Genomic DNA, 56819 nt, shown 5'->3' on the forward strand with positions numbered 1-56819 from the left:
CATCGGCCACTACGTGCCCGACCCGGACCCCGACCCGGCGGACACCGCACGCCGGTTCGCGGGCTTCAGCCACGCGCGGGCCTTCCTGGACATGGTGACCCGCACGCTGATCGCCTCACGGCGTGCGGCGGGACCGTCCGCGCCCGGCTCGGGTCCCGGTTCCGGCCGTGCCGGCAACCTGCTGGACACCATGATGTCCGCCGACCATCTGGTCTCCGACGAGGATCTGCGCGATCAGGTGCTGACCATCGTCATGGCCGGGCATGAGACCACCGCCAAGTCCCTGACCTGGACGCTCCATCTGCTGGACCGGAACCCGCACGAGGCGGCCAAGGTCCGCGAGGAGGTCGACCGGGTGCTCGGCGGCCGTCCTCCCACCGCCGGGGACCTCGCCGACCTGCCGGTGTGCCAACGGGCCATCAAGGAGGCGATGCGGCTCTACCCGCCCGTGTGGCTGATCTCCCGGCGGGCGGTGGGCGCCGACGTCATCGGCGGACACCACGTCGAGCCCGGCACGCTCGTCTGCGTCAGCCAGTGGGTGCTGCACCGGCACCCCGCGTACTGGGACGCCCCCGACGCGTATCGCCCGGACCGCTTCGACGGTGCCTCGCTGCCCAGCCACCTCTACCTGCCGTTCGGCGGTGGTGACCGGATCTGCGTCGGTCAGCACTTCGCCATGCTCGAGGCGGTGCTGGTGCTCGCCACTCTCGCCCAGTCCGTGCGGCTGGAGACCGTCGAGGGGTTCGAGGTGGAGCCCGAGGCCCTGGTCACTCTGCGCCCGAAGCACGGCATGACCATGATCGCGAGGCCCCGATGAGCGTGTCCGTCCCCGGAACGGTCCGCCCGCTGGGCGGCTCGTACGACCCGGCCCGCACCACCGGCGGCGGCCTGTCGGCGGAGCTGGCCCGCCTGGAGTCCCAGGCCGAACTCTCCTTCGCGGAGGAACTGCGCATCCTCCGCGAGCTCGGCATCTGCTCCACCGCCGGCAGCCCCCGCCCCACCGTTCTCGAAGTCGGCGCGGGATCGGGTGCGGTGACCCGCCGGCTCCGCCCCGCGCTGCCGGCCGGTACCACGCTCGTCGCCGCCGACATCGACGCCGAACTGCTGGCCCATGCCGCCGGTCCCGGCGTCACCCTGCTGGTCACCGATGCGGGGGCCATGCCACTGGAGGACGGCAGCGTCGACTTCGTTCTGCTGCGCTATGTGCTCCAGCACGTTCCCGACCCGGCCGCCGTACTGGCCGAGGTACGCCGGGTGCTGCGGCCGGGCGGCCGGATCGCCTGCACGGAGGTCGACTCCTCCTGCTGGGGCGCTGCCGACCCGGCCTACCCGGAACTGGGCGGTGTGCACGCCAAGATGGCCGCCGCGCAACGCGCCGCGGGCGGGGACCGCACGATCGGCCGCCGCCTGCCCCGGCTGCTGAGGGCGGCGGGCTTCGAGGACGTCGTCCTGCGACCGTTCGCCACCACCAACGACGATCACCCCACGGACGCCTTCGCCCCGCAACTGGGTCCGCAGCGCCTGGAGCCCCTGGTGGCCCAGGGCGTCCTCTCCCTGGCCGAACTCGCCCTCGCCTCGGACCGCTGGAACCGCTTCCGGGCGGACCCCGATGCCTGGGTGATGCTGCTCGGCCTCACAGTCGCCGCGACCGCTCCCGCATGTCGTGGTCCACAGGAAAACCCCTGAGAACACCCCCGAGAAAACCCCTCGCACCACCGAACGAAAGGCACCCAAGTGAACCCCAACGTGAAGATCTTCATCACGATCTTCTGCTACATCAGCGCGGTGGCCGGTCTCCTCACCGCCGTCATGGACGCCAGCCACAAGCCGGCCGACACCACCTCGGCCATCGTCGCCGGGGTGCTCGGCGTCGCCTTCCTGCTCGGCGGCATCGCCCTGAGCCGTAAGCCCCGCTACTGAGCAGGGTGATGGCGCGGCCGGGGCGAACCCGCCCCGGCCGCCCCACTCGCAATAGCATTTTCAATGGCACACTGGGGGTATGGCTGATGACGACGTGGACTTCCTCCCCGGTGACGGCCCCACCAGCGGCATCTCCGTCACCCTGACCGCAGGCACGCTCCAGGCGATCCGTGAGCGGGTCGGCAAGCGGGGCGTCTCGGCCTACCTGGAGAAGGCGGCGCAGCGGCAGATCGAGCGGGACAACCTGGACGAGCTGATCGCCGACTTCGACACAGTGCACGGCCCGGCCGACCCGGAGGCCGTGGCGGCCAAGCGCGCCAGGCTCACCGGCGGTACGTCGGACGCCGGGGCGGCAGCGTGAGCGGTGTCCTGGTCCTGGACAGCGAGGGCCTGGCGAAGGCGGTGCAGCGCGACCGCGAGCTCCACGAGTGGCTGACGGCCGCCCGCGACGCTGATCTGCCGGTCATCACCTCCGCAGCCGTCCTCGTCGAAGTCATCCACCCGAAGATCAACGACGCCGCCTTGAAGCGCACCCTTTCCCGCCTCCGGGTCGAGCCGGTCACACAGGGCGTGGCGCAGTCAGCCGCAGCCCTGCTGCGAGCAGCGGGGCTGCACGGTCACAAGTACGCCATCGACGCCATGCTGTGCGCGACCGCGCTCCAGCACCCCGGCCGGGTGACCATCCTGACCTCCGACGTCGAGGACATCGGCCTGCTCACCGCCGGGAATCCTCGCGTGCTGGCCGAGAAGGTGTGAGTGTTGAGCGGCGTCACCCGTCGTTCCGGATCCACCGATCTACGGTCATGACATCTGCTTCAGACCCCGAACGATCGGCGACAGCGCCTCATCCAGGAGACATGGAGCGGGTGACGTCGTGACGTTTGAGCATGCAGATGCGCTGGATACTGCGAGCAGTCTGTGTGACGACTGTGCCCAAAGGATCAGCCGTTCCGGCACCTTCGGCACCACGGGGACGCTCACGTCGGACGGCCGGGTACCCCAGGAGAGCTTCTCGTACACGATCAAGTCCGTCACCAGTGCCTGACCGGCTTCGGCTGGCTGGCCGCTCCCGCTCGGCGGGTTCCCACTCTTCCCTCTCTGAAGGAGATACATGCGCAAGCGCGCCGTCTTTGCTCTGCTCAGTGCCGTCGCCGCGGCCGCGCTGGCCGGCTTCGCCATCCCCAGTGCCTACGGGACCGAGACCCAGACCGACGTCCAGATCAGCAACGTCTCCTTCGACGGTCACAAGAACATCGTGGTCGGTCTCTACGCCGAGACGATCACGGTTTCAGGGACCTTCACCCACCCGTCGGGCATCCAGGACGCGGACTTCGTCCTGTGGCGTGGACCGGATGGTGCGAACCCCTACGAGACCTACGACGACCGCATCGTGTCGAACCAGTACCACTCCCACGCGGACTGCGTCGCCGAGAGTCCCACTACCTCCACCTGCTCGCAGACGTTCTCCCTCGAACCGGACTGGAGGTACAGCGGCACCGCGCTCACCAACGCCCACGCCGGCACCTGGAAGGTCAGTGTGCAGGGGGTGGCCAATGACGACAGCTGGACCCACACGGCGAACTACACCACGACCCGTCTGCAGCGGCTCTCCAAACTCACCGTGAACGCGGGCCCGGAACCGATAGCCAACGGCAAGACCCTCACCGTCACCGGCAAGCTCACCCGGGCCGACTGGAACAATCTCGACTACTTCGGCTACACCAACCAGCCGGTCAAGCTCCAGTTCCGCAAGGCCGGTACCACGATCTACACCACCATCAAGACCGTGTACACCTCCAGCACCGGCAACCTGACGACCACGGTGCCCGCGTCCGAAGACGGCTACTGGCGCTGGAACTTCGCAGGCACCTCCACCACCCCGGCCGTCAAGGCGACCGGCGACTTCGTGGACGTGCAATAAGGCACTCTGACACGACGTGTGACGGGCGGTCAGTACAGGGCCTTGTAGCCCTGCCACTCGGCGGCGATCCCGGTGCGAGGACCGAAGGAGCCCTTGCCGTCGCCGTTGTTGCGCCACAACTTGCCGGAGGTGTCGCGGGAGACGATGTCCGCCCTCCCGTCCCCGGTGATGTCACCGGCGCCCACCACGACGTTGTAGGAGGCACCCCAGTTGTCGGCCACCTTGACCCGCGCCCTGAAGCCGCCGGTCGCCGTGCCCACGTACCGCCACAGCCTGTTCGACGTGTCCTGCGCCAGCAGGTCTCCGTACCCGTCACCGTTGAGGTCGCCGACGCCGACGATCTTCTTGTAACCGGACCACTTGGAGAAGATCTTCACCCGTGCCGAGGGCTTTCCGCTGCTTGTGGCCTTGTACAGGTAGATGTCACCGGTGGACGCCTGGCGGGCGATCAGGTCCGCCCGGCCGTCACCGGTGATGTCGCCCGGTGAGGTCAGCACGTTGTACTGGTTCCAGCCCGACGTTCCCAGCGTGGTGTACGGCGTCGTTGTCGTCAGGGCTTTGCCGCACCCCGGGCGGTACGCCCGCAGCGCACCGCTGCTGAACCGTACGAGCACGTCATTGCAGCGGTCACCGTTCAGGTCTCCGAACGGCACCACCGTGATCGAGGCCGGCCATCCCGAAGCCGACGTCTTCGTCGAGAACTTCCCGGCGCCGTCGCCCCGATGGAAGGAGAGCGCACCCTTGGAGGTGAGCGTGAGCAGGTCACCGACGCCGTCGGATCCGACATGGTCGCGTCTCACCGCGGCACCACCGGTCAGCTTCAGCGTGCCGGACGACGTCGCCGACGCACCATGCCCGTCGCCCGGGGCCACCGTCAGCGTCCAGCCGTACGTGCCGTTCGGCACATACGCGCCCGTCGACGTCCTGCCGTTCCAGGACGCATGGACCGCGTCGTGCGCGGCGCCACCGGACAGTGTGCGCACGGTGGCCCCGGTCGCCTTGTTCCTGAGCACCAGCGTCCACGAGGCGGCCGGCTTCGACAGCCACCACGTGCCGTCCCACGAGGACGACGGGTCCACCAGGCCGACCGAGGGTTCCGTCCTCGCTCCCAGGACCGCGATGTCCGTGGCGGGGACGCCACTGCGCAGGACGTGGATGTCCTGGGAGGCCGGGTCCACGTAGCCGACCAGGCCGGTGTACGGATCGACGTCCCACTTTCCGGCCTTGGCCGCCAGGGTCCGGCTCACCGCGGAGCCGCTCGTGACGTCCGTGAGGGTCAGCGCTCCGGATGTGTAGTCACGCGTGACCAGGAAGCCGTCGCCCAGGTGCGTCTCCCGGCCGGCGGGCACGGCGATGAGCGTCTTCCTGCGGGTGTCGTACACGAAGGTCTTCTGCACGCTGCCCTGGGGAGAATCGCACGAGCCGGACCAGTAGACCCAGCGTCCCACCGCACGGACGCTGCCCAGACCGCAGCCACTGCCGCCGGCGACCACCCGGAACGACGTGATCGTGTTGCCCGAACGCACCTCCGTGGCCGTGACAGTGCCGTCCGCGGCCGCCGCCCACAGCGTTTCCCCCCACAGGGCGGAAGGGACCGCACCGGCCGCGCCCGTACGGGTGAGCACGACCTTCCGTGTGTCCAGATCCGCCACCACCAGGCCGTCTCCCGCGAGCCTGGGCCCGCGCCAGGCCGCGTACCGGCCCGCGACGTCCACGAGGCCGCCGTCCTCCTCGAGACCGGAGGTCAGCACGGTGGCGGGAAGGAGCTGACCCCGGTCCAGGACGGAGACCTCCCCAGCCGTGTTCCGGATGACCGCCCGGCCGTCACCCGTACCCATCAGGTCGGGACAGTCCCCGAAGTCCCCGGCCATGACCCCGCACCGCTGGGTCGCTCCCCGGTCCGTGCGCGTGCCCGCCGTCAGAGTCCCCGCCGTGGTCAGCGAGCGGCTGTACAGGTGCGTCGCCCCGTCGCCGGACTCGTAGGTCATCAGCTCACCGCCGCTCAGATCGAGCGACTCGATCCCCATGGGCACGGCCGGAAGGCCCACGATCCGGCGGACCTCGGGCAGACCGTCGGCCCCCGCCTGGACCTTGGCGATGCCGTAGTCCAGAGCGGACTCCCCGCCGGCGAGGACCAGGCCTCCGTCGGGGGCGATGACGGCAGCGGGATCCGCCCGCTTGAACAGGGGCAGTTCCGCGGAGCCGTCGAAGGGCAGCGCTGACACACTCCAGACGGAGGAGCCGCTGCGCCGCGCGACGACGAGCGCGTCACCGACGACGCCGAGGATCCTGTTGTCGGAGGTGTGGGGGAACGCGACCTCGTGAGTGGGCGCGTCGTAGGCACCCTGGGCGTACACCCGCACCCGGGACGTGCCGTACCAGCTGACCAGGTAGTCGGACCCCACCACGGTGTCCTGGTTCGCCACCAGTGGAGGCAGGCTCGTGGCGGCACCGGTCTCCGCATCCACCCAGGCGTACTGGGTGACCCGGTCCGGGCCGTAGTAGTTGACGAGGATGCCGGAGGCGGAGCCCCTGGGGTAGACGGGGAAGACCGTCCCGTCCGGGAGTCCGGTCACGGGCTTCTGCACCGTGCTGCCGTTCTCGTTGTGCAGCAGGAACAGCCGAGTTCGTTCTCCACCTGTGGACGTGCTGGTCAGGACAGTACGTCCGTACGTCTGCAGATAGCTCTGGCCCGCCGGGATGACCACGGTCTCCGTCGTACCCGTTCCCATGTCCCGGAGCAGGACCTGCCCACCGCTGCTCTGGGACGGGCGAAGGGCGACGACGTCCGAACCGGTGCCGTACGCACCCGCAGTGCGCGGCTCGAGTCCCTCGCCGCCTTCCACCGGCTTTCGGCTGCCGTCGTAGCCGGTCCACCAGAGGCCGGAACCCTCGGCGGCGGAGCGGTATTCGAGGAAGCCGGAAGCCCCCGCGCTCTGCAGATACGCCTTGCGCGGAACCGTGCGCATGGTGGCCGGAACGATGGTCTCCGTTGCGGTGTCCGCGTGCGCGGGCGCCGCCGGCGGCACGGCGGACGCAGAGAGCGCCAACCCGATGAGCGTGACAAGGGAGCCACGCATGAAGGTACGACGAGTCACTTGCTTCCCCTCCCCCGACGGAGGGCCCCATCCCCCCGAACAAGCGGGCGGATACTAGCACTTGCCCAAGACGGATGACCTTGCCGAGCCGGTCGGCCCGTGTGCGGACGGCGCGGGCGCCCGCGCGTGCAAGCCGCGGAAGATCCCCACGCACGGCGCACTCGTTCTGGACGTGACCGCTATGACGTCGGTCACAGCGTTCCGCCAACCAACCGGCGCACTTAGTAGATGCGACGGGCAGACATGTGGGGATTTGTCCTTCTTGGCCCGGATGTGGATCCCGACGCGCGTCCTGGAATCCCGCCCGGCCGGCCCGCACGCCCGCTGTCACGTGATGCAAGGCTTCTGACGCCGCGACAGCTTTCCCTCCCGCCGCACTATGCGGACCGGAGACCCGCGCACTGCCCTGGCGAGGTCCTGGAAGCTACGAGGCGACCTAGTGGCGGGACCCTTTGCGCTCCCTGCCGAGCCGTTCTAAGAATGACGCCCCACAGGACGTCGCCGCAGTTCGGAACCGGTGTTCACGCAGAGTCGACCGTGCACCGGGCGCTCGGCGTCACCGAGTGAGTAGGAGCCCCCACATGAAGTCGTCCCGAACGTCCCCGAGACTCCTCGCTCTCGCTCTCGCTCTCGGCCTGGGTCTGGCCTCCGGCGCGCTGGGCGCGGCGGTGCCGGCGAGCGCCCAGACGGCCGCCACCCCGTCTGCTTCCGCCGGTACCTCCGTGGCGCGGTACGACGGGTCGGTCGAGGAGGCCGCGAACAACAAGGCGTTCTTCGGGGCCGTGCTCAAGTCCGTCGCCCAGAAGCGCGCCGCCCAGCCCAACGCTCAGGCGGTGACCGTCTACTACAACGCCTCCAGGGCACCGAGCTTCCGTTCGCAGATATCGAGCGCGGCCTCGATCTGGAACAGCTCCGAGTCCAACGTCAAGCTCCAAGAGGCGTCGAGCGGTGCCGACTTCTCCTACATTGAGGGCAACGACCCGCGCGGGTCCTACACCTCCACCGACGGCCACGGAAGTGGCTACGTCTTCATCGACTACACCCAGAGCCGGCAGTACGACTCGGTCCGCGTCGTCACCCACGAGACCGGGCACGTGCTGGGCCTGCCGGACGACTACGGCGGGCCGTGCAGTGAGCTGATGTCGGGTGGCACCGCCGGCCCGTCCTGCACCAACCGCTACCCGAACGCCACCGAGCGCTCGCGTGTCGACCAGCTGTGGGCCACCGGACCCGCGCAGGCCCCGGGCACGGTGAACCCGCCCTCTGACCAGCTGAGCACTGCACCGCCGGTACCGACCGTGGCGCCGGGCCACGGTCCGTGGCGTCCGCTCCACAGCACGCCCTGGAGTTGATTGCGTTCCTCTCAGCTTGGGAAGCGACGGCGCTTGGCGCGGCGCACCACGTCTCACCTGCCGTCGCGCTGGAAGACGTCACCAATCGAGCGCACGCTCGTCGGCTTGCGCGTCCCAGTCCGGCGTGACCGGGCGCGCGTCGTGGCAGGCGAAGCCGAGGCGGGTCAGTGCCCGGTGCATCTCGACCGAGGTGAAGTCGCGGCGGTTCTGCCTGGTGATCACTTCCCCGACCTGCATCACGGGGTAGACGCGGCGGTCGATGGTCACACACACGCCCGTGGCGGGTTCGGGCGTGATGCCACTCATCGACTGCTCGACCTCGAACTTGGTCAGGTCGAAAGGGAATCGGGCGATGACACAGCGCATGGATGCCTCCACAGGGCGGTCAGGGGGTGATGGCTCAGGACGTGAGGGCGAGGATGCCCAAGGCGTAGCCGTGTTCGTCGACGACGGGGGACACGTCCAGGGTCCGGTCCCGCATGGCGGCCTCCGCCTCGCCGAGTGCGGCGACGGACGAGGTGAACGGTCCGCGGTCGAGCGGGATGTCCAGCAGCCGGGTCCGGTCGCTGTACCACGAGCCGCCGCGGTGCGCGGCGAGCTGGGCCCGGGTGACCAGTCCCGCGCACCGCCCGTCCTCGTCCCGGAGGAGCAGGTGCGGGACGCGGGCACCGATGAGCACGGACAGGGCCACGTCGACCGTCATGTGGTCGTCGACCTGGGGCCCGGGAGCATGCATGGCGTCGCGGGCGGTCAGACCGATGCCGTCGGCGCTGCCGGCCTGCTGTGTTCGGGACGGATACTGCGTCAAGGGCTTCTCCTCTTCGTCGGGGCGGGCGGGACGGGCGACGGATCTGCCTGACTGCTGGGAGTGCATCCCCCGTACGGGGGCTACGGGGTGTTCCTCGGGGCGGAGCGACGGGCGTGGGCGGCGGCCCGGTCGCTCCCGCCGTGGCCGGCGGCCCGGCCCCTGCGATTCCGGCCGGCGGATCCCTTGCCCTCGCGTCTGCCCTCGCTTCGTCCGTCGACCGGGGCGGTGAGGGTGACGGGCATGCCGGAGGGGGTCCGGGCGCCGGTGATGCGCTGCAGTTCGGCCTCGCCGGGACGGACCCGGGCGGTGCCCGGAGTGATGCCGGCTTCGACCATCAGACGGTCCACGGCGCGCCGCTGGTGCGGCAGGACGAGGGTGACGACGGTGCCGGACTCGCCGGCGCGTGCCGTACGGCCGCCGCGGTGCAGGTAGTCCTTGTGGTCGCCGGGAGGGTCGACGTTCACGACGAGGTCGAGGCCCGCGACGTGGATGCCGCGGGCGGCGACGTTGGTGGCCACCAGGGCCGTGACGTGGCCGTCCTTGAACTGGGCGAGTGTCCGGTTGCGCTGCTGCTGGGACTTGCCGCCGTGCAGGGCCGAGGCGCGCACCCCGACGGACAGCAGGTGCATGGCGAGCCGGTCCACCGCGTGCTTGGTGTCCAGGAACATGATCACGCGTCCGTCGCGGGCGGCGATCTCGGTCGCGGCGGCGTCCTTGTCGGCGTCGCGCACGTGCAGCAGATGGTGCTCCATGGTGGTGACGGCTCCCGCGGACGGGTCGACCGAGTGCACGACGGGGTCGTGGAGGTAGCGGCGCACCAGGAGGTCGATGTTGCGGTCCAGGGTGGCCGAGAACAGCAACCGCTGGCCGCGGGCGGGGACTTGGCCGAGCAGCGCGGTCACCTGCGGCATGAAGCCCATGTCGGCCATCTGGTCGGCCTCGTCCAGGACGGTGACGGCGACCTGGTCCAGCCGGCAGGTTCCTCGCTCGATGAGGTCCTTGAGACGGCCGGGCGTGGCGACGACGACCTCGGCGCCGCCGCGCAGCGCACTCGCCTGCCGGCCGATCGACATGCCGCCCACCACGGTGGCGAGCCGCAGGCGCAGGGCGCGGGCGTACGGGGTGAGCGCGTCGGTGACCTGCTGGGCGAGTTCCCGGGTGGGGACGAGGACGAGGGCGAGCGGCTGTTTGGGCTGGGCCCGCTGCCCGTCGAGGCGGGCCAGTACCGGCAGGCCGAAGGCGAGCGTCTTGCCCGAGCCTGTCCGACCCCGGCCCAGGACGTCCCGGCCCGCCAGCGCGTTCGGCAGGGTGGCCGCCTGGATCGGGAAGGGAACGGTCACGCCCTCGGCGCGGAGCGCGGCCAGCAGCCGTGCGGGCATGTCCAGTTCGGCGAACGTCTCGACCGGGGGCAGCGGCTCGGTGAGGGTGACCGGCAGGGCGAACTCCTGTCGGCGTGCGGTGGGGCGTGCTCGTTGACCGCTCTTGGGCCGGGGGCCCGGACCGGAATTTCGACGGTGCGGTTCCTGCGCCCGGAAGCGGCTGGAACTACTGGAGCCGCTGGAACGAGCGGAACGAGCGGAACGAGTGGAACGGGTGCGGTCCACGATGGGGCCTTCCTCGATGCGGCACGTATCGAGGAATTCCTTGAGGGGGAATCACAGGACTGAGCCGAGTGAAATCCGAAGACCTTGGGTTGACGTTCCTTACGTTCCTCACGGCCTTGCGGGAGCAGAAAAAAAATGGGCTGGGGCCCGCACCCCGAGAGCGCGGGCCCCAGCCACATGATGCGCGAACCAGTGGCTCGCGACGGTTCGCGTCAGCGTCAGGCGGGAACGATGTTCTCGGCCTGCGGGCCCTTCTGGCCCTGCGTGACGTCGAAGCTAACCTTCTGGCCTTCCTGAAGCTCGCGGAAGCCACCGTTGCTGATGATGTTCGAGTAGTGGGCGAACACGTCAGCGCCGCCACCCTCCTGCTCGATGAAGCCGAAGCCCTTTTCCGCGTTGAACCACTTCACGGTGCCAGATGCCATATTGAATCTCCCTTGAGGGGCAGTGCCGGACTCCGCACTTTACGGAGCCGAGTCGCCGCGATGATCACCCCTCCGGAAAGATCCCGGAAAGCTCTGCAAAGAAAAAATCTCTGGCAACCAAAACCGCAACAGCTATCACGTTAACACAGGGCGAGTGGCAGCGGCTATGTGTTTTCGGACTCGTCCGGTAATTGTCATCCCGCTGGAGTGTGCATTTCTATATCGGCGAGACTAGGTATCCGCACCGGGCTCGTTCAGCTTCCGGCGCATTTCCCGGTTCAGCCGGAGGGCGTCGTCGAGCTGGTCCTCCAGGGTGATGATGCGGCACGCGGCCTCGACGGGGGTGCCCTGGTCGACCAGTTCCCGGGCGCGGGCGGCGATGCGCAACTGGCGGCGGGAGTACCGGCGGTGGCCGCCTTCCGAACGCAGCGGGGTGATCAGCCCGGCTTCGCCGACGGCCCGGAGGAAGGCGGGGGTGGTGCCGAGAACATCGGCGGCCCGCCCCATGGTGAAGGCGGGATAGTCGTCGTCATCGAGGTTGCCGGCGACAGGGGTGTTCTCAGCGGGCATGGCACCTTCGTTTCGGGGGCGCGGCGAGGCCCGGGCGTGCGTGGCACCCGTGCTGCGAAGGATTCGGCGCCATTCCGCTTCGGCGCCATCTGCCTCGTGCGACAACCCTAACTCCGGCGGGCACGGACATGTGGTCTCGCCGTGGCAGATATCCCCTCTCCGGCTGGCGTGCTCAGCTCGCGAAGTCGCCCTGCTCCGGTGTCAGCCCGGCTGCGGACATGAGCGAGACGGCGGCCCGTTCGGTGGCCTCCGGCGGGACGACCAGCAGGTCCCTGCGCCCATGGCCGGGTGCCATCAGGACGACGGTGCTCGGCGCGTGCGCCGTGGTGGCCCTGCGCAACCGGACGACCTGGTCGCGGACGAGCATGCGGCCCGGCGCCCCGGTCCCCACCGCGCCGTTGACCAGGACGCTGACGATCTGGCCCCAGGCATGGGGCAGACCGGAGAGCAGCTGCGGGAGTTCTGCCGGGAGATCGACGGTGCGCGGCCACCAGGCCCCGTCGATACGGCGTGGCACGGTGCTCTCGGGTGCGAGGTACAGGCGCAGGAGAGGCGGGGCGGGCGGCGGGGGCCGTAGGCGGTCGCTCGTCATGAGGTGTCCTGTCGAGTGGTTCGGCGCGGTACGTCGTTCCCGGCCGGACGGCGTGCTTCGGCCGCCGGGAGAGCGCAAGCGGAGGACGCCGTGGCTCGGATCGCCGCGGTCAGCTGTGCCGTCCTGGTGCCTCCGGCGCGCCGGAGCCGGCCGTTCGTCCCTCCCAGGCGTCCTGTGCGCTCGCGTAGGCGGGGAAGTGGCCGAGGAGGCCGGCGTGACGGAAGGCCAGGTCGGTCGTGTGGTTGTCGTAGACGATGCGCATCCAGCCGCCCCGGGCGCGGCAGTCGGACCACGCCTCGCACAGTGGCGTCAGGATGCCGCAGTCGGTGAAGGTCACCTCGCTCAGGTCCACGATGAGGAGGAGCCGTCCGGGCCGGTCCGCGCGGGCCTCGGCCAGGGCGCGGACCAGTGGCGCCACGGTCTGCGCGTCCAGTTCGCCGTGTGCGCGGACGATACGGCACTCCTCGAAGGGCGTGGGCGCTTCGTCCTGGGTGGTCAACGGCTCGCGCAAAGACGGTAGTTGAGGTCGGTCGGCCGTCCCTGCCGCGGGCTCCCAAGGAGCCGCGTGCCTCATTCCGTCTCCCCGGTCGTGTCCACCGGTCGACCCGTTTCGGCGAGCGCCAGCATCCGCGCGGCGGTCAGCAGGTTTTCGGGGTCGGCAGCGGCGGCCAGCAGCCGGGCGGCTGTTCCGGCGGGCTCCTCGGGCGGGACGACCAGGAGCACCCAGCGTCCCACGGTGCCGCAGTCCAGGGTGATGACGTGCGACTCGCTTCCGGGTTCGGTCGGCTCCACGGCGATCGCCCCGCCGGGCGCCATGACCGTGTGCGGGGCGTCGCGCCATTCGGCGGGGTCCACGGTGACCCGTACCGCGGCGCCCGGGTCCGGCTCCAACGAGCCGACGAGCGAAGGCAGTTCGAGTTCCAGCGCGTCGCAGCGCGGCCACCAGGCCCCGTCCAGCGGGCCATGGCTCACGTCCGGGGTGAGGGTCAGGCGAGGCAGGGGCATGCGGTACGTCTGCGCGTCGGCCGCGGGTACGCCTTCAGCCGGCGTTCTGCTGCGTTCCATCGTGCGGTCCCGTCCCGGGAGCCGTGGGACGACTGCCCGTTTCGTCACTCGCCGGGAACGGCACCGCCGGTCGCGCTGCGCGAAAAGCTCTCGGTACGGTCAGGCTACTCCCGGCCGAGGAGAAGCGGGCGGGTCAGTCGTCCGACGGTGTCTTCTCCGTCCTGTCCCGATCGTCCTGTTCCTCCTCCTCTTCCTCTTCTTCTTCCTCCTCCTCTTGTTCCTCCATCAGGCGGATACCCTCGTGCGTCAGCGAGACGGCGGCAGGGGTCCGGTGCGAGGTCCAGTCCACGCTGATCAGGCCCTCGTCAGCCAGATAGGCGCAGGCGGCGGAGAGGTCCTCGTCGGGAATGCCCAGCTCGGCGCGGAGCGCCGATCCGCTGACCTCGGGGCGATTGAGTTCGACGGCCCCGTACAGGGATCGCAGGACCGCCGCCCGGTTGTTCTTGCGTTCGCGGAGTTTCGTCATGGCTGTCGTTCTCCGAGGTGACGGCCGCGCGGGGACGGACGCGACGGCGGATCCTCGTGGCTTCACGGACCCGGGTCACACCTCATCTGCGTGTGTCCGGTCCTGATCTGTCGATTCGCTGGTCGCCAGCCAGGACCGTGCGGGTTCCGCGGCGTGCGCGGTGTCGAGGGTGAGATGGAGCCGGGTCCCTCCTCCGTGGCCGGCGGGGTAGCTGCGCTGCTCGGTCGAGGCGAAGCAGTGGCGGAGCACTGCGGCGACGCGCCGGGCGACCTCTGGTGTCGCGGCGACGATGCGGACCTCGGCGTGACCCTCGGAGGGCAAGGGCTCTTGCTCCATACGAACCTCCTGGCAGGCGACGGTTACGAACCACGAATCCGGTCGCTGCCCGACACGCCGGGCGACGGTGCGGGGGGTGCGACGCGTTTCCACGGCGGCCCTCCTCTGAAGGGTATGCCGGGTGAGGCCGGCCGTGCGTGCCATGGCCGTCCGGCCGCTTGCCGGTCGCCCGGGCCCGGTGGCCGCGCGAGCCGGCTCGGCCCGGAAGGCAGCGACAGCTCCCGGAAGATCGGTGCCGTTGTCGGCGCCGACCGCCGCAGTCGTCGTCGGCCGCCGGGCCGCCGAGGCGGGCCCGGCCGGGAGTACGGTGGAGACACCGAGGGCACGCCGCGCACCGCCTCCGACACCGGTGCCGTTCTCGGGGATCGGCGACGCCGGGTCGGCCTTCGTCCGTGCCCGGGGCAGGGTTGGCCATGACCGCGCACGTGTTCCTCCCGACGACCTTGGCCCTTCCCGCGCTCCGGCCCGCACGGGGCAGGCCGCGGACCCGCGTGCCGGGCCCGCCGAAGGCGGAGCGCAGGTCCTCGCCCCAGGTGGCAGAACGTGTCCGCCCGCTGACGCGTGGTCAGGTCGAGGACCGCCTGCAGGAGTTGGGCGACCTGTACGCGGAGGTTTCCGGTGGCGACCCATGGGCGTGGAACCAGGCGCGGGCCGCCTTTCTGCGCCACCTCGCGGCCGACGCACGACGCCCGGGGTTCTCGCTGCTGATCGCGGAGACCACCGCCCTGACCGGATGCGCCTACGGCTTTCCCGCGGACGGCGCCGGTCCGTGGTGGGAGGAGGGCTTCGACGGACATCTTCCGGGGAAGCTGCTCCGCCGCGCCGCCTCCGGGCGGCTCTTCGTCGTCTCCGGAATCGTCGTCCCGCCTCGCGTACGCCGGGAGTACCGGGACCATGTCTGGAACCTCGCCCGGCGCCTGCAGCGGCGACTGCTCGCCGACCACGGCGCCGCGCTCGGCGTCACCCTGGTGGACGCCTGGGACGACGGGACCATTGAGACACTGCGGTCCTGGGGCTGGCAGTACGCCGGAGACGACGCCCTTACGGCCTTGCCGCCCGGCCCGTTCCGCGTTCTGGTGCTGGCTCCGGGGACATGAGTACCCCTGTCGTCGATCGTGCCTCGGACCCGGTCAGGGCATGGGCAGGCGCAGGGCGAGGAGGGCGATGTCGTCGGTGCTGCCGGGGGGCATCCGGGAAGACAGCTGGTCGCACAGCGTGTCCAGCGGTTCGTGGGCGAGGGTGAGGACATGGCGGCGCAGTCGGCCGAGCCCGGTGTCCAGGTCGCTGCCGGGAACCTCGATCAGGCCGTCGGTGTAGAGCAGGAGCGTGGATCCCGGCGGCAGCGCGTGGGCGGCGCTCGGCCGATGACCGCCGGCGGCCAGGTCGGCTCCGAGGAGCAGTCCCTGCCCGGCTTCGAGGTACTGCGCGTTCCCGTCGGGCGTCAGCAGCAGGGGTGGCGGGTGCCCGGCACTGGTCCAGCGCAGCGTCCAGGGGCCGGTGTCCGGGCCTTCCACCCGGGCGAGGACGAGGGTGGCCGTCGGCACGGTCGTGATGGCGTGCATGGCGTCGTCGAGACGGTCCACGACGGCACCGGTCGGCTCGGTGTGGTCCCAGACGAGCGAGCGGAGGATGCCGTGCAACTGCGCCATGCCGGCCGCGGCGGTCAGATCGTGGCCCTCGACGTCGCCGATGACCAGGGCGAGCGTGCCATCCCTCAGTGTGAACGCGTCGTACCAGTCGCCACCGACCTGCGAGCCGGCCGGAGCGGGCTGGTACCGGGCGGCCAGCTGGATCCGGCCGGGCTGGGGCAGCGGGGGGAGGAGGTTGCGCTGCATGGCCTCGGCGATGGCGCGCTGGCGGCCGAACCGGCGGGCGTTGTCGATGACGAGGCCGACCCGGCGGCCGATGTCGCTCACCACGTCCACATCGCCGGTGCCGAAGGGGCGTGCCGGGTCGGTGCGCACCAGTGTCAGGGCACCGGTGACCTGCCGTCTGGCGCCCAGTGGCACCGTGATGACGGATGCCGCGCCGGTTGCTTCGAGGAAGGCACTGTGGACGGCGGCCAGGGGGGAGTCGGGCGGTGCGTCCATGTCCGCCCGGTCCTGCAGGACGGGACCGCCTCCGTTCAGCACCTGGACCAGGGGCGAGTGGGCCGTCTCCCCGGCCGACGGAAGACGACCACGCCAGTCCTCCTGTCCGGCGTCACGGCCCTCGGGGCCGGTCACCGCCACCCGGTGTACCTGATGGGAGCCGACCCGTAGATCCACCACCGCCCAGTCGGCCAGGCGGGGAACCAGAAGCCGGCTCAGCCGAGCGAGGGCCTCGTCCACCTCCAGGGTCTGGCCGAGCACGTCGGTGATCTCCGCGACGAGTGTCAACCGCTCGGTGAGACTCTCCAGAGCGCTCGTATGGGCGGCTCGTTCCACCCGTTCCGCCTGTTCCGCCCGCTCTGCCTGCTCCGCCCGTTCCGCGCGTTCCCTACGGGCACGGCGGTCCTCCGCGGTCTCGACGACCAGCACGACCATGCCCTGGGAGACGCCGTCGTCCGTCAGAGGCGTGGCCGACCAGGAGATCGGGATCAGCCGTCCGTCACCCCGCAGGCACCTGTCGTCGTCCCCGCGCGCCGAACGCCCCTCGACCAGTGCCCGCAGCAGCGGGCAGCGCTCTCGGGGGATCCGGGTGCCTCCCGGGTCCCGGTGGCACAGGTCATGCAGATCCTGCCCGTACATCGCCGCTGCCGCCCGCCCCAGCAGCCGCTCGGCGGCCGGGTTGACCGTGACGATCAGCCCCGCCGGGTCCATCACGACCACGGCCGTACCCAGCTGCTCGACCACGTGCTGCCACAGACCCGGCTCCGCTGCCGACAGCCGCCACTCCCGCTCTCCGTCGGGCCTCACGCCGTCCACCACGCCGCCGCCTTTCCCTGCACAGACCACACCGCCGCCGGGGCCTCCGGCCCAAGGGCCACGGAGACATCGGTGCCCCGATGGTCCCTTTGCGAGTACCCGGCCGCGCGGGCGACACGACGGCGCCTGCGCGACACCGCTGTACTGGCTCTGACCAGTCGCTCCAGAGTGAGGAAAATCGCTGGTCATACGCACATTTTCGGGCTCGGAAGCGGAGTAGGCTGAAGGCACCGGGAGTCTTTCGCGCACCGGCTCCTACGCGGGTGTCGTTCCCGGTGATCAACAACGCCGGGCTGTCGCAGACGAGCCCGGGGGCAGGTCCGCGCCATGAACGTGACCATCAACCGTACGACACCGAGTGAGCGCGCACCTTCGCCGCCGGCCCGCTTCTCGCTGACACGGGCGCGCCCGGTTCCGGGCAGGTTGGAAGGCGCCGGCGGCCGGGAAGAGGCAGACAGCGTCGATGCCCGAAGCCGGGAAGAAGCGTGGGAGACCGATGGCGGGGCATCTCGGGCGTCGGCCCTGCCGCGGCACACGGCTTGCCAGGGCGGCCGTCCGCCCTCCGGCCAAGGGATGTGAGAGAGCCGTGACGCTCATCGCCGCGGCTGTGTTGCTTGTCGTGATCGCCATCGGAGTCGTTCTGATCCACCGGCTCAATGCTCAGCACGCCGCACGGATCGCCGCTTTCCACTACGGCGATGCCCTGCCGGGGATCGGCCGTTGGCCCCGGAGGCACCGCCGGGCGGCGGTGGACGCGATTGCTCCGACCCGCCCCACCGCGACGGCGACCGCGGAAGACATCGACTTCGGCACGACTGAGGACGGCGAAGGACGGCACGTCATGACAACACTGCGCGAGCGGAAGACGTATCGCGAGAAGATCATGCGGGCTGTGTACGAAGCCGCCGAGGGCAATCGGCTCCTGGGCGTCGATGGGGTGAAGCTCCGCAACGACCTTGGTATTCCCGAGCAGGATCTGGCCGCTGCCTGTACGTATCTGGCGGGCGAAGGCTGGGTCGTCGTCGATTGGGCAAGGGGCAACACGCCCGCGATGATCACGCTGACGCACCAGGGGATCCGGCAGATGGAGACACGGGAGGAGGAACGTGGCTGAGCCGCGTCCACCGAGGCAGTGCGGCCGCCGCGGGGCGTGCGACCGGCATGCGAAGGACGGGCGGACGCCATGACCGACTCCGACACGTCCGGCACTCCCAGGTTCCTGCCGGACGCCGTCCACGAGTCGGTGAGACCCGGGACGGCCCTGCTGAGGCTGGAGACGACACATGCACGCGAGGGAATCCTGGACGGTGCCTGGTGGCCGCGGTCCCGGGACATCGGTGCCGAGCTTCCCGCGCTGATCACCGCGTTGACCGAGCATCTCGGACCTGTCACCCGCGTCGGACTCGACGCCGGCACCTGGGACGAACTGCCGACACGGCTGACGGTCGACGGCCGGGTCGTGCACATCGACTCCTTCCCGGTCGGTGACGACACCGTCCTCATCACCCGAGGAGACCGGGACCATTTCTCCCTGCTGGTGGTCCCACCGGACACGGCGCCTGACGCGGCACGCGCCGCGATGGCCAGGGCCGTCCGGGCCGACAACGTCACCGAGGCCGAGCAGATCCTCATCGACATCGACGCCGGCAGCGACCTGCCGTCTCCGCCGACCTGACACCCCCGCGCCGCAGACGCGATCCCCGCGAGCCAGGACGCTAGATGCGGGCGAACTCCTCCGTCTGCTGGGCGAATTCCTGGGCCATGGCGGCGCTGACCGTGGGCTTGGTGTCGCGGATCGTGTCCAGGTAGTCGTCGGTGGTGGGGGCGGTCCGGGTTCCGGTGTCGAAGGTGCGCTCGAACTGGGCCTGGGAGACGGTTCGCGCCACGTGGGCGATGTCGGCCGGGGTGAACCCCTCGCTGGCGGACGCCAGTGCCGCGCTGTCGGCCTCGGCGCCCGCTCGGGCCAGGTAGCTCTTCCACAGTGCGGTCCTGGCGGTGTGGTCGGGAGGGCCGATGGGCAGCACGTAGTCGAAGCGGCCGTGCCGCAGGAAGGCCGGGTCGAGCGTGGTCACGTTGTTCGTGGCACAGACGAGCAGTCGCCCCTCCTGGCTCCGGAACCGCACGATCGCCTTGAGCAGCTCGTTGACGACGCCGACCGCGGTCGCGTCCGCACCGCTGCGCGTCCCGGCGACCTCCTCGACCTCGTCGATGAAGACGAGTACGTGGTCGAGCTGGGCGATCTCATCGAAGCGACGGCTCAGGCCGCTCGCCAGGCCGTACTCGGCGGCCAGACGCGCGGGGAACAGCTCGAGGAAGGGCCACCCCAGGCGGCTGGCGATCGCGTGCGCGAACGTGCTCTTGCCGGTCCCGGGCGGACCGAACAGCATCACCGCCCGTGGCAGTTCCACTCCGTGCCGGGCGGCCAGTTCGGGATGGGCCAAGGGCAGGACGAGGCGGCGTTCGATGAGCTGTTTCTCCCTGTGCATGCCTGCGACCTTCTGCCACAGTCCGCCGACCGTCAGCTCCGCTCCGAGCGAGGACAGCACCCCGGCCGACTGCGAGGTCACCGGTCCGCGCTTCGTGAAGAGGACCAGGCCGGAGCGGGCACCGAAGCCGCAGTTGTGCAGAGCGGCGGCACCTGTCTCGCCCTCGGGCAGGCCCGCGTACACCGTTCGGACGCCGTCTGCGAAGAGCCGTTGCTCAAGGGCTGTGATCAGGGCACTGCCCAGCCCCCGTTGCCGCCAGGCAGGTGCCATGCAGATGCGCAGGATCCATGCACGGTCGCCCTCCACTCTGCTCACTGCGACGCCGACCACCACGTCGTCCGCCGTGGCCACCACCGCCGGGTGGAGGGCCTGGAGGGCCGCCACGGCGTCCGAGAGCGGGAAGAGAGGCGGCTCCCCGGTCGTTCCGCTCTCCGCATCGACACGGACCACCGCCTCGAGATCGTCCTGGGAGTAGTCCCTGACACGCCAACCCGTCATGATCAGCTCCGCGGGTTCGGCCGTACTCCCATCATCAGCCGGTGCACGGACGACGCGCGCGACAGGCGCCGTCCGCGCGTCCGATCAGCCGGAGCCGCGCCACTCGATCAGCAGGAGTGTCGCGTCGTCCGTCGTGATCCCGCCTCGCGCCCGCTTGAGCGTGTGGGAAAGGGAGGGGGCAACCGCCCGGACCTCTTGCGCCGTACGGTCCTGCGGTCCACCCAGCCGATGAGCTGTTACGCACGGAGTTCCTCACCGCCGGCCTGGTGTTCCTCGATCAGTCCGTCGGTGAAGCACATGATGCCGTCTCCGCGGCCGAGGCCCGGTTCACTGATCAGGGGCTCGGGGCCGCCTGTGCGACGAGCTGACCGAGGAGATGGGGTGGCACCTCGTGGCCGTCGTGCCTCCTCCGCCTTCTCCGCGCCCGGGGTTCGTCGACGCGTAGGTCGACTGAGCGCAGCCGTCGCGATTGCATGGATGGACATGATCAAGGAGGACTGCATCTACGGCGGCCGGGCGCTACTGCACCTTGCGCGCTATCGTGGCCCTCCCCGTCGAGGGCCCGGGCCGGGGCGAGTCCCGCGCCGACGGCCTGACCGTGGCCGTGACCAACTACGAGCGCGCGACCAGCCGTTACATCGACTTCCTCGCCGGCCTGCCGGAGGTCGACGCCGAGCGGGTCGAACGGTCCCTGAACGGCGCCCTCCAGGAGCCCGGCCGAACCAGCCTGGACAACAAACAAACCCCAGGCCACTGACCTGGGGTTTCTTCTGGAGCGGGTGACGAGAATCGAACTCGCGCTCTCAGCTTGGGAAGCGACGGCGCTTGCACGGTCGGATGGCGGCTGACCTGCGCGGTTTCGTCGCGCCGGCACCGTTGCGCGGGTCTGACACGCCGCTGTTGACCGTGGCTGTCCGCTCTTACGGGCACGCTACGGGCACGGGCACCATCAGCGGCCGGGTAATACGTGCGCGCAGCGCTTCCCGTCGACCGGCCGGCATCGTCTGCCGCGCTGATCCGGAGTGTCCGTTGCGACTGCAGATTGACGCTCAGGCGTGGCCTCGTAGATGTTGGTGACGTATTCTTCTATGTACATCACCAACATCGCGTGGGAGGTGCGCATGTCTGTGACGCAGATCGACATCGATGACGACGCCCTGGAGCGCGCCATGGCTCTGGCCAAGGTCAGGACCAAGAAGGAGGCGGTCAATCTCGCTCTGCACTTCTACGCCGAGCAACAGGAGCGTGCGGCGCGCATCAGCCGTCACTTCGAGCGTGCGCGTGAGTGGGGTGCCGTCGAGGACGCCGAGCGCCTGCACAGGGCGGAGAAGCGTAGCCGGTGATCTACTTGCTCGACACGTCCGGCCTGGTGCGGCTGCTCCGGGATCCAAAACTGCAATCGGTCTGGTACGACGCGATCGACGCCGGAGCCATCGCATCCTGCTACGTGCAACGCACCGAGTTTCTCCACAGTGCCCGGAACGGACGCGAGTACGACGAGATCGCGGAGATGTTCACAGATCTCTACCCCGACGTGTCGGTACCGAAGAACGCGGGGCGCTGGATCGGTGCGGTGCAACACCGTATGGCCCAGGCGGGGGAGCATCGCAGCGCCTCGGCGGTGGACCTCGTCATCGCCGCCACCGCTGCTCACCACGGTCTGGCTGTACTCCACGACGATGCCGACTACCGGGCCATTGCCCGGCACGCGTCCGGCCTGAGTGAGCACAACATCCACGACATCGCTTGAGGCGCGCCTTGCCGCCCGACAGGTACAGCGTGTCGCGGGCCGGGGCTCGCCCCCGCCTTCTCCTGTGCGGCGCCGATCTCTGCTTGAGGATTTTGTCAGGATGTCTGGTCCTCGTCCGCCTACTCCTGAGCAGCTTGTCTGTTGAAGTCGTACGTGTCCGCCCAGGCGGCCAGCTTGCGGTCGCTCCGGTCGAGTCTCCGCCGCAGCTCCGCGATCTGTGCGTCGTCCCAGCCGTCCCTTTCGACGAGGCTGCGTCCGCCTTCATCGACGGGGACGACTGCCATGGCTTCCACGGCTTTCGTCAACTCTTCGACCTTCGCTCGCACGTCCGCCCAGTGGCGACTCGCCGCTGTGAAGCCGGCGGCTGGGGGAAAGTCCGTGGTCGACTCGCCGTTGTAGGCGTGGCGTATCAGGGCGTCGGTCAGTTCGCGCGGCTCACCCCCGGACGAGAAGACCCGTGCCCCCTTTTCGTCGACCTCGTAAAGCCTTTCACCGCGTCGGCCGGCCCGTACGACCTCGTACGCCTGATGAACGCCGCGGCTACGGGACAACATGGCGCGCAGGACGGTCGCCGGGCTGCGATCGTCCTCGTAGCGGTGGGCGGCCCGTCCGGGAAAGCCCCAGGGCGGGCCGCCAGTGTGACAGCGGCAGGGCCGACGGCCCTCAGCTCACCGCGTACGCGTTGTACACCGTCGTCGTCGAGCTGTCGCCGTGGGTGTCGGTGACCGTCGAGCGCAGGCCGACGCGGCCGGGGCCGGAGGTCGGGTTGTGGACGGCGATGGTCCACTTGCCGCCGGACAGCTTCGCGGTGGTGGCGTTCCAGTGGGCGCCGTTGTCGGTGGTGTACCAGGCACGCACGGACTTCACGCCGTCCGACAACCGGCCGATCGTGCTGTCATCCGTGCCGAGCCGCTGCATACCCAGGTCGACGGTCGTGGTCGACCCGGCGGCCGCCTGGTTCCTGGAGTTCAACGCCTCGGGCCAGAACCGGGTGATGTAGTCCCGGATCTGCTGGTTCTTGCCGGCGTCGGCGTAGAAGTGCAGGGAGAGGCTGGAGGAGGTCGACAACGAGCCGGACGGCAGGCCGGTTCGGTGGGCGGTCTCGGTGAGCGTGTACCAACCCGACCCGGGGATCCGTGGATGCGGATCGAGCTGCGTCGAGGGGGTGAAGTCGTGCTTGTAGAGCGTCTTCCCCGCGTGGGTCAGCTTCAGGGTGCCGGAGGCCAGGACACCGCCTCCCGTGAAGTCGGGGTCGGCGAACGGGTTGTCGTTCCCGAAGTACAGCTGGTGGTACCAGGTGTACGGCAGTTTCCCTCCGGGCCCCCACACCGCGTGGCCGAGGGACAGCGAGGTGGTCTTGCCGGCCGCATACTTGTGGAAACCGTCGTAGATGAGGTCGTGACTGTCCTGCATCACCTGCCACTGGCCCGCCGGGACGTGCACGCTGAAGGAGTTGGGCAGGTCGCGCTGGAAGTCGAGGGTGTTCGTGGCGGACGAGCAGTCGCCGCCGCTCGTCGACTCGCCGTCGAACGAGAACCGCGCCTGTCCGCTGTCGGGGCCGGAACGGGCGGACACCTTGAGGTTGGTCAGTCCGGACCTCTTCAGCACCGCGGACACCCCGGACGGCACACCGCGGCTGTGCGTGGCGGACGCCAGCCAGAAGTCTCCGCCGGTCGTCGACCGCGGTTCGTACGTGGTGCCGTAGGACATCTCGTACGCCGTGCTGGTGTTCGGGATGGCGTAGAGGTCACCCGCATCGGCCGAAATGCTCATGGTGGCGGGGCTGTTGTCGCTGGCGCAGACCGCCGCGGTGACCGTGTGGTCGTACCCGCTGCCGGGGTCGGGACTGAGGGACACCTTGACGGCACGCCCCTTGCGCCCGTCGAAGGTGGTCGTCGTCGCCCCGGAGACCTTCACGCTGTGACCGCCGACGACGGCGTCCTCGCTGTTGCCGCCGACGAAGGACGTGGCGAGCTCGTAACTCCCGTTGGGCAGAGAGGTCTTCTTGTTCCCCTCGATGTAGCGGAAGTCGTACGTCTTGGTGTTGTAGACCGCCACCTGCGCGTAGACCGCCTTGCCGCTGCGGTCCAACGTCCTGACGGTGAGCGACCCCGTGGCCGCGGCCGACGCCGTGGAAGCGCCGGCCAGGAGAAGCGGTACGAGCACGGTGACGGCACTCGCGACCGCTGCGGTTCGCCGCATCAGTCCCCCCATAGGTGTACACGACAAAAGCGAGCCACCGTAGCGCACAGGAGGTGTGTCGCCGTCCCCGGCCCCCCTCAGGCGATCGCCGGGGCCTGGTGGGAGAGGGCACACCGCCCTCAAATTGGCCTAGACAATAAGCAAACCCCAGGTCGCTGACCTGGGGTTTCTCTCTGGAGCGGGTGACGAGAATCGAACTCGCGCTCTCAGCTCGGGAAGCGACGGCGCTTGGATGGCGGTTCTCCATTGCAGATGCACACTCCTGTGACAGCGTATGCGGTCCGAGGGCAGCGGTGGCCCAGCGGGCGGCCGCGTTCGGCCGAGCAGAGCAGCCGGGTCAGTGCAGAGGCGTCGAAGATCCTCTGCGCTGCCCTCATCCAATGCCTCGACAGAGTTCGACACCCGCTTTGGGAGTGGGATCGAATCCTTGCCGGGTGCGCTCGTCGGTGCTATCTGATGTTGTTTTCCCTGGTCAACAACATGCGGGCCGTGCACTCAATCCCGCGCATGACGCTCCGTGCCGGCCAGTCCGCTCACGCATCGCGCGCGCACGAAGCCAGCGTCCTGGAGGGCAAAGGAGCAGCTGGCGGCCAGGCGGTTCCCACTCGGGCGGGTTACGACGCGGACGCCTCGGCAGCAAGGGGCAACCCTCAACACGCTGTCCAAAAGTTCGTCTGGGGGTTCGGGACTGATCAGGAGTGCCCTGCTGGCGGCCACTCATCGAGTCTCACTCACGACCCGATAAGCCCCATGAGGCTGCTGGGAGGCGGCGACGTGGCGGCGCGCGAGCAGGTCGCGGTGCCACCGCAGCACCGTGTCCGGACGCATCAGCAACCGCAGCCTGGGCAGCACATCCTTCGGGAGCTGGTGCAGCGGCGCCGCCACGAACGCCCCGATCACCCGGGTGGAACCGCACCCTCTTCTTGCCGAGTCGGCGGTCCAGGACGGTGATCTGATGGCGCAGGACGAGGATCTCGACGTCCTTGTCCCTGTCGCTCATCGCCAGGAGACGCAGCATGGCGAACGCGTTCGTGACGCCGAAATAGGCCAGTCGCAGCAGCACGGCCGATCACCATGTCGCCGCGCCGCAACCGTAGGCGCGGACTGGTCACGGGCATTCCCTTGGCGCTGCTGGTCGTCGGGTGCTGGCGTGCCGTCCCCCCGGGAGCGGGACCGGTGTCAGGATCACCGACATCTACGGGGAGCGGCTGACCGTCGACGGCACCGCCGTGCAGCCGACGGGCGTCCAGTTCGCCCGGCATTGACCAGCCCGCCGGACAGCCTTCACCGGTCCGCAACCGAGCACGACCGCCGTTCGAATCCCGGGCCGGGCACTGTTAGGCTGCGGCCCCCGTTGTTAAACATGCAACTAACGCGCACATCATCGCCAGGAGAGGGCGACGGAGGGATGCTCCTCGACGACGCGTCCGCGGAGTTCCACGAATTCTTCGAACGCCACTATGCCGAACTCGCCCGTCTGGCATACCTCCTGACCGGCGAGACCGACGCGGCGGACGACCTCGCGGCGGATGCCCTGGTCGCCCTGTGGCAGCGCTGGGACCGGTTGCGGCAGGCCGACCACCCGCTCGCCTACGCCCGCGGTGTGGTGGCCAACCTGTCGCGAGGACGCATCCGCAGCGCGGTGCGCGAGCGACTCCGGATCACGCTGTTCTGGTCCCGCAGCCCCGAGAAGGTGGAGGGGCCGGACATGGCGGCCGTGCTGGACGTCCGCGCGGCGCTCGCCCGGCTGCCCTTCCGCAAGCGCGCCTGCGTGGTGCTGCGGCACGCCTTCGACCTGTCGGAGAAGGACACGGCGGCAGCGCTGGGCATATCGGTCGGCACGGTGAAGAGCCAGACCTCGAAGGGAATGGCCGAGCTGGAAAGGATACTGGGGGCACGAGGGGCCGGGGACCTGGTGACAGGGAGGAGGAACCGGTGAACGACGAGATCGCCCGTCAGCTGCGCGAGGCCGCCGAGGCCCACCGGCCCGACCGCGCGCGGATGCTGGCCCGGGTGCAACGCGGCATGGCCGGCCCCGCCGTCCGTCACCGCGCGCGGCCGTTCGCGAGGTCTGGGGCCAGGCTCGCGCTCGCCGGGCTCGCCGCCACCGGCATCCTGGCGACCGGCGGCCTCGCCGTCGCCGCCATCGTCGCGCACTCGTCGCCGTCGGCCACCGTGACCACGCCTGCCACCCCGTCCCCGACCGTCAGCTCCCCGCCCCCGACATCGACCCGCCCCACCCCTGTCGCGCCGGCCCCGGCCACCACCCCGGGCAGCGCGCGCCCGACTCCGTCGGCCACCAGTCCATCGCCGGCCGCCGGCGAGAGCCAGAACGGGCCGCTGTGGTCGGCCGGCTCGGTGGACCCGCACAGCACCGTCTACTGGACGCAGAGCAACCTCGCCCTCAAGACGACCCGGCCGCTCACCTCGCTCACGATCGAGATGCGGATCGTGCAGACCGGCGGGGTGAAGAACACCGGCACCTGGCAGACCCTGCCGAGTGCTGACTTCACCGTCACCGCTCAGGAGGCCGACGGCACGCTGGTCTACCGCTGGGTCCTCAAGCCGGGCCGCACCGTGCCGGCCGGGAGCTATGAGTTTGCCGCCCAGTTCAACAACGGCACCGGCGTGCGCAGTGCCGCGGGCGACGGCTACCGCGTCGACGCGCAGGGTCCGGGCGGCTCCGCGTCGGTCCGGGGAGGGTTCGTCCCGACCCGGTGAACGCCGCTGTGCGGCAAGGGGACGAGTCCCCTTGCCGCACAGCTCGATGGGAGAACAAGTACCCGCACTGCTGGGACGGGGTCCAGTCGGCCGGGCCGACGTTGGTCCCGTCGGCGTACGTGGCCTCCATGGTGGCCAGCGGGTCGCCGTGGAACTGGGTAGGGACGGTGACAGCGGCCGTGAAAACTCTTCCCTCGATCGCGGCAACCTTTGTGTGCGTGGCGGCAACTGGCAGGTAACCGGGTCCGGATCAAGGCCCGCTGTGCCAGAAGGACATGCCGTTGTCAGATCAGAACCGCTCTCATCGCCGCCGTCCGGCCACCCGCCGCGTGCTCGCCGCCGCCGTGGTCCTCGCCGCCGCGGGTGCCGCCGTACCGCTGGTCGCGCTGGCCGCACGCACGCCGGAGGCCCGCACACCGACCCTGGCCGCCGCGGCGGCCGGCAGCGGCCGCTACTTCGGCACGGCAGTGTCCTCGGGCAGGCTCGGCGACTCGACGTACTCCACCATTCTCGACCGGGAGTTCAACATGATCACCCCGGAGAACGAGATGAAGTGGGACACCGTCGAACCCTCCCGCGGGAACTTCAACTTCAGCCCGGCCGACTCGATCGTGGGCCACGCCGCCGCGCACGGCCAGCGCATGCGCGGCCACACCCTGGTGTGGCACTCCCAGCTGCCCGGCTGGGTCAAGTCCATCACCGACGCCAACACCCTGCGCAGTGTGATGGACAACCACATCACCACCGAGATGACCCACTACAAGGGCAAGATCTACGCCTGGGACGTGGTCAACGAGGCGTTCGCCGACGGTGGCAGCGGTCAGCACCGCAGCTCGGTCTTCCAGGACGTGCTGGGCAACGGCTTCATCGAGGAAGCCTTCCGCACGGCCCGGAACGCCGACCCCTCCGCCAAGCTCTGCTACAACGACTACAACATCGAGAACTGGACCGACGCCAAGACGCAGGGCGTCTACGCGATGGTCAAGGACTTCAAGTCCCGCGGTGTGCCCATCGACTGCGTCGGCTTCCAGAGCCACTTCGGCGCCGGCGGCCCGCCGGCCAGCTTCCAGACCACGCTGTCCAAGTTCGCCGCGCTCGGCGTGGACGTACAGATCACCGAACTCGACATCGCCCAGGCGTCCGCCACCGCGTACGCCAACACCGTGCAGGACTGCCTCAACGTCGCTCGCTGCACGGGCATCACGGTGTGGGGCATCCGCGACAGCGACTCCTGGCGCACCGGGGAGAACCCGCTGCTGTTCGACAACAGCGGGAACAAGAAGCCCGCCTACGGCGCGGTGCTCACCGCCCTGGGCGGCAGCAGCGGCGCCACGCCGGGCGGGGGCATCACCTCCGGGACCGTCTACACGCTCTCCGAGGTGGCCGCCGGACGCGTTCTCGAGGAGCCCGCGGGACACAACGGCAACGGCACCCCGCTCCAGGTGTGGGACGCCAGCGGTGCCTCCAACCAGCAGTGGCGTGCCGGCCGGAACAGCGACGGCTCCTACACGCTGACCAACGTCGCCAGCGGCCGGGTACTGGACGAGCCGGGCGACCAGACGGGCAACGGGACCAGGATGGAGGTCTGGGACTCCAACGGCGGCGCCAACCAGCGCTGGAAGGCGGCCCGGAACAGCGACGGCTCCTACACCCTCACCAACGTCGCCAGCGGCCGAGCCCTGGAGACCCCCGGCGGCAAGACCGCCAACGGCACCCCCGTCCAGATCTGGGACTCCAACGGCGGCGGCGCCAACCAGCACTGGAACTTCAGGACGTCGACGTCGGCCCCGACAATGCCCACGCGGACGGGCGCCACGTGTGCTCTTCCGTCGAATTACCGGTGGAGCTCGACGGGTGCGTTGGCGCAGCCGGCGAACGGGTGGGACGCGGTGAAGGACTTCACCACCGTGACGTACAACGGCAAGCACCTGGTCTACGCGTCGAGCGTGTCGGGATCGTCGTACGGCTCGATGATGTTCAAGCCCTTCACGAACTGGGCGGACATGGTGTCGGCCGGCCAGACCGGCATGAGCCAGAAAGCGGTGGCACCCACACTGTTCTACTTCGCGCCCAAGAACATCTGGGTGCTGGCGTCCCAGTGGGGCGCGTCGCCCTTCGTCTACCGCACGTCGAGCGACCCCACCGACCCCAACGGCTGGTCCGCGCCGCAGCCGCTGTTCACCGGCAGCATCCCCCGCACCGAATCCGCCACCGGCCCGATCGACCAGACCCTGATCGCTGATGGCCAGAACATGTACCTGTTCTTCGCCGGCGACAACGGCAAGATCTACCGGACGAGCATGCCGATCGGGAACTTCCCGGGCAACTTCGGCTCGTCGTACACGACGGTCATGAGCGATTCGACGAAGAACCTGTTCGAGGCGCCGCAGGTCTACAAGGTTCAGGGCCAGAACCAGTACCTCATGATCGTTGAGGCTCGGGGTGCGAATGAGCAGCGCTACTTCCGCTCGTTCACCGCCACCAGCCTGAGTGGTTCCTGGACCCCGCAGGCCGCCGGCGAGAGCAACCCGTTCGCGGGCAAGGCCAACAGCGGTGCCACCTGGACCAACGACATCAGCCACGGTGACCTGGTCCGCAACAACCCCGACCAGACCATGACCATCGACCCCTGCCACCTGCAGTTCCTCTACCAGGGCAAGTCCCCCACCGCGACCGGCCCCTACGACCGACTGCCGTGGCGGCCGGGCGTCCTCACCCTGCAGCGCTGACCCGCCTGATCCACGGTGATGGCGATCGGGCGCGGTGCACCGGCGCGTAGACGAGCGGTCTACGGCGTGGGCACCTCCACCTGCTGACCGCTACTCACCGCCTCGAGGAACCCCAGCCGTGCGCCGGCTGGGGTTCCAATCGTTTGGACCAGGCGGAGGCTCGGCGAGGCTTGTCGGGCTGATGGGTGGGCTCTTGGTCGTGCGCGGTGTGGGCGCCGGCGTCCCGGGCCGCATTCACCTTCCGCCACATCGGCGCATTCATCGACCGGGACGGCCCGCACTGTCCCGGCCTCGCGGTCGAACTCGGCTTCCCCGCCGTCACCTGTCAGCACGATCGATGACGAAATGCGCCCCATCGAAGAGATGGGGGCGCATTTCGTCAGCTTCGCCTACTTGAGTGCTGTACCCCCCGAGTTGTGATAGGCGATCGTCTTGTTGATCAGGTTTCCGCCGTCGGACTCGACCGTGGTCTGTTCCTGCTGCCCTGGACCGAAGAACAGGCCGGCGACATGGGCGTTTGCCACCTGGTCCATGTGTGTGAAGAACCAGTCCACCTTGTCGTCCTTGTAGTGGTTGAGGGTGTTGTTCTGCGCCATGTTGCCCACGGGGATCTGCCACAGGACCACCGGCTTGCCCACGGACTCGGCCATCGTCTTGTAGAACTGCAGCGCGGCGGCGGCCTTCTGGTCGGTCCAGAAGTGGTCACTGCCGCCGTGGGCCGGCTGTGCGTACCAGCCTGCGTCGCGGTCCGACACATCGGTGACCAGGAAGTCGGCGTTCTGTGCCCCGAGGTTCGCGTAGTCCTTGACGCATGCCTGTGTGTTGGTCTGCCAGTCGAAGCAGGAAAGGTGCAGCCCCACGGCGGTGTTCGGCGCGTACTTGTGCGCCATCGAGATCAGGCAGCGGGAGAGTCCGGCGGCGCTGTTCTCCTGCGATCCGCAATCCGTCGGATTTGCGCCCGAGACCTGTGCGGGAACCTGGTGCGGATTGCCGAGCGACCGGACGTAGCCCCAGAAGTCGGGCTCAAGGTCGATCGCGTCGTGCGACGTGCCGATCTTCTGGAGGAAGAAACGGTAGTCGTTCAGGTACCGGGTGAGCAGGTCAAGCCGGTTGATGGCCTTGACCTCGCCCGGGCCGTCGCCCTGGCCTGCCGCATCCCCGAGGTCGCGCAACGAGTACCAGGTCCAGAGCATCTTCTGCGGACGCGGGCTGCCCTTGTACGTCGCCTGGGCCGCCACGGTGTCCCGCCAGGTCACGTAAGTGCCGGGCGCCGTGGTGCTGCCGTTCCAGCAGCCCCACCAGCCCGACCACGCGTCGTGGCAGCGCGCTGCCGAGTAGTAGTCCGACGAGGGCGCGGGCTGGCTGTGCACATAGGCGTACCGCACGTCGAACGGCGCGGCGGCCGCCGAGGCGTCGGACATCGAGCCGCCGATGAGCACCGTGCTGCTGCCCATGAAGCGTGTCGTCGAGCCGGCGTGACCGGGTGTGGGAGACGACGGCTGCGTGCCGACACTCCCGGCCGGGACGAGTTGCCATTGCTGATCGGCGCCGCCCCGGTCGCGGTTCTGGACGACGTCGCCCCCGTCGGCCTTGGCGGCGTTGTGGACATCGACAGCCATGCTGCTGAAGCGATTGATCAAACGCACGTAGCCGTCCGGCGACTTGGCCAGTTTGAACTGCTGGTTGGTGCCGTTCAGGTCTTTCCACTGGACGATGGCGGAGCCGGCGGTCTTCGACCAGCCGAGGTCGTCCAGCACCTTGCCGGAGTTCCGGTTCTGCAGCCGGTAGTACCCGTCACCCGCGTCGATGAACCGCCACTGCTGGTTGGCGCCGCCGTGACGGCTCCACTGCACCACCGCCGCGCCGTCCTTCGTGGCGGAGGCGCGGTCGTCCAGCACCTTGCCGCTGTTGCGGTTGACCAGCACGTACCACTTCTTCAGATCCAGGGGCTGCTGCGCCGAGGCCTGGCTGACCACGACAGCCGAGCCGGCCATGACCACCATGGCGAGACCCGCCCAGAGACCCCGACGCGCGAGCAACCGACGGCCACGATGCTTCGGGCGACCACCGCGCGCGCCGCCGTCGGCACGGTGGCCGCCGGCGCGGGACGCCACCGATGACGTGGGTGGGCGGGGGACATGTCTGTGCTCTCGTTCCAGGGACATGCCTGTGCTCTCTTTCAGCCGTTGCATCTGACCGGACCACTTGGCCGGACAACGCTGAGTGGTCCGAGAGGCCGAAAAGGTTGCCGCGAAGATCCACAGATTTTTTCGCCTTGACCGCTTCCCGTTCGCTGCGGAGCACGGCACGCCTAACGCCGGCGGTGGCGAACGCCTGATGGCTGGTCGGGGAAGGTGCGGGAGATGGGCGTGCTGGTCGGCTCGTACGAGCCTCACTCACCGGCCCAAGGCCGGCGGTGGTGCTGATCGATACCGCTGGGAGGCACTGGTCTTTGTGGACCGCCTGGAAACGCGACCGCTGATCACCCCACACAGCAAAAAGGCCCGGGTCTCTGACCTGGGCCTTCATCGTGGAGCGGGTGACGAGAATCGAACTCGCGCTCTCAGCTTGGGAAGCGACGGCGCTCGTCGGACGACATCTCCGCTGACCTGCGTGGATCTTGTGGGCAGGCGAGTTTGCGCGGCCCGGTTTGGACCGTTGTTGACCGCGAGTGTCCGCCCTTACGGGCACGGATTGGGCACGGCGGCGTCGAATGGCGCGGCGGCTCGTGGACGCGGCAGTGTTGCGCCGAGTCTGAAGCTTGCCGGTGATCGGCCCAGGGGCGCCGTTGCGAGCGCACACGTTGTGGGCAGAGGGTCCGCTGTGCCACGACGCACCGCCGCGCACTCCGGGCATCACGGTCGGCACCGTACAGCTCGCCCGGTACCGGCCGTGGAGGCCGTCCCGGAGTTACCCAGCGACCTGCTTTGCGGGAGGAGGCCGACAGGCAGCCGAGGGCCGGTCAGGCTTGGGTCCGCTCGGCGGCCGCGAGGATGGTGGAGCGTGCCTGATGACGACGCTCGTAGTCCAGCACCCGCGGGGTGAGGCTCGCTTCGGCGTTACCGAGCCGCTTGACGATCTCGTCCGCGTTCATGCTGTCGTAGCCGGGCCAGGGCACGGGCCCGAGCAGGTCCGCGATCCTGCTCAGGAGCGCGGGGCGGCCCGCGTGGGAACGCTCATAGGCGCCGACCGTGGCCAGATCCGTCTGGGCCAGGTGCGGGAGCCGGTCGATGATCATCTTGGTGCTGAGCCTGCGGTAGTCGGGGATCGGCAGGTCGTCCTCCGTGATGAGGGCTCCCTCCGGTACGCCCTGCAGACGGTCGGCGCCGGGCATGCGTTCGGCCGTCTCCCGCAACCAGTTGCTCCAGGCGCGGATGGCCTGGGCGGCACCGCCCGCGCCCAGGCCCTCAGTTGCCTCGGCGGCCACCACCGCTGCCTCGGCGTGCTGATCGAGGCTGTTGCCGAGCTCTTCCAGCGCTTCCTCTCCGTCGCGGCGGATTGAGCTGAGCAGATCAGAACTGGCGGCGTCCTCGGCTTCCTGGGCGATGCGCTCGGCGGCCCGGCAGATGGCCACGGCGGACGCGGTAACCGCGTACTCGTCCTCGACATTCTTCAGTAGTTGCTGCTCCGACGCGGTCCTCTGGCTCCGCGACACGGCGCCCGGGACAGCCCTTGCCGCGTCGAAGGGCAGCCGGGCAGCTTGTTCGGTGAGGTGCCAGACACCCCGAGAACAGTCAGCACCGGCCTGCGGGGCTGCAACGTACCCAGACGTTCGTCGATGCGGTGCATGTGGCCCCGGGCGTCGCCGGCGCGGCGCTCCAAGACCTCCCGGTACTCCCCGGCGGGCGTGACTGCAAGGTGGGCTTTGAAGCGGTTGGCGAGCGCGGCTTGGGCCTCGCGGACGTCGCGCAGCGCCGGAACGAGCATGTCTGTTGCCATGGCCATAACATTTCCTTTGGCTAGTCCGATGCTCGGCGAGAATGTGTCAGCCGGACCCCGCCCCCTTCCCACGGTGCCCGGAAGCGGCCGCTCCCGCATCTTCCCGCTGGGCGCGCTTGTGGGAGGTGGGTGAGCTGACCCCGGCCCTCGGCTCGGCACCGAGCCGCGCCTGAGACCGTGGCCCGTTTGACAGGCATGATCGTGGCGGGCTCATAACGGGGCGCGGGAGTCGTCGGCGACTTGAGGATCCGGAACTGCCGCGTGACCAGCGTCATCGCTGATACGTCCGTCGCCTGGGGCGGGAGGCCGACCTCGGCATGGTCGGCGACATCCGGCGCTGGATGAGGCGGGGCCGCGTCGTCATACCGAAGATCACCGAGAATCACCTGGGTGCCGCCCAGTTCGTCCGGGTCCTTCCCCCAAGCTCTCGGGTGCGCCCCTCGGACCGACACAGTGCATTCCGGGTCCTGCCCGACGACCTATCGCTCTGACACGGGCTTCCGGTACCGAAGTCCAAGCCGCCGGGAGGGACTTCGGCAACCATCGCTTCTGCGGCGCACGGAAACCCATTCAACCTTGCTGAAGCGATCGCGCTTCGACGCCGATGGCACATCTTGGGTACGAGCCCGTACAGAGATTCCTTGCGGCCGTTGACCGCGATCCCTGGGTTCGGGGGCGTCGCCTCACCCCTGGGGATTGCAGTCGTAGAGGGTGAAGCTGCCGTCGGTGCGGACGCCGTAGGCGGTGGGCCGGATGCGGGTGCAGTGGGACTTCGCCCAGGTGGTGGCGGGAGTGGTGGGGCGCTGGGTGGTGAGCAGCGCATAGCGCAACTGGTGGGCGGTGACGAGGCTGCCGAGCTGCTGGGCGGTCGGGAAGGGAGTGCTGCCGGTGAAGCCGCCCATGACGAGGACGGGCTCGGACTTCGCGCGCAGTAGGGGCTCGGCGGTGTAGGCGGCCTGGGTGGCAAGCAGGTACTTCTCGCCGTGGCGGTGCGTGGTGAGGTAGTCGAGCAGGGCGGTGTCGCGGGTGCTGGGCCGGTCAAGCCCTCCCCTCCGCGGAGCGTGACGGTGATGCTCGTGGTACGACTTGCCGACCGGACCGGCCATCGGCGAGGTGGCGGCGCCCGCGTAGAGCGGGTTGAGGCTGGAGACGGCCCAGCCGGCCGGTACGACCAGAGTGGCCGCGATCCCGGCGGCGAGGGCGGCGTGGATCTTGCGCGGGGAGGTGCGCGGCCCGCGGCTCCACAGGCCCACCACGCCGCACAGCGCGAGCATCACAGCGACCGGCAGCAGCCAGGAGACGAATCGGGTCGGCCAGTCGAGCACCAGCGCCCACGCCGCCGTCAGCGCGATCGCCGCCGGCAGCGCCAGGTGTCGTCGGCTGGCCGCCTCGTACTCCGCCGCCGGCTCCGGCCCGTACTTCGCCTCGTACTCCCAGCGGAAGAGCGCGAGGCCGCCGCCGGCCAGAGCGGCGAGCGCCGGGGCGATGACGGCCGTGTAGTAGGCGTGGTTGCCGTTGGAGACGCTGAACACCAGCGCGTGCACGGCCAGCCAGCCACCCCACAGCAGAAATCCCGCGCGCGGCAGGTCGGTTCGCGGTCGGCCGGCGCGCCGGCGGACGCCCAGGACCGCGGCGAGCACGGCGAGCGGCAGCAACCAGGCGACCTGCGGGCCGACCGTGTCGTTGATCAGCATGTCCCAGCCGGTGTTGCCGGTGGTGCGACTGGCGGCGGTGCCCGCGACGGCGCCGAACGCGGTGGGATCGCTGCTGAAGCGGCTCAGGCCGTTGTAACCGAAGACCAGGGCGAACGGATTGTTGTCGGACGTTCCGTCGAGGTACGGGCGGTCGGCGGCCGGTGTCGCCCAGGCGATGAACATCCAGGAGCAGGAGACCGCCAGCGCGACCGCCCCGCCCACCAGGACGCGCACAGCCCGGTGCAACGGCCTGCCGGGTGCGACGAGTTGGTACACGGCGGCGAAGACCGGCAGCACCAGCCACGCCTGCAGCATCTTCGCCTGGAAGGCGAGCCCGACCCAGATCCCGCAGGTGATCAGCGGCAGCAGCCGCTCGGTGCGCACCGCCTTCTGCAGTGCTCCGGCGGCCGCCACCAGGAGCAGAGTGAGCGCGGTGTCCGGGATCGTGGCACGGTTGAGCGCCACGGTGACCGGGGTGAGGGTGAGCGCCAGCGCGGCGATCAGCGCGGCGAACGGACCGGCCCAGGCCCGTACGATCCGGTGCAACAGCCATACGGTGAGCACGCCCTCGACGACCTGTGGAAGCGCGGCCGCCCAGGTGTGCGGGCCAAAAAGCCAGACGGAGACGGCGTCGGGCCAGAAGGCGCCGGGCAGCTTGTCGATGCTGATCGAACCGGCGGCGTCGAGCCCGCCGAAGAAGAACGCACGCCAGCTGCCGGCCATCGAGCGTATCGCCGCACCGTAGAAGGGGTGGAGCGCGGCCTGCCCGATGCCCCAGGAGTACAGCACCGTGGCGACGGCCAGCACCGCGGCGAGCGCCGGGCGCTCCCAGCGCGGGGCGTCCTCCGGCCGGCCGGAGCGGCGGTTCGCCGCCCGACGGCCTTGCTGCGCTCCGGTGGGCTGGGCGGCGGGGATGGCGGTCATGGCAGTGGTCCTCGGATCAGCAGGTCAGGTGAAGCGGCGGTGCACACGCGGCGGAGTCACAGGCGGCGGGCCGCCCGGAAGCCGCGGGCGTAGAAGTCGGTGCCGTCCAGCAGCGCGTGGCCCGACAGGTCGCCCATGGTCGGGCCGTTGGCGGCGGAGCGGCTGGAGTAGAAGCGGTGGCGGCCCTGGTCGTCGAGGCCCATGTAGATGCCGACGTGGTCGATGAAGTCCGGCCGGTCCTTGATGATGGCGAAGAAGACCAGATCGCCGGGTTGCAGGGCGTCCAGGTCCGTGGCCTGCTGCTTGCCGGTGTGAGGGATCACCATGCGGCCGGGACCGTATGCGGCGATGGCGAAGGCGCGGCGCGGCAGACCGGTGCCCGCGGTGTTGGTGTTGTGCATGGGGATGCCCATGCGGTAGCCCCACACCAGACGCTGGAAGCCGGAGCAGTCGACGTCGCCGTAGCGGGCCTTCTCCGGCTGCACGCGGGTGCCGTCCGGGAAGTCCCAGGGAACACCCAGATAGTCGTAGAAGTCGGACTGCTCGTCGTAGTAAGCGAAGTCCAGCGGGTTTTTGACCGCGGCGTTCCGCGGGCCGAAGTGCGCGGTGCCCGCGTAGCGCACGCCGTCGGCGTTGTGCTTGTCGGACGCCCCGGCGCTGCTGTACTGGAACGCCACGGCGAAGACGTCCGGGCTGCTGTCGTCGAGCGCCTTGCGGAACCAGCTCTTGAACCAGGCGGACTTCTCCATGCCCCGCTGCCACGCGTGCGGCAGCACCCGCACCCAGGCGTCCGTGGTCACCTTGGCCTCGGTGGTCCGCGGCTCGCTGAAGCTGCGGGTGGGTCCGGTGAGTACGGCCGTGCGGGCGCCGTCGGTGAAAGTGGCGAGCGTGCCGCCGTCGCCGGCACGGACCACGGTGCGGTCGGGGGCGGACAGCCGCTCGAAGGTGTGGGCCCCGGTGGACCGGGCGCTCGCGCCGGAGCCCGTGCCGCCGGCGGCCGTACCGCCGCCGTCGTCGCTGCCGTGTCCGAGGCGGTCCCAGGCGTACCCGCCCGCCACCCCGGCGGCCGCCACGCCCGCGATCGTCCGGAACACGGCGCGGCGAGTCGGGCGGCTTCGCCTGCCGACGGGTTCGGAGTGCATGGCCGGTCCTCCTGGAACTGTGAGGTGAGAGGGTGGTGAGCTGGGTCAGCTGGTCAGCCGGTGGGCAGGGCCCCGGTCAACAGGCCGGCGACCAGCACCACGTACGTGGCCAGGGTCACCGCCGTGGTCGAGATGACCGTGGCCGCCAGCGGCTGGCGGGCCATCTGGTAGGAGACCAGGCCGGGGACGATGAAGCCAAGGGTCTGTGACGTGTACAGCAGCGGAAACTCGTGGCTGAGGGCGAGCATCACGGTGGTCTGCATCAGCACCGCGCACAGCACGACAGCGGCGAACAGCCGCTTGCCGTAGAGGATCACCGTGCGCTGCACCAGCTTCATCATGAAGTACGTGCCCGCCGCTACGGCGACCATCAGCCCGGCCATCCGCACGTCGGTGACGAGCGTGAGGGCGATCCAGCCCGGGGTGATCATCCCCCCGGGGGAGAGGTTGGTGGTCAGATAGCAGACCAGCGAGAAGACCAGCCCGAGGGCGATCCCGAGCGCGGCGGTCTGTGCGTTGAGATTGGCGGGGATCACGGGTTCCTCGTGAACTGGTGCGGATCGTAGGAGTGTTGCGGGTCGTCCGCGGGGCTCTGGTCATCGGGCGGGCGCTGGCGGTCGGCGAACCGGCGGGCGAGTTCGCGCTGCTCCGGGATGCGGAAGGCGTACGTCGGTGTCTCCAGCGGTGCCACCCAGCTGTACGGCTCCGGCTCGGGCGGCCGGGCCACCGAGACCCGCGGCCGGGGTATGGCGATCTGCATCGTCTCCTGGTCCAGGCCGTCGCCGTCGGGAACGGCGTCGAACGGGTCCTCGGAGTCGTCCAGCGGCAGCTCGGCGAGGCACTCCAGGAACAGCTCGCCCTGGCCGTGGATGTTGCCGATCGCCACCAGCGAGGAGTCCGGGCCGAGTTCCGCGAGGATCGCCGCGGTCACTTCCTCGGGGTCCCGGCGGTCGCCGCCGAGATCCACCACCCGGCCGGTGAAGCCGTCCGGAATCGCGTCGCGGGCGCTCTTGGTCGGGTGGCCGATCAGGAACACCGTCTCGGCGGCGAGGTCGGGGACGATCGTGCCCATCTGGCCGTTGCGCTCCACCCGGTCCGGGCGGCAGTTGATGACCACGCCGATCGGCCGTCTGATCGCGCCCAGGTCCTCCAGCTGCTTGACGTTCATCAGCGTCGACTCGGGGTCGTTGGCCGCGAAGACGTTGGCGAACCGCAGCCGCTTGCCCTCAGGGGTGACATAGCGCTCCACGGACAGCACGCCCGGGTCGGGCGGCGCGTCCCACATGCCCTGCATCGCGGTCTGCCGCTCCACGCCGAGCAGTTCGGCGACGGCGAGCGCGATCGCCACGTTCTCCTTGAAGGTGAACCAGCTGAAGCCGCGCAGTTCGGCGTCGGTCACCGACTCCGGATCGACCGCGATCAGCTGACAGTTCCGCTTGTCGGCCTCCTCCTGGAGGATGTGCAGCCGGTCCTTCTCCGCCGTCACACACACCCCGCCCACCGGCATGGAGCGGGAGAGCGAGCGGGCGACGTCGTCCAGCGTCGGCCCCATCTCCTCCAGATGGTCCTCGCGGACGTTGCACAGCACGCCGATCGTGGAGCGGATCAGCTTCTCCTGATTGATCTCCTGCAGCGCGGGCATCACCGCCATGCACTCGATCACCAGCGCGTCCGGCCGGTAGGTTGCCGCCCGCCGTACGATGCCGATCTGTTCGACGATGTTGGAGATGCCGAACTTGCGGTACACCGGCTCCTCGGTGGCGTCCGGATGGATGAACCGGGCCGCGGTGCCGGTGGTCTTGGACACCGTGACCAGGCCGCCGCCGCGCAGCGCGCCCGCGCACAGCCGGGTGATCGAACTCTTGCCGCGGATGCCGTTGACCAGCACCCGCGTCGGTATCTGCTCCAGCGAGGCGAAGTGCCGCCGCTGCTCCAGGATTCCGGCGATCCACAGAGCGGCGCAGCACAGCAGGACGATGACATAGAGGAAGAGCACGCCGATTCCGTCCTTCTACCGCTGGAGGGTGTTCTCACGCAGGGACCGCGAGGGTCCGGCGGCGTGGCCGGATCTGGCCGCCCGGTCGCGTTCCGCCAGGGCCTGGCGCACCAGCTCCAGGCTGCGGGTGACCGAGCCGATCTCGTCGTGGTTGACCGGATGCAGCACGGTGCGGCGGTCTCCGCCGGCGAGCCGTTCGACGAGCACGGCGACCGCGCGCAGCGGCCGGATCACCACGACATGCAGCCACCCCAGGCAGGCCGCGCCCACGGCGAGGCCCAGGATGCCGGCGAGCATGGTGTACTGCTCGGCCTGCACCGCGGGGATCTGGAGCGCTGCCGCGGGCTCCGCGGTCACCACGTGCCAGCCGAGACGGGCCGTCGGGCCGCTCTGCGCCAGCGGCGCAGCGGAGTCGACCGATGGACCGGAGGACGTGTTGTGCACCGCCGAGGTCGCGGTGCCCGTGGTCCCCGGGGCGCCCTGGGTGGCGCGGGCGAGACGGGTCAGGCCGGAGTCGGGCAGCGACTGGAAGGCGCGGTAGCCCACGCTCGCCGCCAGCACCCTGTCGTCGCGGTCCGTCACCCAGACGCTGCCCAGCTTCGGCCTGGGCAGAATGGAGTTGAGCGCCTGCACGTCGATCTCGCCGAACAGGACCATCCCGGCCGCCGGGGCCTTGCCCTTGCCGGCCCGGACCTGCGCGTAGGCGGCGATCGCCGGTATCCGGCCCGAGGTGTTGACGGTGGTGATCCCGCCGTCGTGGGGCACGTGGACGAGGGTCCGAAGCGGTGTGCCGCCCACCCTCAGCGTGATGGCTCCCGAGCGGTCCAGAAGATACAGCGACCGGTACTGCTTGTGGTCGGCGAGGGACTTCCGCAGAACCTCGGTCTGGGCGGCCCGGCTCCTGCCCGGCAGACTCGCGGCCGCCTCGCTCAGGTCGGTGTACGACCGGCCGAGGGACTGCCGGACTCGGTTCGTCGCGATCTCGGTGCGCGCCTGCTGGTCGGCGAGGACCGGAGCCGGAACCGCGGTCGCGATGTCCGCCCGGTTCAGCACGAAGATCATCGGCATCGACCAGCAGGCCACCACCACCACGCCGACCACGGCCAGCGCCCGGTAGCCCGGTCCGCGCCGGGCCGGGAACTCCTGCGGGCCGCTCTCGCCGAGCAGTTGCCCGCGCAGTGAGTCCAAGGCCCGCCCGATCCGGGCCAGTTCCCCGAAGCCATGTACCGGAACCGGCCGGGACAGCTCCGCCGACGCGGCCGTCCCGTCCCCGGTCGCGCCCCGGGCCAGACGGCCGGCGGACAGGTACAGCCGCAGCAGCGGCTGCTGCACGGAGAAGTACAGCGCCATCCCGAGCAGCAGCGCGACCACGGCCAGCGCTCCGGCCGCCTCGAGCGCGAAGCCCGAGTAGTCGGCGGCGGTGTTCGTGGCGGGCACCGCGCGGGAGGTGAGCACCACCAGACCGAGGTCGTCGGTTTCGCCCGGACCGGTCGCCGAGGCGACCTGGGCCCAGCCGGCCACGGTGCGCCGGCTGCCGGTGGCGGCGCCCAGCAGGCTTCCCGAGGCGTCGGTGTCACTCCCCGACCCGTGCGCCGCGCGGGCCGCCGCCGCGGACAGACCGCTGCCGGCGGCGGCCGGCGACGCCGTGCCGTGGACTGTGGTGGCGAGCACCGTGCCGCTCGCGTCCAGCAGTTCGGCGGTGCGCCCGTCGCCGTACGTCGTGAGGGCGGGGAGCGCCTCGGAGACCACCAGCAGCCACTGCCGCTCGGTCCGGCTCGGGGCCTGGTACTGGTCCTGGTTGGCGTCCTGCTGTGCGGGCAGCGTGACCTTGGCGAAGTACAGCAGTTGCCGCGTGCCGCCCGAGGTCATCAGCCGGGGCGGGATCGCGCCGTGCCCGGACGTCAGCCTGGCGGCGTCCACTCCGGCCAGGGGCACCGGCCTGCCCCCGGCCGCCAGCAGTTTGCCGGTGTGCGCGTCGAGCAGCACACGGCCGAGGACCGGCTTCCTGGCAGAGGTGAGCGCCTTGAGCGCGGTCGCGGGGGTCGATGTGCTCGTCGCCGGGTACGCGGCGGCCGTACGGCGTATCGTGCTTGCCTCGACGTCGATCGGGGTGCGCACCGACAGCGCGGTGTCCGCGGCGATCTGCTGCTCACCGTTCAGCACAGCCTGCGGCACCCGCTCGGCGTGGATGCCGTCGAGACCGATCACGGTCAGGGCGGCGACCACCAGCAGGAGTACGACGAGTGAGGCGATCGGCGGGCGCACCCCGCCAAGCATCGGCATATCGGCGCGGCGGCGGATGCGGTGTCGGCGCGGCGCCCGGGGTGCGGTGGGCAGGGCAGCAGTTCCTCTCTCAACTGGCGCCGAGCGCCCGAACGTTCCATCAGTCGAACACTTTAGCTAGGCGTATGCGGGGCCGCCCTCGGCACGCCGAAGAACGGTCCCCGCAAACAGGTCCCGGCCTCCAGATGTCCGGTCAGCTGTCCGGTCAGCGGACGAAGGAGATTTCCGGGTAGTTCCTGTCGGGCCCGTCGAGCAGGGTGCGGTGCCGGTGGCGCAGCTCCTGGTCGAAGAAGGCGGCGAGGTAGACGCGCTGGACCTGGATCGCGCGGTTCGGATCGATCGTGCCGAACTGCTGCTGGAGCTGGGCCTGGGAGAGCCCGAGCAGGCCCGCCTCCTGCGGCACCATCCACTCGTTGTCGCTGAACGACAGGTGCGCCGCGCCATGGAGCTGGATGTCGACCCGGTATCCCTTCAGGTGCGACCACAGCGTCCGCCACGACCGGTCGTTGTTGCGGTTGTGGGTGCCGGAGCTGAAGAGCATGAAGGGGCGGTCCAGGTCCTTGCTCGGCGCCGTCCCGAAGAACTGGCCGTCCAGGTCGGCACCGGCGGCGATACGGTGGTCGAGCTGCATGGCGGTGTCGACCGCCCCGCCGCCCAGCGACCAGCCGAACATCCCGATGCGGGACATGTCCACGGACTTCGACAGCCCGGTGGGGAGCGTGGGGTGGCCGGGGTCCGGGTTGCCACCTCTGCTGATCGTGCCGAGCTGGTTGATGACGAAGCGGATGTCGGCCGCGCGCACCTTGAGGGTGTCGGAGGAGTGGGTGCCCGGCGCCATGGTGTTGACCTCGAGCCGGTTCCTGGGGAACTGCACCTCGTTGGCGTCGTGGGTGTGGTCGACGGTGACGACGAGGTAGCCGCGGCTGGCGAGATCCTGGGCGAGCGCCGTGCCCATCGCGCGGTCCGAGTGCAGCCCGGTCGAGTACAGCAGGACGGGCAGCTTGCCGAGCCTGGTGTCCACCGGGGCGAGGACATGGCCCGCGGTCCTCGGCAGGGTCACCTGCTGCGGCGTCAGTCCGCGCGAGGCGAGGAAGTGGGCGCCGGAGATCGACGGCATCCACGGCGCCTGATAGTGCCCGGACGTGTCGGTGGCCGGGTACCAGAGCGACACCATCACCTCGCGCGGCTTGTCGCCGGGCACGTACGGGTCGGTACGGGACTTGTCGACGAGGTGCAGACCGACCATGCCCACGGAGTGGCGCCCGGTCGGTGCGGGCATGTTGAGCTGGAGACCGGACGGAGCCGTGCGGCCGGACGTGAGGGCGTCGGGATGTACGGCCGTGTGGTGCAGCGGCGCCTCGTCGTTCTCGGGCGCCCAGGGCGTGTTGTGGTCGGGCTGGTCGGGCGAGAACCCGGTGGCCGCAGGCTTGTTGGACATCTTCCCGGCGGCCATCGCCGGCGTCATCCCCGCACCCAGAGCGACGGCCAGCGCACCCGCCGTACCGACCGCTCTGGCGATCACTCTGCGACGGTGGCGCGGGCGGCGGTGTTTCATGGAACCCCCTTGTTGGTCAGCGATCGCGGAACAGGCGATCGAATGCCGCACACCGTACCGCTGCGGCGGCCGATGGGCTGCGCGGAGATCCATGCCGCCGGCAGCGCCTCCCAGCCGTTTTGCGAACGCGACTTCACAAGCGCCCCAGCGAACAGTGGTGCACTGACACATACGCGTCTCGCCGAGTTTCTGCTCAGTGAGGAGCAGTTGCTCTCCCAGTGCAACGGCTGGCTGGTCCATACCGGACACTCATGTCCTCCGCGTGCCCGGTCATTCGAGCGCGGCCGGGCGAATGGCATCGGAAGAGCTGGGGGTCTTGCGGACCCGCCCCGGACGGCGCTCGACCTGTCCATCCGCCGCTCGACCTTCGGGCGGAAGTGGCGCAAGGCGCGCGCCAAGGTCGGCATGCCGCAGAACTTCCGTTTCTACGATCTCCGGCACACCGGCAACACCCTCGCCGCCGACACCGGCGCCAAGCTGAAGGACCTCATGGTCCGCGCGGGCCAGTCCTCCGAGCGGGCCCAGCTGATCTACCAGCACTCGACGACGAAGCACCAGCGCAAGCTGGCCCAGGGCATCGACGCCGATGTGCGGCAACAGCTTCGCGATTCAGCCGCCGAGCAGGGAGCCATGGAGGCGTGAGGCAACGAGCCGCTTCGGCTTGACCCGCACATCCTCGATCTTCGCCGGAACCACCTCCGCCCTGAACAAGGCAGTTATCCCACGTGAGTTCAGCATTTCTCCGTCGGTGGTGCGGCGCTCGGCCGACAGGCCCATGACCTGCTGATGCTCCGGCGCCAGCACCCCGGCCGACGGCCTCTTCCGTCCGAGACCCGCTACCGGCCGACCTCTCCGAGTTCCGCACTGCGGTCGAGGCTGCTGACCAGCGCGGCGACCTGGGCTCGGGAACAGACCCCGAGCTTGTTGAACATCCTGGCCAGGTGGGACTCGATCGTCTTGGGGCTGAGGCACAGGCAACGGGCGATCTGCTGGTTGGTACGCCCCGCGTTCACCAGTTCGGCGATCTGCCGTTCGCGGACGGTGAGCAGGGTGAATGGCGTGTGCTCGGCCATCGGCACAACGGGCTGCCGGGCGACGGGCTGCTGCGCCGACTCGGGCCGAGGGGTGGTACATCGATCCCCTTCCCCCACCTGGGGAAGCATCCGCTCACGAGCATCCCGCGGCACAGCGGCCGGAGCCCTGCGGAAGGCAGCCGGGCTGTTTATGTCCCGTAGTGCGGCGAGCGTCCGCTGCGGAGAGGACATCTGCCCGGACCGGCCGACCGCCAGACCCTGCTCGTTCAACTTGAGCAGGATCGTCGCCAAGGCGCGCTGCCCCGACCCGCGCACGGCTGCGCGTGACCGGAAGTCCAGCAGCAGCCCGGGATCCAGGTCGGGATCGTCCCAGCGTCGCCCCAAGGCGTAGGTCCACGACAACCGGTCCGCGACGGCGACTGCCGCTTGCGGGTCGGTCAGGCTTTCCCTCACTTGGAATATCGATATCAAAGCCAGCGAGCCGAGGGTCCACCGCTGTGACGCCTGCATGCCGAGCAGCGCCAGTTCGTCGGCTGAAAGTACGACCTGGAGCCGGTCCCGGACTAGCACCGGAAACGGTTTTAGTTTACGTTTGTACTTAACCTGAACAATGCGGGCCACCTCCGTCGATGGACATGGCCATTGCATCACCAAAGACACTCCATCTCCCCCGTTCCGCGACCGTGACGGAGTAGCTGGCCGCGCATCTCGGCATCCTTGCAGACGCAAGTTCCCCCTTCAACCCAATGGCCGCTCCACTCGACGACTAACCAGTCGCCACCCGGCCTGTCAACCCCCCATCCCTGGGGGGTTTTCCCGTATCGCGCGGCTGGACGGCCGCGGGTTAACGTTCCCGGCATGCCAGGCCGGCAGAAACACCCGTACCAGGCGCCGGCGAACTGGGGGAGTCTCCTTGGAGGGGAAATGAGCAAAGCTTCGGTCGAACTTCTCGAAAGCGTCGGAGCCGGGGACATCAAGCATCCTGGGGGAACCCTTCTTTCCCATCTGCTGCGGGTTGAAGGAAAACTCGCGGAATGGGGCGCCCGAGAAGACGTCCGTGAAGCGGGTCTGACGCACGCGCTCTTCGCTCCGGACGGTTCCCCCGATCCCATGTATTCCATGCTCGACTTGTCCGAGCGGCCCCGAGTCGCGAAGGTCATCGGCGAAGCCGCCGAAGGGCTCGTGTACCTCTACGGCGCGATGGACCGTAAGTACACCTACCCGCACCTGACCGACGAGAAGGACCACTGGCGCGACCGGTTCACCGGTGAGCTGCGGACACTGACCGAGCAGGAAATCCGGGACCTGATGGAAATCAGCGTGGCGAACGAATGCGATATCGCCAGCCACAACCCGGTGTTCCACGCGAAGTACGGGCCAGAGTTCCTCGAACTCTTCACCCGTATGCGTGCGACCCTCAGCGAGGACGCCTGGGGCGAGGTCCAGCGCGTCCTGGGATGATCCCCCGGGCAGCGAGGCCGCCCCGTGGACTGCCACGGGGCGACCTCGCTGTCTGTCCGGGTTCAGGACAGCCGGAGGCGGTGCTCCCGCATCCAGGCGTCCGTCTCAAGCAGTGGAATCAGCAGATGCCCGGTGCCCGCGTGCGTCATGGTGCGGCCCCCGTGCCCAGTCATCTCCAACACCCTGCCTCGGTCGAGGAGTTCGGTGAGCGGCGACGAGGGATCGTCCAGCAGCGCCGTCACCGCTGCGCGCGTGCGGGCCTCCCATGCCCGGCCGTGCACCGCCGGGTAGGCGGACTTGGGGCGGGACAGCACCGCCTCCGGCAGCAGATCCGCCGCCGCCATCCGCAGCAGACTCTTCTCCCGGCCGTCGGCGGTCTTCATCGCCCAGGGCGTGTTCCACACGTACTCGACGAGCCGATGGTCGCAGAAAGGCACCCGGACCTCGAGCCCCACCGCCATGCTCATGCGGTCCTTGCGGTCGAGGAGCATCGCGAGCGGCCCCTGCAGACTGAGGAAGAGCACTTCCCGCATACGCGCCTCGAGGCCGTCCTCTCCCGCCAGCCGGGGAACCGCGGCGCGCAGCGTGGCGTAGCGATCGGCCTCCAGTTCGGCGGGCCGGATTTCCTTGCGTATCGCGGGAGTCAGGCAGTCCGAAAGGCGTGGGGCGTCACCCAGCCACGGAAAAGTGTCGCGCCACACTGTGCCCGTGTCGTGGAACCAGGGATAGCCGCCGAAGACCTCGTCGGCCGCTTCTCCTGAGAGGGCGACCGTGGAATGTTCGCGCATCGCCGCGAACATCGTGTACATCGAGGTGTCGAACGGCCCGAGCCCCGGTAGGTCCCGCGCCCTGCGCGTGGGCAGCAGAGCCGATTCCAACTGGGCGGCCTCCAGGACGACTTCGTGGTGCTCGGCACCGATGTGCGCCGCCGCGAGGGCCGCGTACGGGGCATCGCGCTCGGGCCGCAGCAGCGTCGGCCGGAAGTCCTCCTCCTCTCCCGCGAACCGGACGGAGTAGGTGGCGAGCGTCCCCTCGCCGGTCCGGTCCAGACCGCGTGCGGCCAGTGCCGCCAGGGCGCTGGAGTCGAGTCCGCCGGAGAGCATGGCCGCCCGGGGCACGTCGGCGACCAGCTGCCGCTCGACGACATCCTCCAGTAACTCGCGCACGTGCCCCACCGTGGCGCCGAGGCCATGGGGGTGCTCCCGGCTCACGAGACGCCAGTACGGGTACGCGTGACAGCCACGCCGGTCGACGCGTACGACGTGTCCGGGCTTGACCTCGTGCAGGCCGCGCAACGGGGTCTCGCCCGGCAGCGCCAGTCGCGGATTGAACAGGATCGGCAGCGCCTCGACGGAGAGGGTCGCCGCGAAGTCGGGATGGGCCAGCACACCCTTCGGCTCGGAGGCGAACAGCACTCCGTGGGGACGGGGGGCGAAGTAGAGCGGCTTGACACCCAGCCGGTCCCTGGCGAGCACCAGCTCCTCCCGCGCCGCGTCCCACACAGCGAACGCGAACATGCCGTTCAGCCGCTCGACGCAGCCGGCCCCCCATTCCTGATAGGCGCGCAGCAGCACCTCGGTGTCGGACCGGGTCGTGAACGCGTGGCCGAGACCGGAGAGCTGGAAGCGCAGCTCACGGAAGTTGTAGATCTCCCCCGCGTAGACCAGGACCACGGGCGGCCCGCCGGGCCCGGCCGGGCCGGCCATCGGCTGCGCGCCGCCCGCGACGTCGATCACCGCGAGCCGGCGGTGCCCCAGGGCCGCGTACGGGCCCAGCCAGGTGCCGCGGGAGTCGGGGCCGCGGTCGGCCATGGTGTCGGTCATGGCATCGAGCACGCGCTGGGCGTCGAACGCGTCGCGCCGGTGTCCGGCGAAGTCCAGCCATCCCACGAAACCGCACATCCGGGTCTCCTCACTGTTCGATAGGGCTCAGGTGACGGCCCACGTGCAGGACGGCTCGCTCGAAGGCGGCGAGATCTCCCGCGAAGACGCCGTCGGCACGCGGTCGGGCCAGGACGACGTCGGTGAAGCCGAGTTCCGCACATCGCCCGACGAGGTCGGCCAGCCGCTCGGCCGAGGCGTACGGATCGGGCACGATCCGGCTCAGGTTGACCACTCGGCGCGGCGGCCCGGAAACCGCGCCGGTCTCTCCGCCCGCCGCACGGCCGAGGTCCTCGGCAGCCTCCCGCAGGCGACGGATCTGGCGCCGCAGCGTCGTGAACGCCTCGTCCTCCGGCTGCGTTCCGGGGCGCCTCGTGTCACCGATGGTCACCCACAGGTCCGCGACGCGCGCCGCGAGGCGCATCCCCCGCGGTCCGGTCGCGGCCAGGGCCAGCGGGAGACGGGGCTGGCGGACGCAGCCCGGCGCCATCCGCACGTCCTCGGACCGGTAGAACCGGCCGCGGAACGTAGACGTCTCCTGGCGCAGCAGCAGATCGACGAGGGTGACGAACTCCTCGTAACGGTGCCCGCGTTGTGCGGGTGACAGTGCGGCATCACCGAGCGCGGCGGCGTCCGGCCCGGGCGCCCCGGCCCCCACACCGAGCACGAACCGCCCGTCGCTCATGCGGTCCAGCGCCATGGCTTGCTTGGCCACGAGGACGGGATGGCGGAAGTTGGGGGTCGTCACGAGCGTGCCGAGCGTCATGGTCGTGGTGTGGCAGGCGGCAACCGCCAGCGTGGTCATCGCGTCATACCACGGTGCGTCCGCCGGGAGCCGCCAGGACAGATGGTCGAGCGTCCACGCGTGGGCGAATCCGAGCTGCTCGGCTTCGCGCCAGACGCGCACGGCGGACCTGCCCATGTGTTCCGGAAGGACGAGGACGCCGAGAGCCGTCATACCTTCTCCAGGTCGCTGGTGACACCACCGATTCCTCGCTCGTGCAGCGCCCATCGCGCGGTCGCCACCGTGCCCAGGCCCGCGACGACGTAGACCAACGCGAGCACCAGCCAGCCGAGCTGGCCGCCCTTGACGAGCAGTACGGTCATCGCCCCGGGCGCGAGCATCATCGCGGCCGCCTGGCCGGTGTTGAACATGCCCTGGTACTCGCCGTGGGCATCCTGCGGAGCGAGCCCCACGGACAATCCGAACCCGCTGCCGACGAAGAACAGCTCGCCGACCACATGCACGACCGCGGCCAGGAACAGCACCACCAGCACATACGTCCCGGAGCCGTGATACGTGGCGGCGAAGACCCCGCACGACACCGCGAGGAGCAGCCCGGACCACAGGCCGAGCCTCCCGGCCCCCGCGACGGTCGCGCCGGCCCGGCTCACCCGGTTCTGGAAGAGGACGATCACCACGGCGTTGAACCCCATCAGCAGGCCCATCACCCACAGAGGGGCCCCGGTGTGCGCCGTGATCCACAGGGGTACGCCGGAGTCGAGCATGCCCCAGTTCAGGGCCAGCAGGCCGTTGAGCAGAGTGGCGGCCAGGAACGGCCGGTCGCGCAGCACGAGCACCCCGCGGCTGACCTTGCGGTCGGCCAGCGAGCGCACGTGCGGGACACGCAGGAGCAGTGCCGCGGCGAGCAGATTGGCCACGCCGTACAGGACGATCAGACTCAGATAGCCGAGGCGGCTGTCGGCGGACAGCACGAGTCCACCGAGCAGGGCGCCGACCACGATGCCGCCCTGGGTCATCACCCGGGCCGTGGAGATGGTGTTCAGACGCTCGTCCCCCGGCGGGGTGAGTCCGGAGATGACCGCGACCCGGATCGCGGGCGTCGACCGCTCGGCGGCGATCATCACGCAGGTGACCGCCACGATCGCCCAGAAGTCGCGTACCACCGCGTACGAGAGGATCGCGAGGCCCTGCACCAGGGTGAGCACGATCAGCGTCTCGCGGGTCCCGACGCGGTCGGCGAGGTAGCCGAGCGGTGCGCCGAGCGCCAGTCCCGCCACGCCGGCCAGCGTGATGCCCACGCCGAACTGGGCGTTGGTCAGGCCGACGGACTTGATGAAGAACATGGCCCAGCAGGTGAACCAGGCGCCGCGGCCCAGCGAGAGCACGAGCGCGGCCGCGTGGATCGGACCGACCGGGTGGCGCCACCATGCGAGGGTCGTCCACTCGGGTCGCGGCCGTGGCCGGATCATCCTGTGCTCCGGGCCGTGGCGAGGAACTCGTCGAGGTCGACGGTGCGTGAGCCGTGCACTCCCGACGTGGCGGCGCGGATGCCGAACCTGGCCGGGCGGGTCGAGTCGTGGAAGTAGACGGCCACGATCCGGCCAGCCTGGTCGACGCTCAGCATCGGTGTGGCGACGAGGAAGTCGCGCACCGCAGGGGTGTCCCGGACCGCACGCACGTACACGCGGCGGTCGCGGTAGTGGTCCTGGGGGTGGATGATCGTCGGGTGCAGGCGGCGCTTGAACTGGAAGACACCCTTGCCCGGGAAGGGGTCGCCGCCGGCGAGGTCGACGCACCGCACACCGTGGCGGGCGGCCCACTCCACGGTCAGGTAGTAGACCGCCTTGGCGGCCCCGCTGCGGTAGTGCGTCTCGTCGCCATCCAGCACGCCGAAGAGCCGCATCCGGAGCGCACGGCCCCGCTCCTCGAACCGGCAGACCACCCCGGCCACCCGTTTCCCGCCCTCGTTGACGAACAGCAGCATGCCGTGCCGGAAGAGAGCGTCCCGGGTGGTCGCCCAGTCGGCGCTGCGCGTCTCCTCCCCGTGTCGGATCTCCATCGTCGGCAGGTGCATGCGCTCATAGAAGAACCGCAGGTCGTCGACGCCGTCCGTCGTCTCGTACGTCCACTCGTGCCGACGGCGCAGCTGCGCGAACTGCCTCCGTTCGTTGGGGGACACCGATGAGAGCATCGTCGCCGGATCGCCCACGACGTCGATCAGCGCGTGGACGCGGAACGGGAGGATCAGCGAACGGTCACGGGGCAGCATGCGGGCACGGCGGCTGGAACAGCCCACGACCAGGAGGTCGGCGTCCGCAGCACCCGCGCCGCGGCGGATCTCACGCCAGGTGAGCGGCGAGACGTCGGCCGACTCCGGTCGGAGGGGGCCGCTCGCCCGCTCGTCGGACGGGACCGGCAGCTGCGCCCGGAGATACGGCAGCACATAGGTGAGCCCCTCGGGGAAGCCCTGGTATGCCAGGGTGAGCCGGTCACCGGCCGACCTCGTCACGGTGTGTGGGAACCGTCGGCCGAGAGCGCTCGCCCAGCAGCCGCGGGCGGCGGCCCAGGGTCCGGTGCCCGCGTTCCATCGGAAGCGCACCGCGGTCGCGGCGCGGGGCAGGGCCTTCATGCCGCCGCACCACAGCCGGCGGCCGCGGCGTCGAGGAGAGCCTTGCGCACGTCGGCCACACCTGCGACGTCCCGCACCTCCGCTCCGGAGAGCGGGACGAAGTCGTCGGCGCCGTAGGAGCCGGAGCCGTGGACGACGACCTCGTCCGCCTGCAGGAGACCGCGGTCGATGCCGTTCATGACCCCCGTCATCACCATGACCAAGGACCATTCGCGCAGGCTGCGCGGGTCGGCGGGCAGCGTGGTGCCGGCCCGGGCGAGCAGGGCGCGGATCTCGCCGTAGCGGCCGAGGCATTCGTGCAGCGAGACGACCACGCCGCCTCCGCCGTTGCCGCGGATGAGCTCGTTCATCGCCGCGGAGGTGGCGGGGGCCCGCGTGTAGAAGGTGCTCTCCAGGTCCTCCCCCGTGCTGAAGGTCGTACGGGGATAGTGCGGGTCCGCGTCCTGGTGGTGGAGGCCCGTGTCCGGGTCGAACCGGTAGGCGGGCACCGGGGTGCCGTACAGGCTCCGCACCATGTCGGGCGTGGCCAGATGCTGGACGAGGAAGTACTGCGGGGGCAGGGCCCGCGCGGGCGACAGCGTGGTGCCGAAGTGATGGCCGAGTAGCCCGAAGGCACTGGATACGGCGTGCGCGTGGACGCGTACCGCCCCGGGGTCCGCGGGCAGCACCGCGTCTTCGGCGAAGGCCCGGACGGCGTCCGCCGAACGGTAGTTGTCCAGGTCCAGGGTGTGCCAGAGGCGGAAGCCGTACCGCGCGAACAGCTCCGGTGCGGACTCCTTCAGTGCCTGCAGGACGACGGTCTTCACGTGGTCGGGGTGTTCCCGGTCCAGTACGCACATGGGGTTGCGGGCGGCGAGCTCCGGATCGCCGGCCAGTTCGGACCACCACAGTTTCGGGCGTGCCGCGTCCGGGACCACGGTGACGATACGCAGGCGTTCCGGGTCCGTGAGGCCGGTGTGGTAGGCCCGCAGCACTGCGTCGCGCAACGCCGTCGCCTTGTTGGCGGACGACGGCGTCAGGATCATCACCGCTTCCCCGGTGCGGTCAGTGTGCGCGACGGCGCGGGCCACGATGACATGCGAGGCGAGGCTCTTGACCGTGCGGGTACCGGGGTTGCCCATGAGGTCGAGCAGATGCAGCCGGACGGCGCCGACGGTGCCGAGTCCGGCGAAGCGGAAGTCGGTGGCGGCGAAGAACGCGCCGAGCCGCTCGGACGGTTCGGGCAGGGCGAACGTCGGCGCGAAGTCGGCCGTCGGCGGGCGGCCGGAAGCGACGGCGGCCAGGGCCCGGCGAAGGCCGCCGCCGTGCTCGTCGAGGACGCTGACCGAGGTCGTCGGGATCTCGGCGGCGCTGTGGATCATCGCACTCCTTGAACCAGGGCGGGTGGCCGTGCTGCGGCGTCAGCACCAGGTGACGGGGAACCGGTGGAGACCGAACGTGCGCTCCTCGTAGCGGAAGGGAAGGTCTTCGGGGTCGCCTAGGACCCTCAGGTCCGGAAGGCGTTCGAAGAGCCGCCGGTACGCGATCTCCAGCTCGGCCCGGGCCAGGTTGTGTCCTAGGCACTGGTGGACGCCGTAGCCGAAGGCCAGATGGTTGCGGCGGCCGCGGCGGACGTCGAGCACGGCCGGGTCGGCGAACGCCCGCTCGTCGTGGTTGGCGGAGGCGCCCAGGACGAAGACGCCCTCACCGGCGCGTACGGTCTGCTTGCCCACGCGGATGTCCTCGGTCGTGACCCGGGCGAGCGCCACCCAGTCGACGATCGAGTGGTAGCGGAGCAGCTCTTCGACCGCCGACGGCCACAGTGCGGGATCGGCGCGCAGAGCGGCGAGCTGTTCCGGGTTGTGGAGCAGGGTGTACACGCCGAGCGGGATCATGTTGGCCGTGGTCTGGTGGCCGGACACCAGCAGCAGGAAGGCCATGCCGGCCAATTCCTCATGGGTCAGTCCGCCGGACCTGTGCCGTTCCCGGACGAGGCGGCCGAGCAGATGGTCGCCGGGGTCCCGCTCGGCCCGGTGCGCCAGCTCGTCCACGTATCCCCGGATGTCCTTGAACGCGGCCTCGGCCTCCTCGGGGTGGGTGAGGCCCTTCGTCATGGTGTGGGTGCGTTCCTGGAAGAAGTCCCGGTCCTCGTAGGGGACGCCCAGGAGGCGGCACATCACCTGTGTGGCGACGGGCATCCCGAAGTCCGCGACGAGATCAGCCTCGTGACGGTCCGAAAGCTCGTCCAGGACCTCGTCCACGACGGAGTGGATGGCGGGGCGCATGGCGCGGACCCGCCGCATGCCGAACTCGGAGGCCAGCATGCGCCGGTAGCGGTCGTGCTCCGGCGGGTCCATGTCGATGAAGTCGCCGGGGAGCGTGCCCCGCGGCGACCCGGCGGCGTCTGCGAACGGGTGTCCCGGCCGCTGCGGCGAGGAGCTCATCGCCGGATGGGTGAGCAGCTGCTGCGCCTCGGCGTGCCGGGTCACCAGCCAAACGGGCCGGTCGCGGAACGTCGCCTGTACGAGGGGGGCCTGGTCCCGCAGTTCCGCGTACTCTGGCGGAGGTGCGTGGGGGCAGCGGCGGGGCATCGGGAACTGCGGCCGGGGCTCCTGGTCGGCGTCCACTTCGGGCTCCCGCGTGCGTGACTCGTCTACCTGTGTCATGTCGTGCCGTCCGCCGCGTCGTGGCCGGGCAGCTCGCGCATCCGGACCAGCGGGGAGAAGAGCAGGGGAAGGGCGGAGAGCACGAGCCCCACGGCACCGGCCCACACCGCCGCCCGCACGCCGAACACCTCGCCTATGGCGCCGCCGAGCACTCCGCCGAGCGGCATGGCGCCCCAGACGAGGAAGCGCATGGTGGCGTTCATCCGGCCCAGCATGTCCGGTGCTGTGGTGGCCTGGCGGAAGCTGATCTGGCTGACGTTGTAGACCACCACCCCGACCGAGACCAGGAAGGAGCCCACGAGGAAGAAGAGGACTCCGGCACCTGCGGTGGTCAGCGGTATCAGCAGCGCGAACGGCTGGAAAAGCAGGGGGCCGAGCCAGATGATCCGGGCCGAGCCGACCCGCTTCGACAGCGGTCCGACCAAGGCTCCACCGCAGAGGCCGCCGACGGCGCCCGCGGCCAGCAGGGCTCCGTAGGCCCCGGGTGACAGCCCGATGTCCTGGACGAGGAAGAGCGCCTGGACGGCGAGGAGCGCCGAGAACGCCAGGTTCGCCAGGGCCGAGCGGAACGCGATCACACGCAGAATGCGGTCGGCGAACACCAGCCGCAGCCCCGCGCGGATGCCCTGCACCAGGCTCGGCCGGTCGGCGGTGGAAGACACCGGCTCCTGTGCGCGGATCCGGTTCAGCAGGAGCGCGGAGCCCAGGAAGCCGATCGCGTTGGCGATAACCGCGACGGGTGCCGTGAGCAGGGCGACCAGCCAGCCGCCGATGCTCGGCCCCACCACCTGGGCGCCGGACCGGCTGGTCTCCAACTTGCCGTTGGCGTCGACCAGTCGGTCGCGGCCGATCAGAGCGGGCAGGTAGCTCTGGCTGGCGATCTCGAAGAACACGGTGGCGATACCGGCACCGAGCGCCACGGCGTAGAGCTGCACGAGGGTGAGCACGTCGAGCCAGGCGGCGACGGGGACGGAGAGCAGGAGCACCGCCCGTACGAGATCGGCCGCGATCAGCACGGGCCTGCGGCGCATCCGGTCCACCCACACACCCGCGGGCAGGCCGATCAGCACGAACGCCGCGGTCTGCGCGGCGCTCAGCAGACCGACCTCGAAGGCGCTCGCCTGCATCGTCAGGATGGCGACGAGGGGCAGCGCGACGACCCCGATCTGCGAGCCGGCGACGCTGATCGACTCGGCGCCGAACAGCAGCATGAACTGCCGGTCTCTCAGCAGGCTGCGCCGCACGGCGGTCTCGGCCGTCATATCGGCTCACCGACGGGTTCCGCTGGCAGGGTGAGGGCCCGCACCTGGTCCCCGGCTCGGGTACGGAGCGTGGCGTACGGCCTGTCGTAGCAGTCCCTGGTGAACTGGATCGTCCGCTCCACCGTCCAGCCAGCGAACCGGAACTCTCCGGCGCCCACGTGGACGAGGCTGAACGCGGGTTCCCCGGAGAAGAACAGCGCCAACCGCCCGTCGTGCGCGTCGACGGTGGCCGTCCGGGTGCGCGGCGAGGTGAGGAAGGCTCCGTCGGGTTCGTCGAAGGCGGTGAACGAGTCGGGGATGGCAAAGGTGCAGCGGTGGCCCCTCAGCTCCTCCCCCGTGACGGGCACCTCTGGCAGCGACAGGAGAGTGTGGCCGAGCACCTTCGGCGTCCGGAACGCGTCGGGGAACAACTGGAGCAGTTCCAGCGTGGGTTCACAGTCGATCACCAGGTGGACGCGGGTGACGTCGTCGTCGTTCCGCACCAGGTGCGGGCGCGTGAAGTCGGCGTACCAGAACTCCCCGGGCTGCCAGCAGTGGGTGGTGTCCTCGATGGTGAGCACGGCGCCGGGTGTGGTGATCAGCGGCACGTGCAGGCGCACGATTCCCCAGGGCAGGCCGTACTTGGTGTCGTTGTGCAGGGGGCTGGCCGCGCCGGGGCCCAGCGACTGGAGCCGGACGCAGCGCAGCGGGGCCGACAGGTGCTTCAGCAGCAGGGCCATGTGCGGGGCCTTGGCGAGCAGCGGGGTATCGGCGAAATCGTCGAGCGCGGGGCCGCCCGGGTCGGACCGGCCGGGGTCGCCGCCAACACTGCGCAGGGGGAGCTTGCGCCAGTCCACGTCCACGCCGGGGCGAAGACCGTCACCGGAGATGATCTGCGGCCCCAGCCACGTGCTGTTCCGCAGGGCGTCGAGGTCGGCGAGCAGCCCTTCCGTGTCGAAGTGCGGCGTGAGCTTGGCTGTCGCGGGCAGCTCGGCCAGGACGGGTGCCTGCGGCCACGGCTCGAGTTCACTCATGGGTGTCGTCTCTCCACGCGTTCAGGGTGATCGGAAGCTGCTCCGGGTAGCGCAGGGTGGCACGGGCCCCGCGGTACGCCGGCCCGGCCTGGCGCACGGTACCGGGCAGGTCCAGGAGGCTGGCGAGCAGGCCGTGCAGCACGACCCTCGCGAGCAGGGTGCCGGTGCACGCGTGGGGGCCGCGGCCGAAGGCCAGGTGCGGGTTGGGGCGCCGGTCGGGCACCACCGCGTCCGGGTCGGAGAACTGTGCGGGGTCCCGGTTGGCGGAGCCGATGAGGGCCAGGACCGTCTGCCCGCGGGCGATCCGCACGCCGCCGAGGTCGAGGTCCTCCACGCAGGCCCGGCTCGTGCCCTGGATCGGGCTGTCATACCTGATCAGCTCGTCGATGCAGCTGTCGAGCAGCCCGCGGTCGCGGCGCAGCCGCTCGAACAGCGGCGGTTGATCGAGGAGAGCGAGCAGGGCGTTGGCGGCAGCCGACACGGTCGTACTGAATCCGGCCAGGAACAGCACGCGTCCGGTGCTCCAGATATAGCCTTCCGGCACGCCCAGGTCTTTTCGCTCACGCAGGGCGTGACCGAGCATTCCGGGGGTCGATTCGTCGAGCACCCACGATTCCACCAGAGCGTCGATCTCCCGACGCGCGGCGATGGCCGGCGGGAGCGCCTCCGGAAGGAATCCGGCGTCCATTCCGCGCTCCACCGCGTCGGTCAACGCGACGAAGGAGTCGGTCTCCGGCGTGTCCACTCCGAGGAATCGGCAGACGGCCTGGAGGACGACTGGCCGGGCGACTTCCGCCACGAAGTCGAAGGGCTCATCGGAATTGAATTTCTGGAAAATGGCGGCCGACTCGTCCGCCACCAGGGCCTCGACGCCGGCGAGATCCTGGCTGTGCAGTGCGTTCATGAAGAGATGCCGCACCGGCCCGTGCTCCGGCGGATCGAGCACCTGCAGGCTCGGGTGGTCCATCTCGGGCATGTCGTAGCCCGCCCGGCGCCAGTCGCTCGCGAACGCGGTCGTGTCACGGAGGATCCGCGAACACTCCTGGTACCGCGTGAACACCCAGGACTCGATGCGGTCGTGCCAGAAGACCGGCTGGGTCTCACGGAGCTCCGCGTAGAAGTCGTACGGATTCTCTATCAGTCCGGGTGACAACGGATCGTATTCCAG

The 56819-nt window shown here is 70.1% G+C and carries 52 protein-coding genes and 2 pseudogenes (2 of these 54 running past the window's edge); 19 read left to right on the forward strand and 35 right to left on the reverse strand.

Translation table 11 applies throughout. The features are described from left to right. From ACFYZZ_RS24445 to ACFYZZ_RS24470, 6 genes are all read left to right on the forward strand, one after another. Positions 1-817 carry the 3' portion of a cytochrome P450 gene (locus tag ACFYZZ_RS24445; protein ID WP_389179598.1) on the forward strand. 605 nt of this gene lie to the left of the window's left edge, so only the last 817 of its 1422 coding nucleotides appear in the window; the start codon falls outside the window, past its left edge; the stop codon is at positions 815-817. Further along, the gene (locus ACFYZZ_RS24450; RefSeq protein ID WP_389179600.1) at positions 814-1686 is read left to right on the forward strand and encodes a class I SAM-dependent methyltransferase; all 873 of its coding nucleotides are present in this window, start codon (positions 814-816) and stop codon (positions 1684-1686) included. Before ACFYZZ_RS24445 ends, ACFYZZ_RS24450 begins: the two co-directional genes overlap by 4 nt. A 48-nt stretch (positions 1687-1734) precedes the next feature. After that, positions 1735-1920 (forward strand): hypothetical protein, encoded by a 186-nt coding sequence (locus ACFYZZ_RS24455; protein ID WP_386572927.1) that lies wholly within the window; start codon positions 1735-1737, stop codon positions 1918-1920. Positions 1921-1999: 79 nt separating this feature from the next. Next, a complete protein-coding gene (locus ACFYZZ_RS24460; protein WP_389179603.1) occupies positions 2000-2281 on the forward strand; it encodes a hypothetical protein in 282 nt (93 codons plus the stop codon). Then, positions 2278-2676 carry a PIN domain-containing protein gene (locus ACFYZZ_RS24465; protein WP_389179606.1) on the forward strand — a complete coding sequence of 133 codons (399 nt, stop codon included), beginning with the start codon at positions 2278-2280 and terminating at the stop codon, positions 2674-2676. The genes ACFYZZ_RS24460 and ACFYZZ_RS24465 overlap by 4 nt, the downstream gene beginning before the upstream one ends. Before the next feature lie 355 nt (positions 2677-3031). Next, entirely contained in the window at positions 3032-3841 is an 810-nt protein-coding gene (locus ACFYZZ_RS24470; protein ID WP_389179609.1) for a calcium-binding protein, read from the forward strand. Positions 3842-3870: 29 nt separating this feature from the next. Here the strand turns inward: ACFYZZ_RS24470 and ACFYZZ_RS24475 are convergent, their stop codons facing one another. Beyond that, positions 3871-6921 (reverse strand): FG-GAP-like repeat-containing protein, encoded by a 3051-nt coding sequence (locus tag ACFYZZ_RS24475; protein ID WP_389179611.1) that lies wholly within the window; start codon positions 6919-6921, stop codon positions 3871-3873. A 599-nt stretch (positions 6922-7520) separates the two neighbouring features. Between ACFYZZ_RS24475 and snpA the strand changes: the two genes are divergently transcribed. After that, positions 7521-8291, forward strand: coding sequence for a snapalysin (gene snpA, locus ACFYZZ_RS24480; RefSeq protein ID WP_389179613.1), 771 nt, complete (start codon positions 7521-7523; stop codon positions 8289-8291). 78 nt (positions 8292-8369) lie between these two features. Here snpA and ACFYZZ_RS24485 read toward each other — a convergent pair whose 3' ends face one another. The 10 genes from ACFYZZ_RS24485 to ACFYZZ_RS24530 form a co-directional block, all read right to left on the reverse strand. Next, the gene (locus tag ACFYZZ_RS24485) at positions 8370-8657 is read right to left on the reverse strand and encodes an SCO5918 family protein (RefSeq protein WP_389179615.1); all 288 of its coding nucleotides are present in this window, start codon (positions 8655-8657) and stop codon (positions 8370-8372) included. A 34-nt stretch (positions 8658-8691) separates the two neighbouring features. Continuing rightward, the gene (locus ACFYZZ_RS24490; RefSeq protein ID WP_389179617.1) at positions 8692-9099 is read right to left on the reverse strand and encodes a CBS domain-containing protein; all 408 of its coding nucleotides are present in this window, start codon (positions 9097-9099) and stop codon (positions 8692-8694) included. Between the two features lie 80 nt (positions 9100-9179). Next, complete coding sequence (locus tag ACFYZZ_RS24495) at positions 9180-10703, reverse strand: DEAD/DEAH box helicase (RefSeq protein ID WP_389179618.1); 1524 nt, start codon at positions 10701-10703, stop codon at positions 9180-9182. Between the two features lie 218 nt (positions 10704-10921). Next, positions 10922-11128 carry a cold-shock protein gene (locus ACFYZZ_RS24500; protein WP_020943091.1) on the reverse strand — a complete coding sequence of 69 codons (207 nt, stop codon included), beginning with the start codon at positions 11126-11128 and terminating at the stop codon, positions 10922-10924. A gap of 231 nt (positions 11129-11359) precedes the next feature. Then, positions 11360-11698 (reverse strand): MerR family transcriptional regulator, encoded by a 339-nt coding sequence (locus ACFYZZ_RS24505; RefSeq protein WP_389179620.1) that lies wholly within the window; start codon positions 11696-11698, stop codon positions 11360-11362. Between the two features lie 172 nt (positions 11699-11870). Next, positions 11871-12290, reverse strand: a complete 420-nt coding sequence (locus tag ACFYZZ_RS24510) for a DUF5994 family protein (RefSeq protein WP_389179623.1) — start codon at positions 12288-12290, stop codon at positions 11871-11873. 109 nt (positions 12291-12399) lie between these two features. Further along, complete coding sequence (locus tag ACFYZZ_RS24515; RefSeq protein ID WP_389179626.1) at positions 12400-12801, reverse strand: STAS domain-containing protein; 402 nt, start codon at positions 12799-12801, stop codon at positions 12400-12402. 59 nt (positions 12802-12860) lie between these two features. Further along, positions 12861-13355: a DUF5994 family protein gene (locus ACFYZZ_RS24520; protein WP_389179629.1), complete on the reverse strand. Its 495-nt coding sequence runs from the start codon at positions 13353-13355 to the stop codon at positions 12861-12863. Between the two features lie 133 nt (positions 13356-13488). Next, entirely contained in the window at positions 13489-13821 is a 333-nt protein-coding gene (locus ACFYZZ_RS24525) for a hypothetical protein (RefSeq protein WP_389179631.1), read from the reverse strand. Positions 13822-13896: 75 nt separating this feature from the next. Further along, positions 13897-14157 (reverse strand): hypothetical protein, encoded by a 261-nt coding sequence (locus ACFYZZ_RS24530; RefSeq protein ID WP_389179633.1) that lies wholly within the window; start codon positions 14155-14157, stop codon positions 13897-13899. 533 nt (positions 14158-14690) lie between these two features. Here ACFYZZ_RS24530 and ACFYZZ_RS24535 point away from each other — a divergent pair. Next, positions 14691-15254 (forward strand): hypothetical protein, encoded by a 564-nt coding sequence (locus ACFYZZ_RS24535; RefSeq protein ID WP_389179636.1) that lies wholly within the window; start codon positions 14691-14693, stop codon positions 15252-15254. Positions 15255-15287: 33 nt separating this feature from the next. On the opposite strand, the gene ACFYZZ_RS24540 is transcribed toward ACFYZZ_RS24535, so the two are convergent. Next, on the reverse strand, positions 15288-17054 hold the full coding sequence (locus tag ACFYZZ_RS24540; RefSeq protein WP_389179638.1) for a SpoIIE family protein phosphatase: 1767 nt from the start codon (positions 17052-17054) through the stop codon (positions 15288-15290). A gap of 850 nt (positions 17055-17904) precedes the next feature. Between ACFYZZ_RS24540 and ACFYZZ_RS24545 the strand changes: the two genes are divergently transcribed. Both ACFYZZ_RS24545 and ACFYZZ_RS24550 read left to right on the forward strand, forming a co-directional pair. Then, entirely contained in the window at positions 17905-18177 is a 273-nt protein-coding gene (locus ACFYZZ_RS24545) for a hypothetical protein (protein WP_389179804.1), read from the forward strand. 69 nt (positions 18178-18246) lie between these two features. Continuing rightward, positions 18247-18738, forward strand: coding sequence for a DUF5994 family protein (locus ACFYZZ_RS24550; RefSeq protein ID WP_389179641.1), 492 nt, complete (start codon positions 18247-18249; stop codon positions 18736-18738). A gap of 40 nt (positions 18739-18778) precedes the next feature. Here the strand turns inward: ACFYZZ_RS24550 and ACFYZZ_RS24555 are convergent, their stop codons facing one another. Next, on the reverse strand, positions 18779-20047 hold the full coding sequence (locus tag ACFYZZ_RS24555) for an ATP-binding protein (protein ID WP_389179644.1): 1269 nt from the start codon (positions 20045-20047) through the stop codon (positions 18779-18781). Between the two features lie 541 nt (positions 20048-20588). On the opposite strand from ACFYZZ_RS24555, the gene ACFYZZ_RS24560 reads away from it, so the two are divergent. The 3 genes from ACFYZZ_RS24560 (at position 20589) to ACFYZZ_RS24570 (ending at position 21797) form a co-directional block, all read left to right on the forward strand. Further along, complete coding sequence (locus ACFYZZ_RS24560; protein ID WP_389179647.1) at positions 20589-20804, forward strand: hypothetical protein; 216 nt, start codon at positions 20589-20591, stop codon at positions 20802-20804. Positions 20805-21168: 364 nt separating this feature from the next. Then, complete coding sequence (locus ACFYZZ_RS24565; protein ID WP_389179650.1) at positions 21169-21390, forward strand: type II toxin-antitoxin system VapB family antitoxin; 222 nt, start codon at positions 21169-21171, stop codon at positions 21388-21390. Then, the gene (locus ACFYZZ_RS24570; protein ID WP_389179653.1) at positions 21387-21797 is read left to right on the forward strand and encodes a PIN domain-containing protein; all 411 of its coding nucleotides are present in this window, start codon (positions 21387-21389) and stop codon (positions 21795-21797) included. Before ACFYZZ_RS24565 ends, ACFYZZ_RS24570 begins: the two co-directional genes overlap by 4 nt. Positions 21798-21916: 119 nt before the next feature. Here ACFYZZ_RS24570 and ACFYZZ_RS24575 read toward each other — a convergent pair whose 3' ends face one another. Further along, positions 21917-22351 carry a hypothetical protein gene (locus ACFYZZ_RS24575; RefSeq protein ID WP_389179656.1) on the reverse strand — a complete coding sequence of 145 codons (435 nt, stop codon included), beginning with the start codon at positions 22349-22351 and terminating at the stop codon, positions 21917-21919. Between the two features lie 109 nt (positions 22352-22460). Further along, on the reverse strand, positions 22461-23999 hold the full coding sequence (locus ACFYZZ_RS24580; RefSeq protein WP_389179659.1) for a hypothetical protein: 1539 nt from the start codon (positions 23997-23999) through the stop codon (positions 22461-22463). A gap of 1408 nt (positions 24000-25407) precedes the next feature. Here ACFYZZ_RS24580 and ACFYZZ_RS24585 point away from each other — a divergent pair. Both ACFYZZ_RS24585 and ACFYZZ_RS24590 read left to right on the forward strand, forming a co-directional pair. Further along, positions 25408-25938: a SigE family RNA polymerase sigma factor gene (locus tag ACFYZZ_RS24585; protein ID WP_389179662.1), complete on the forward strand. Its 531-nt coding sequence runs from the start codon at positions 25408-25410 to the stop codon at positions 25936-25938. Continuing rightward, positions 25935-26720 carry a hypothetical protein gene (locus ACFYZZ_RS24590; RefSeq protein WP_389179665.1) on the forward strand — a complete coding sequence of 262 codons (786 nt, stop codon included), beginning with the start codon at positions 25935-25937 and terminating at the stop codon, positions 26718-26720. The genes ACFYZZ_RS24585 and ACFYZZ_RS24590 overlap by 4 nt, the downstream gene beginning before the upstream one ends. Here the strand turns inward: ACFYZZ_RS24590 and ACFYZZ_RS24595 are convergent. After that, positions 26611-26955, reverse strand: coding sequence for a hypothetical protein (locus tag ACFYZZ_RS24595; protein ID WP_389179807.1), 345 nt, complete (start codon positions 26953-26955; stop codon positions 26611-26613). The genes ACFYZZ_RS24590 and ACFYZZ_RS24595 overlap by 110 nt on opposite strands. A gap of 40 nt (positions 26956-26995) precedes the next feature. Here ACFYZZ_RS24595 and ACFYZZ_RS24600 point away from each other — a divergent pair, with 40 nt between their 5' ends. Further along, the gene (locus ACFYZZ_RS24600; protein WP_389179668.1) at positions 26996-29449 is read left to right on the forward strand and encodes a non-reducing end alpha-L-arabinofuranosidase family hydrolase; all 2454 of its coding nucleotides are present in this window, start codon (positions 26996-26998) and stop codon (positions 29447-29449) included. A 389-nt stretch (positions 29450-29838) separates the two neighbouring features. Here the strand turns inward: ACFYZZ_RS24600 and ACFYZZ_RS24605 are convergent, their stop codons facing one another. After that, a complete protein-coding gene (locus ACFYZZ_RS24605; protein WP_389179670.1) occupies positions 29839-31443 on the reverse strand; it encodes an RICIN domain-containing protein in 1605 nt (534 codons plus the stop codon). A 357-nt stretch (positions 31444-31800) separates the two neighbouring features. On the opposite strand from ACFYZZ_RS24605, the pseudogene ACFYZZ_RS24610 reads away from it, so the two are divergent. Further along, a pseudogene (locus tag ACFYZZ_RS24610) lies at positions 31801-31900 on the forward strand (flavoprotein); the annotation flags it as partial. A 511-nt stretch (positions 31901-32411) separates the two neighbouring features. Here ACFYZZ_RS24610 and ACFYZZ_RS24615 read toward each other — a convergent pair. The 8 genes from ACFYZZ_RS24615 to ACFYZZ_RS24650 all read right to left on the reverse strand — a co-directional run bounded on the left by ACFYZZ_RS24615 (position 32412) and on the right by ACFYZZ_RS24650 (position 42949). Further along, entirely contained in the window at positions 32412-33023 is a 612-nt protein-coding gene (locus tag ACFYZZ_RS24615) for a hypothetical protein (protein WP_389179673.1), read from the reverse strand. A gap of 38 nt (positions 33024-33061) precedes the next feature. Continuing rightward, entirely contained in the window at positions 33062-33388 is a 327-nt protein-coding gene (locus ACFYZZ_RS24620) for a hypothetical protein (RefSeq protein ID WP_389179676.1), read from the reverse strand. Positions 33389-34071: 683 nt separating this feature from the next. Next, the gene (locus ACFYZZ_RS24625) at positions 34072-36006 is read right to left on the reverse strand and encodes an ArnT family glycosyltransferase (protein ID WP_389179679.1); all 1935 of its coding nucleotides are present in this window, start codon (positions 36004-36006) and stop codon (positions 34072-34074) included. Positions 36007-36062: 56 nt separating this feature from the next. Beyond that, positions 36063-37148, reverse strand: coding sequence for an NlpC/P60 family protein (locus ACFYZZ_RS24630; protein WP_389179681.1), 1086 nt, complete (start codon positions 37146-37148; stop codon positions 36063-36065). Positions 37149-37201: 53 nt separating this feature from the next. Continuing rightward, entirely contained in the window at positions 37202-37684 is a 483-nt protein-coding gene (locus ACFYZZ_RS24635; protein ID WP_067004711.1) for a poly-gamma-glutamate biosynthesis protein PgsC/CapC, read from the reverse strand. Then, positions 37681-39144: a poly-gamma-glutamate synthase PgsB gene (gene pgsB, locus ACFYZZ_RS24640; RefSeq protein ID WP_389179685.1), complete on the reverse strand. Its 1464-nt coding sequence runs from the start codon at positions 39142-39144 to the stop codon at positions 37681-37683. Before pgsB ends, ACFYZZ_RS24635 begins: the two co-directional genes overlap by 4 nt. Before the next feature lie 15 nt (positions 39145-39159). Next, entirely contained in the window at positions 39160-41409 is a 2250-nt protein-coding gene (locus ACFYZZ_RS24645) for a HAMP domain-containing protein (protein ID WP_389179688.1), read from the reverse strand. Positions 41410-41632: 223 nt separating this feature from the next. Next, positions 41633-42949: an alpha/beta hydrolase family protein gene (locus ACFYZZ_RS24650; RefSeq protein ID WP_389179691.1), complete on the reverse strand. Its 1317-nt coding sequence runs from the start codon at positions 42947-42949 to the stop codon at positions 41633-41635. Positions 42950-43336: 387 nt separating this feature from the next. Between ACFYZZ_RS24650 and ACFYZZ_RS24655 the strand changes: the two are divergent. Continuing rightward, a pseudogene (locus ACFYZZ_RS24655) lies at positions 43337-43624 on the forward strand (site-specific integrase); the annotation flags it as partial. A gap of 194 nt (positions 43625-43818) precedes the next feature. Here the strand turns inward: ACFYZZ_RS24655 and ACFYZZ_RS24660 are convergent. Continuing rightward, positions 43819-44676: a response regulator transcription factor gene (locus ACFYZZ_RS24660; protein WP_389179694.1), complete on the reverse strand. Its 858-nt coding sequence runs from the start codon at positions 44674-44676 to the stop codon at positions 43819-43821. A 264-nt stretch (positions 44677-44940) separates the two neighbouring features. On the opposite strand from ACFYZZ_RS24660, the gene ACFYZZ_RS24665 reads away from it, so the two are divergent. Then, positions 44941-45477: a DUF6817 domain-containing protein gene (locus tag ACFYZZ_RS24665; protein ID WP_389179696.1), complete on the forward strand. Its 537-nt coding sequence runs from the start codon at positions 44941-44943 to the stop codon at positions 45475-45477. A 62-nt stretch (positions 45478-45539) separates the two neighbouring features. On the opposite strand, the gene asnB is transcribed toward ACFYZZ_RS24665, so the two are convergent. The 9 genes in view from asnB to ACFYZZ_RS24710 are tightly spaced (at most 39 nt apart) and all read right to left on the reverse strand, a layout consistent with a single transcriptional unit that may run on beyond the window. Then, positions 45540-47378, reverse strand: a complete 1839-nt coding sequence (asnB, locus tag ACFYZZ_RS24670; protein WP_389179699.1) for an asparagine synthase (glutamine-hydrolyzing) — start codon at positions 47376-47378, stop codon at positions 45540-45542. Between the two features lie 10 nt (positions 47379-47388). Then, positions 47389-48315, reverse strand: a complete 927-nt coding sequence (locus ACFYZZ_RS24675; RefSeq protein WP_389179702.1) for an LLM class flavin-dependent oxidoreductase — start codon at positions 48313-48315, stop codon at positions 47389-47391. After that, the gene (locus tag ACFYZZ_RS24680) at positions 48312-49571 is read right to left on the reverse strand and encodes an MFS transporter (protein ID WP_389179705.1); all 1260 of its coding nucleotides are present in this window, start codon (positions 49569-49571) and stop codon (positions 48312-48314) included. The genes ACFYZZ_RS24675 and ACFYZZ_RS24680 overlap by 4 nt, the downstream gene beginning before the upstream one ends. Next, positions 49568-50731, reverse strand: coding sequence for a GNAT family N-acetyltransferase (locus ACFYZZ_RS24685; RefSeq protein WP_389179708.1), 1164 nt, complete (start codon positions 50729-50731; stop codon positions 49568-49570). The genes ACFYZZ_RS24680 and ACFYZZ_RS24685 overlap by 4 nt, the downstream gene beginning before the upstream one ends. Continuing rightward, the gene (locus tag ACFYZZ_RS24690; protein ID WP_389179711.1) at positions 50728-52092 is read right to left on the reverse strand and encodes a DUF6002 family protein; all 1365 of its coding nucleotides are present in this window, start codon (positions 52090-52092) and stop codon (positions 50728-50730) included. Before ACFYZZ_RS24690 ends, ACFYZZ_RS24685 begins: the two co-directional genes overlap by 4 nt. A 39-nt stretch (positions 52093-52131) precedes the next feature. Next, a complete protein-coding gene (locus tag ACFYZZ_RS24695; RefSeq protein ID WP_389179714.1) occupies positions 52132-53376 on the reverse strand; it encodes a cytochrome P450 in 1245 nt (414 codons plus the stop codon). Beyond that, positions 53373-54638, reverse strand: a complete 1266-nt coding sequence (locus ACFYZZ_RS24700) for an MFS transporter (RefSeq protein ID WP_389179716.1) — start codon at positions 54636-54638, stop codon at positions 53373-53375. Before ACFYZZ_RS24700 ends, ACFYZZ_RS24695 begins: the two co-directional genes overlap by 4 nt. Further along, on the reverse strand, positions 54635-55651 hold the full coding sequence (locus tag ACFYZZ_RS24705) for an aspartyl/asparaginyl beta-hydroxylase domain-containing protein (RefSeq protein WP_389179719.1): 1017 nt from the start codon (positions 55649-55651) through the stop codon (positions 54635-54637). Before ACFYZZ_RS24705 ends, ACFYZZ_RS24700 begins: the two co-directional genes overlap by 4 nt. Next, positions 55644-56819, reverse strand: the 3' portion of a protein-coding gene (locus tag ACFYZZ_RS24710) for a cytochrome P450 (protein WP_389179722.1). The gene runs 3 nt beyond the window's last position; the window shows 1176 of its 1179 coding nt (coding positions 4-1179); its start codon lies beyond the right edge, outside the window; it ends in the stop codon at positions 55644-55646. The genes ACFYZZ_RS24705 and ACFYZZ_RS24710 overlap by 8 nt, the downstream gene beginning before the upstream one ends.

Source organism: Streptomyces sp. NPDC001816 (genome assembly GCF_042892235.1).
Taxonomy (GTDB): domain Bacteria; phylum Actinomycetota; class Actinomycetes; order Streptomycetales; family Streptomycetaceae; genus Streptomyces.

Coding starts and splice junctions, on each gene's coding strand:
- ACFYZZ_RS24450 (WP_389179600.1), top strand. CDS start 814: ATGAGCGTGTCCGTCCCCGGAACGGTCCGCCCGCTGGGCGGCTCGTAC.
- ACFYZZ_RS24460 (WP_389179603.1), top strand. CDS start 2,000: ATGGCTGATGACGACGTGGACTTCCTCCCCGGTGACGGCCCCACCAGC.
- ACFYZZ_RS24470 (WP_389179609.1), top strand. CDS start 3,032: ATGCGCAAGCGCGCCGTCTTTGCTCTGCTCAGTGCCGTCGCCGCGGCC.
- ACFYZZ_RS24475 (WP_389179611.1), bottom strand. CDS start 6,921: ATGCGTGGCTCCCTTGTCACGCTCATCGGGTTGGCGCTCTCTGCGTCC.
- snpA (WP_389179613.1), top strand. CDS start 7,521: ATGAAGTCGTCCCGAACGTCCCCGAGACTCCTCGCTCTCGCTCTCGCT.
- ACFYZZ_RS24485 (WP_389179615.1), bottom strand. CDS start 8,657: ATGCGCTGTGTCATCGCCCGATTCCCTTTCGACCTGACCAAGTTCGAG.
- ACFYZZ_RS24500 (WP_020943091.1), bottom strand. CDS start 11,128: ATGGCATCTGGCACCGTGAAGTGGTTCAACGCGGAAAAGGGCTTCGGC.
- ACFYZZ_RS24505 (WP_389179620.1), bottom strand. CDS start 11,698: ATGCCCGCTGAGAACACCCCTGTCGCCGGCAACCTCGATGACGACGAC.
- ACFYZZ_RS24510 (WP_389179623.1), bottom strand. CDS start 12,290: ATGACGAGCGACCGCCTACGGCCCCCGCCGCCCGCCCCGCCTCTCCTG.
- ACFYZZ_RS24520 (WP_389179629.1), bottom strand. CDS start 13,355: ATGGAACGCAGCAGAACGCCGGCTGAAGGCGTACCCGCGGCCGACGCG.
- ACFYZZ_RS24525 (WP_389179631.1), bottom strand. CDS start 13,821: ATGACGAAACTCCGCGAACGCAAGAACAACCGGGCGGCGGTCCTGCGA.
- ACFYZZ_RS24530 (WP_389179633.1), bottom strand. CDS start 14,157: ATGGAGCAAGAGCCCTTGCCCTCCGAGGGTCACGCCGAGGTCCGCATC.
- ACFYZZ_RS24545 (WP_389179804.1), top strand. CDS start 17,905: ATGACAACACTGCGCGAGCGGAAGACGTATCGCGAGAAGATCATGCGG.
- ACFYZZ_RS24550 (WP_389179641.1), top strand. CDS start 18,247: ATGACCGACTCCGACACGTCCGGCACTCCCAGGTTCCTGCCGGACGCC.
- ACFYZZ_RS24555 (WP_389179644.1), bottom strand. CDS start 20,047: ATGACGGGTTGGCGTGTCAGGGACTACTCCCAGGACGATCTCGAGGCG.
- ACFYZZ_RS24565 (WP_389179650.1), top strand. CDS start 21,169: ATGTCTGTGACGCAGATCGACATCGATGACGACGCCCTGGAGCGCGCC.
- ACFYZZ_RS24575 (WP_389179656.1), bottom strand. CDS start 22,351: ATGTTGTCCCGTAGCCGCGGCGTTCATCAGGCGTACGAGGTCGTACGG.
- ACFYZZ_RS24580 (WP_389179659.1), bottom strand. CDS start 23,999: ATGCGGCGAACCGCAGCGGTCGCGAGTGCCGTCACCGTGCTCGTACCG.
- ACFYZZ_RS24585 (WP_389179662.1), top strand. CDS start 25,408: ATGCTCCTCGACGACGCGTCCGCGGAGTTCCACGAATTCTTCGAACGC.
- ACFYZZ_RS24600 (WP_389179668.1), top strand. CDS start 26,996: ATGCCGTTGTCAGATCAGAACCGCTCTCATCGCCGCCGTCCGGCCACC.
- ACFYZZ_RS24605 (WP_389179670.1), bottom strand. CDS start 31,443: ATGGCCGGCTCGGCTGTCGTGGTCAGCCAGGCCTCGGCGCAGCAGCCC.
- ACFYZZ_RS24620 (WP_389179676.1), bottom strand. CDS start 33,388: ATGGCAACAGACATGCTCGTTCCGGCGCTGCGCGACGTCCGCGAGGCC.
- ACFYZZ_RS24625 (WP_389179679.1), bottom strand. CDS start 36,006: ATGACCGCCATCCCCGCCGCCCAGCCCACCGGAGCGCAGCAAGGCCGT.
- ACFYZZ_RS24630 (WP_389179681.1), bottom strand. CDS start 37,148: ATGCACTCCGAACCCGTCGGCAGGCGAAGCCGCCCGACTCGCCGCGCC.
- ACFYZZ_RS24665 (WP_389179696.1), top strand. CDS start 44,941: ATGAGCAAAGCTTCGGTCGAACTTCTCGAAAGCGTCGGAGCCGGGGAC.
- asnB (WP_389179699.1), bottom strand. CDS start 47,378: ATGTGCGGTTTCGTGGGATGGCTGGACTTCGCCGGACACCGGCGCGAC.
- ACFYZZ_RS24675 (WP_389179702.1), bottom strand. CDS start 48,315: ATGACGGCTCTCGGCGTCCTCGTCCTTCCGGAACACATGGGCAGGTCC.
- ACFYZZ_RS24680 (WP_389179705.1), bottom strand. CDS start 49,571: ATGATCCGGCCACGGCCGCGACCCGAGTGGACGACCCTCGCATGGTGG.
- ACFYZZ_RS24685 (WP_389179708.1), bottom strand. CDS start 50,731: ATGAAGGCCCTGCCCCGCGCCGCGACCGCGGTGCGCTTCCGATGGAAC.
- ACFYZZ_RS24690 (WP_389179711.1), bottom strand. CDS start 52,092: ATGATCCACAGCGCCGCCGAGATCCCGACGACCTCGGTCAGCGTCCTC.
- ACFYZZ_RS24695 (WP_389179714.1), bottom strand. CDS start 53,376: ATGACACAGGTAGACGAGTCACGCACGCGGGAGCCCGAAGTGGACGCC.
- ACFYZZ_RS24700 (WP_389179716.1), bottom strand. CDS start 54,638: ATGACGGCCGAGACCGCCGTGCGGCGCAGCCTGCTGAGAGACCGGCAG.
- ACFYZZ_RS24705 (WP_389179719.1), bottom strand. CDS start 55,651: ATGAGTGAACTCGAGCCGTGGCCGCAGGCACCCGTCCTGGCCGAGCTG.